We start from the raw sequence: 50,812 nt of genomic DNA on the forward strand, positions 1-50,812 counted from the left end.
TGCTCCTGCATCCGGCCCTCCGCTTCGCTACGGGTCCCCTCGCTACGGCGCCTTCCGGGCCCGCGCGGCCTACGACTTGCTGCGCAAGTCTACATCTCGCGCCTTCGGCTACGCCGAAGGGTGCTGCGCACCTGGCCCTACAGACGCCTACGCTCGGCCTCCTGACGTCGCAAAGTTAGGGGCGGCGCCGCCACTGGCGTTATCTTCGAAAGACAGATCGCGCGATCCGCAACAACACAAAACGATAGGTAAAGGGAAAAGCGAGAGCGCAGCGATTCGCCTGCCGTTGCTCCGGCTTTTGATCTTGCTTTTGATCTACCCGCGACCTCAGGAGGCCGAGTGGAGGTGGCTGGAGGGCCAGGTGCGCAGCACCCTCCGGCGTAGCCGGAGGCGCGAGATGTAGACTTGCGCAGCAAGTCGTAGGCCGCGCGGGCCCGCAAGCCGCCGGAGCGAGGGAACCCCGAAGCGCAGCGTAGGGGCCGTATGTGGGAAGCAAGCGGTTTTGCGCAACTTTTTCCAAGAAAAAAGTTGCCCGCCGTAAAGGCGGAAGGGGCCAGTAGCGCCGCTACATCCCTCGGATCCGCCACCCAATCCCAAAGCCCCCTAATCCGCGAAGATAAAAAAAACCCCAGCACATGGCCGGGGTTTTCTCTGCAGCAGGCAGCTATCAACGTGCGTAGGTCATCAGCACGTCCGCAGCGGTCTGGCTGTCCACCGACATCATCACGCTCAAGGCGGTGACGGTGAGGATCGAGAAGCCAAACACCTTGCGAGCCCACTTGCTGTCGTCTTCGGCCTTGTAGCCACCCCAGGCCATGTACAGCCAGTACAGGCCCATGGCTGCCGCCACGGCCAGGTAGCCGAGGCCGGCGTAACCGCCGAGGGTGAGCATCAGGGTCGCGAGGACGAAAGCCAATACGTACAGCACGATCTGCTTCTTCGCCGCGAGGATACCGCGCGCCACCGGCAGGACCGGGATGTTGGCAGCGCTGTAGTCCTTGAAGCGGAAGATGGCGATGGCGAAGCTGTGTGGCATCTGCCACAGGCTGAACATCACCAACAGGGTCACCGCAGCCAGGTCGAAGCTGTTGCTCACGGCGCAGTAGCCGATCACCGGAGGCATGGCACCGGACAGGCTGCCGACCAAGGTGCCGTGCACCGATTTGCGCTTCAGCCAGAGGCTGTAGAAACCGACGTAGACGATGAAACCGATCAGCGCACAGAACGCCGACAGCGGATTGGCCTGGACATACAGCAGGCTGAAGCCCGCCACCCCGAGCAGGGTGGCGTAGATCAGTGCGAGGGGCAGCGACATGCCGCCCTGAACCATGACACGGTTCTTGGTGCGTTCCATCTTCTGGTCGATGTCGCGGTCGATGCAGTTGTTGAACACGCAACCGGACGCCACCACCAGGGAAGTACCCACCACCACTGCCAGGAACAGGGCGAAATCCACATGGCCCTTCGCGGCAAGGAAGAATCCGCCTGCCACGGAAAGCACGTTACCGAAAATGATCCCCGGTTTGGTGATTTGGATAAAGTGCTTAACGGACATGCAGTCTTACCTCACTTGGCCAACATTTCGAAGTGGATGCTGAACATGATCCACAGCGACAGGCCGACCAGCAGAGCGATCACCAAGGTGGTGAACAGGAACGTCGATACGTTGTTGCGTTGCTCTTTCGAGCGGTCCATGTGCAGGAAGTACACGAGGTGCACAACTACCTGGATGACGGCCATGGCAACAACGATCAGAACGGTCAGGTTCTTCGGCAGGCTTGGGTACATCACCAGGCCGAACGGGATCGCGGTCAGGATGATCGACAGGACGAAGCCGATCATGTACGACTTCACGCTGCCGTGATTACCTTCGTGATGAGTGTCGTGTGCGTTAGCCATTACAGAACTCCCAGCAGGTAGACGACGGTGAATACGCAGATCCAGACCACGTCCAGGAAGTGCCAGAACAGGCTCAGGCAGCTCATGCGGGTCTTGGCGGTCGGCGTGATGCCGTGCTTGTTGATCTGGTACATCATGATTGCCATCCAGATCAGGCCGGCGGTCACGTGCAGACCGTGGGTACCTACCAGGGCGAAGAAGCCCGACAGGAAGCCACTGCGGTTCGGGCCGAAGCCTTCGCCGATCAGGTGATGGAATTCATAGATTTCCATCGCGATGAAGCCTGCACCGAACAGGAAGGTCACGGCCAACCAGCCCAGTACGCCCGCTTTCTTGCCGTCGAACATCTTCAGCATGGCGAAGCCGAAGGTGATCGAGGACAGCAGCAGGAACAGGGTTTCAACCGCTACGAAGTCGAGCTGGAAGATGTCGTGACCCGACGGGCCGCCGGCAAAGCTGCCGGACAGCACCGCGTAGGTGGCGAAGAGCGACGCAAACAGGATGCAGTCGGTCATCAGGTACAGCCAGAAACCGAATACGGTCATCTGGCCCGAGTCGTGGTGGTGATCGTCGTGCCCATGGTCGTGACCATGAGCGCCGCCGTGGATTACTTGACTGGACATTGATTACACCCGCTCAAACGATTCGACACGTGCGCCGGCAGGCAGAGCACCTGCTTGGGCCAGCGCTTTCATGCGCTCGCCTTCGATGCGCGCCACTTCTTCGGCCGGAACCATGTAGCCCTGATCGTCACGCGCAGCGTGGCGAACGAAGACAGCGATGGTTGCAACCAGGCTCGCGCCGACCAGCCACCAGATGTGCCAGATGAAGGCGAAGCCGAAGACGGTCAGGAACAGACCCATGAACAGACCGGTAGAGGTGTTGTTCGGCATGTGGATCGGCTCGTACTTGCCAGGCGCTTTGTAGGCGACACCGGCTTCCTTGGCTTCGTGCCAGCAGTCCAGACCAACTTTCTCAGGCATGTGAGCGAAGTTGTAGAACGGAGGTGGCGAAGAAGTCGACCATTCCAGGGTACGACCGCCCCATGGGTCGCCCGTCACGTCCAGGTTCTGCTGGCGATCGCGGATCGAAACGACGATCTGGATCAGCTGGCAGGCGATACCGAACAGGATCAGCACGGCGCCGACGACGGCTACGTACAGGTAGGGTTCCCACAGCGGGTTGTCGGAGTGGTTCAGACGACGGGTCATGCCCATGAAGCCCAGGGCGTACAGCGGCATGAACGCTACGTAGAAGCCCGAGATCCAGAACCAGAAGGCAGCCTTGCCCCACTTCTCGTTCAGCTTGAAGCCGAAGGCCTTCGGCCACCAGTAGGCGAAGCCGGCGATGTAGCCGAATACCGCACCACCGATGATCACGTTGTGGAAGTGAGCGATAACGAACAGGCTGTTGTGCAGCACGAAGTCGGCACCTGGAACAGCCAGCAGAACGCCAGTCATACCACCGATGGAGAAGGTGATCATGAAGCCCAGGGTCCACAGCATCGGTGCGGTGAAACGCACACGGCCCTGGTACATGGTGAACAGCCAGTTGAACAGCTTCACACCGGTCGGAATGGAGATCAGCATCGTCGCCAGGCCGAAGAAGGTGTTGACGCTGGCGCCGGCACCCATGGTGAAGAAGTGGTGCAGCCATACGGCGAAGCCCAGGACGGCGATGGCGCCCGATGCGTAGATCATCGAGTGGTGGCCGAACAGACGCTTGCCGGAGAACGTCGAGGTGACTTCCGAGAACACACCGAAGGCCGGCAGGATCAGGATGTAGACCTCAGGGTGACCCCACGCCCAGAACAGGTTGACGTACATCATCGGGTTCCCACCAAGCTCGTTGGTGAAGATGTGGAAGTCCAGATAACGGTCAACGGTCAGCAGAGCGAGTGCAGCGGTCAGGATCGGGAACGAAGCGACGATCAGCACGTTGGCCCAGGTGCAGGTCCAGGTGAAGATCGGCATGTCCATCAGTTTCATGCCAGGAGCACGCATCTTCAGGACGGTAACCAGGAAGTTCACGCCTGTCAGTGTCGTACCCAGGCCTGATAGCTGTAGCGCCCAGATGTAGTAGTCGACACCTACTCCAGGGCTGTACTGGATACCTGCGAGCGGCGGATAGGCAACCCAGCCGGTCTTGGCGAATTCACCAACGCCCAGCGAGATGTTGACCAGCAGCACGCCTGCCAGCAGCAGGTAGAAGCTCAGGGAGTTCAGGAACGGGAAGGCCACGTCACGTGCACCGATCTGCAGAGGAACCGCGAGGTTCATCAGGCCGGTGAAGAACGGCATCGCCATGAAGATGATCATGATCACACCGTGAGCGGTGAAGATCTGGTCATAGTGTTCAGGCGGCAGATAGCCTTCGGAGCCACCGGTAGCGGCGGCCAGCTGGGTACGCATCATGATGGCGTCGGCAAAGCCGCGCAGCAGCATGACCATCGCGACGACGATGTACATCACGCCGATCTTCTTGTGGTCGACGGTAGTCAGCCACTCGCTCCACAAGTAGGTCCACTTGCGGAAATAGGTGATAAGACCGACGACAGCGATACCACCGAGCGCGATCATGGCAAGCGTCACCATGACTATCGGCTCGTGATAGGGTATCGCCTCCAGGCTTAATTTACCGAACATCTCTTACTCCTCTGCACCGGCAGCTGGTTGCATACTCGATTCCACACCCTTGGTTGTGGCCAGATCTTTGCTGCCTGCTTCTTCGTGGCTCGGACGACCGCGGTTCATGCCTTCGTACTTGTCGACGATCAGCTGGAACTGGTCAGGCGAAGCCTCGCTATACAGCGCGACTGGGTTGTTTTCGCTTGGTTTGGCCAAGGCTTCGTATTCGGCCTTGTCCAGCTTCTTCGGCGACTGCTTGACCTCGGCGACCCACTTGTCGAAGTCTTCCTGAGAGGTGGCAGTGGCCTTGAATTTCATGCCGGTGAAGCCAGCGCCGCTGTAGTTGGCGCTGATACCGTCGAACTCGCCGTTCTCGTTGGCGATCAGGTGCAGCTTGGTGGTCATGCCGGCCATGGCGTAGATCTGACCACCCAGGCCCGGGATGAAGAACGAGTTCATCACGGCGTCGGAAGTGACGCGGAAGTTGACCGGGGTGTTAGCTGGGAAGACGATCTTGTTGACCGTGGCGATGCCCTGTTCCGGGTAGATGAACAGCCACTTCCAATCCAGAGCGACCACGTCGATCTGCACCGGCTTCACATCGGAATCCAGTGGGCGATACGGGTCCAGCTTGTGGGTGGATTTGTAGGTGACGTAACCCAGGGCGATGATGATGATGATCGGGATGATCCACACCGCGGCCTCGATCTTGGTCGAGTGCGACCAGTCGGGGGTGTAGGTGGCAGCCTTGTTGGAAGCACGGTACTTCCAGGCGAACGCCACGGTCATGATGATGACCGGGATGACCACCAGCAGCATCAGGCCGGTAGCGATCAGGATCAGGTTCTTTTGCTCAATGCCCACCTGGCCCTTCGGGTCGAGCAGGGTCCAGTTGCACCCACTGAGTAAAAGCATGCCTAAAAAGGGCAATATGCCAAACAGTCTGGGGTAACGCTTTTTACTCATCTCACGACCTCTAGATCAGCTTGCTTCAATGCAATTTGTGTTTTGGTAGCCAACACGTCGTCCTGCCAGGTGTCAGCAATGTGCGCCCGTACTCGCTCCCGCCGGGGTCCGACTGCAGGATCCTGGCTTCAAGCGTGTTAGCGGTGCTTTTGGTTTCGTAGGCACAGGCCTGTACTTCAGACCAAGTCCATTTGGTGCGGAAAACGCGGAGGGGGGTCCGCCCGGTATCGCCGTTGGGCGAAACTTGACGAAGTCAGCAAAAAGGAGCGCTGGGGCTTCCTTCAATCCTGCGACTCGCAAGCAGTGCCGAACGGAAATTGGGGGCGATTGTAGATAGGTCGCCAACCCTTGACTATGACTTATTGAGCAACAGTCTTTTACAGAATCTGCAACAATCAAGCCCGACAAATCAACTTCGCGACAGTTTGTCGCACCCCGCTTGATCGCCCTGCAGCCCTTGCCATACAAGGCTTTGAGCTCTATGAAGATCAAGCGGTGATGGGCATTTCGCTCTTCTCATCGGGCGTAAAAAACCCTGCGAAATTCGTGACCTTTGTCTAACCCCGGCGTCGGTTGCGGATGATGCCCAGCGGTACCAGAACCGCCGTCAGAACGAACGCCATCAAAGCCCATTGCGCCAGCGACAAGCCGAGGATCGGCGGGTATGGCGTGCTGCAGAAGCCGTCGACCTGGAACACCAGCGGCCAGACCTTGGCCAGGGGCAGGTCATCGACGATCGGTTGCAGCGTATCGATACCGCAGCTGACCATCGGGTTGGCGAGTATATACACATGGTTGCCGGCTGCAATGATTCCACCAATGGCACTGAGCACGACCAGCCCCTCGAACAGGGTCAGGCTGCGTCGCCCCGGCATGGCCGCGCCGATGAAAGCAAACAGTGCGATCAGCAGCAGGGCATAGCGTTGCAGGATGCACAGCGGGCACGGTGCTTCACCGAGTACCACCTGCATGTAAAGCGCCCCGCCGATCAGCGACAGGCAGATTACCCCAAGCAGCACCAAAAAGCGCCGCTCACGGTTCAGGCGCAGTGTTTGTTCGTTCATTGCCGGTTCCTTCGATGGATAGTGGCAGCGTGGGAGCCTGCCTCGCGCAAGTCTACACGCTGACATGGCCTTCAGAGCATGCCGAGGAAGCGGCCAAGACACTGCGCGGAGCTATCCGCAGCGGCCTTGTGACCGACGAGAGCCGAACGGGTTCAATGCCAGCCGGCAGAAAAGCGCCTGCCCGGGCGTCGCTCAGGGCAAGCCCCTCGACAACCGGGAGTGAAGGATACCGTGATTAACGGAGGATTAAAGATGAAAGATCGCTACGTAGCGGTTCATCTTCTTCCTTTATATATAGGCAGGAAGTAGCAGACCCTTCGCAGGTAAATCCACGCCGACGTGACCTCACCGTATTCGACAAAGGTGGTGATCCGTCAGGAGCCGACTTGCCGGCGATGGGTCCGCCGGGGTCAATCGATCACTCCAACGCAGCCGCCGGCCCGAAGAACTCGTAACGGCTCTGCTGCTCCGGCACGCCCAGCCCCTTCAGATGGCGCTTGACCGCCGCCATGAACCCTTTGGGCCCGAGGAAGTAAGCATCCACGTCTCGCTCCTGGGGCAACCACTGCTCCAGTTGTTCCTGGCTCAGCAGGCCGACTGCAGTGGCACGTTGGCTACCATCGTCCTCGGCGTAGCAATAGAAGCGTTTGAGCTGGGGGTGGCGCGCAGCCAACCCGTCGATCCAGTCCGCGAAGGCATGGACAGCGCCGTTGCGGGCGCAGTGGATGAAGTGCACCGGACGCTCACCCTGCAGCGCCGCTTCGAGCATCGCCAGGGTTGGCGTGATGCCCACGCCACCGCTGATCAGCACCAACGGTTTGTCGCCGTCCGCCAGGGTGAAATCGCCAGCCGGTGGGAACATCGGCACGCTATCGCCGACCTTGAGCTCATCGTGCAGGTAATTGGAAACCTTGCCCTCGGCCTCGCGCTTGACGCTGATGCGGTACTGCTCGCCATCGCACAGGGCCGACAGGGAATAGTTGCGGCGATGCTCGACACCGTCGATAAACACCTGCAATCCGATGTACTGGCCAGGGTCGGCCTTGAGCACAGGCTTGCCGTCGACCGGAGCGAAGTAGAACGAAACGATTTCGCTGCTTTCCTGCTCGCGGCGCACCAGGCGGAACTCACGGCTGCCACGCCAGCCGCCGGCGGCCTCTTGCTTCTGCCGGTACAGGCCCTCTTCGGCACCGATGAGGATATCCGCCAATTGTCCGTAGGCCGCGCCCCAGGCGTCGATCACTGCCGGGGTGGCGATCTCTTCGCCGAGCACTTCCTTTATCGCACGCAGCAGGCAGCCGCCGACGATCGGGTAGTGCTCAGGCAGGATCTGCAGGGCAACATGCTTGTTGATGATCTGACCGACCAAGCCGCCCAACTGCTCGAGCTGGTCGATGTGACGGGCATACATCAGCACGCCGTTGGCCAAGGCGCGTGGCTGGTCACCACTGGCCTGATGGGCCTGATTGAACAGCGGGCGAACCTCGGGGTATTCGCTGAGCATCATCGTGTAGAAATGGGTGGTCAGCGCTTCGCCACCGCTTTCCAGCAACGGAACGGTGGCCTTGATGATCGAACGTTGTTCGGCAGTAAGCATGGGCAACGACTCCTGAGCCTTGGGCTTCGAATGGGTTGCACCTAACGTTTCAGCAATCGTGCCAACTCTGCGCCCCAATGAAACCGGACCTTACACACCCTACTATGTCAAAATGACCAACAGCCGCGTATAGTCATAACGACCTACAGGAGTCAATATGACAGCAACGCCCCTGCTCACTGCCCTCCTCCCCCTGGTCAGCGATCTCTCCCGCGACCTTCCCGACCAGGAGCGGTATCGCCGCCTGCTTCAGGCCATGCGTGGACTTCTACCGTGCGACGCCGCCGCGCTGTTACGTCTGGACGGTGAATGGCTGGTACCACTGGCGGTCGATGGTTTGTCAGCGGACACATTAGGGCGGCGTTTCCGAGTCAGTGAGCACCCGCGCTTCCAGGTTCTGCTGAGCCGCGCGGAGCCCACCCGCTTCGCCAGCGACTCGCAACTGCCCGACCCCTACGATGGCCTGGTCAACGCCGCCCACGCCGACCTCGAAGTACACGACTGCATGGGCTGCCCGCTGATGGTCGACGAACGACCGTGGGGGCTGCTGACCCTGGATGCGCTGACCCCTGGCCAGTTCCAGAGCCTGGAACTCGACTCCCTGCAAGCGTTCGCCAGCCTGGCCGCCGCCACCGTCACCGTCGCCGAGCGCATCGAGGGTCTGGCCCTGCGCGCCGAGGACGAACACCAACGGGCCGAGGTCTACCGCCAGGCCAGCGGCCAGGATCGCGAACTGATCGGCCAGAGCAAGGTTCACAAACGCCTGATCGAAGAGATCCGCCTGGTGGGCGGCAGCGACCTGACGGTGTTGATCACTGGCGAGACCGGGGTCGGCAAGGAACTGGTCGCCCAGGCTCTGCACCGGGCCAGCGACCGCGCCGACAAGCCGCTGATCAGCCTGAACTGCGCCGCGCTTCCCGACACCCTGGTGGAAAGCGAATTGTTCGGCCATGTGCGCGGCGCCTTCACCGGTGCCCATGGCGAACGCCGTGGCAAGTTCGAACTGGCCAACGGCGGCACGTTGTTTCTCGACGAAGTCGGTGAACTCCCGCTGGGCGTACAGGCCAAGCTGCTGAGGGTATTGCAAAGCGGACAGTTGCAGCGTCTGGGCTCTGACCGAGAGCACCAGGTCGACGTACGCCTGATCGCCGCCACCAATCGCGATCTCTCCGCCCAGGTGCGCAGCGGTCACTTGCGTGCCGACTTCTACCACCGCCTGAGTGTCTACCCACTGCAGGTGCCGCCCTTGCGCGAGCGTGGCCGCGACGTGCTGCTGCTGGCCGGGTACTTTCTCGAGCAGAACCGCTCGCGGCTGGGGCTCGGCAGCCTGCGCCTGAGCAGCGAGGCCCAGGCAGCGCTGCTGGCCTACGACTGGCCGGGCAACGTGCGCGAACTGGAGCACCTGATTGGTCGCTCGGCGCTCAAGGCCATGGGCCTCCATCCGCAGCGCCCCCGCATCCTGACCTTGGAGGCGAGCGACCTCGACCTGCGTGCAGTGATCCCGGCCGACAGCACGCCCGCTGAGCAGCCGGTCGAACCGCGTCCCTTACCCAGCGGTGGTCTGCGCGAAGCGATCGACGACTACCAGCGCACCCTCATCGAAAGCTGCCTGCAGAAACATCAGGACAACTGGGCCGCGGTCGCCCGCGAACTGGGCCTGGATCGCGCCAACCTGAGCCGTCTGGCGCGGCGACTGGGCCTGCGCTGAACCCATGCGTTAACAAAAGGATTAGTCCAGAAAGCCTCTGGTTGAGCTTTCCTGGGCTGCTATATCTCCCTAACGAGCGCTAACAGGGCCGCTACCCGGGCACCGGCTGCGCGCATTGCCTCCGCTCCCCGGTTGGCCAGCGCCAAGCCCCGCCACCGGCAGTGCGCCCTGTATCGCGAAACCCAGCAGGGAGCACCCATGGACAACATCGTCGTCGCCGATAAGCAAACCGCAGTCGCCACCCAGAACGCCTGGGGCAACATCAGCCTCAATAGCCCCGGTGTGGTGCAAATGCCCGTCGCCCCCGACCAGGTGGCCACCGTCACTCGACGAGGCCAGGACCTGATCGTCACCCTCAAGTCGGGTGAAAAGGTCACAGTTGGCAACTTCTTCGCCGTGGATCAGGCAGGCACTGCCAGTGACATGGTGTTCGTTGGCGAGGATGGCACCCTGTGGCATGCCAACTACGATGCCGAGGCCTTCACTGGCTTCACCTTCGACGAGGTCGACTCGCTCGACGAACTGGTGGCCGGAGTCGGTACTGCCGGTGACGCCATGCCGACCTGGGCGATTGCCGGCCTCGGACTGCTCGGCGTGGGCGGTGCGGCGGCGGCAGCCGGGGGCGGCGGTGGTGGTGGCGGCGGTGGCGGCAGTGGTGGCGGCGACACCGAGGCACCGGCTACACCCATCGATTTGCTGGTATCGCCGGACGGACTGCGCCTGACCGGGCGTGGTGAACCCGGCAGCACGGTCAACATCCGCGATGCCGCGGGCAACTTGATCGGCACCGGCATCGTGGGTGCCGATGGTCGTTTCGAGGTGACCCTCGATCCCCCGCAGGTCAACGGCGAAAACCTGGACGTCACGCTCACCGACGACGCCGGCAACGTCTCTGCTCCCGGCAACGTCGCCGCACCAGACATCACCGCCCCGGACGCCCCCACCGACCTGGTGATCAACGACAGCGGCACCACCCTCACCGGTCGCGCCGAGCCCGGCTCGACCGTGCAGGTGCGCGGCGCCAATGGGGCCCTGTTGGGCAGTGCGGTGGCTGGGGCCGATGGCACCTTCAGCATTACCCTGCAGCCGCCGCAGACCGATGGCCAGGCCTTGCAGGTCACTGCCGAGGATGCCGCCGGCAACACGTCGACGGGTGCGGCGATTACCGCCCCGGACGATGGCACCGGCAACCCGCCCGACACCACCCCGCCCGATGCGCCGACCGATCTGGCGGTATCCGCAGACGGCAGCCGACTCACTGGCCGCGCCGAACCGGGCAGCACGGTGCGCGTGCTCGGCGCCGACGGTAGCGAACTGGGCCGTGGGATCGCCGGCGCCAACGGCGTGTTCAGCATCACCCTCGATCCGCCGCAAATCGACGGAGAGCAACTGAGCGTCACCGCCACCGACAGTGCCGGTAACGTCTCGCAGGCAGCAAGCATCACCGCCCCCGACAGTACTCAACCCGTCGACACCACCGCACCGGAGCCTGCCAGCGACCTGGTCATCAGCGGCGATGGCCGGACCCTTTCCGGCCGAGGTGAGGCGGGCACCACGGTACGGGTACTCAATGACCAAGGCCAGGTGCTGGCCACCGGGACGGTACAGGCCGATGGTACCTTCACCCTGCAACTGCCTTCAGCAGTGACCGACGGCTCCACGCTGCAGGTGACCCTCACCGACGCAGCGGGCAACGTATCGCTGTCCAGCCCGGTGAGCGCACCCGACCTGCTGGCACCTGCTCAGCCGGAGGGGCTCATCCTGACCGATGGCACCACCCTGACCGGCCGCGCCGAGCCGGGCACACGGGTTGAGGTCCGCGATGCCAATGGCACGTTGATCGGCAGCACCGTGGTCAATGCCGACGGCAGCTTCAGCCTGACTCTCGACCCCGCCCAGGCCAATGGTCAGCCATTGGCCGTCACCGTCACCGATGCCGCCGGCAACAGCTCTGCACCGCTGAACTTCACGGCCCCGGACATCACGCCACCGGCAGACGTCAGCGACCTCCAGGTCGATATCGGCACGCAACAGGTGGGCGGGCGCGGCGAGCCAGGGGCTACCGTGCAAGTACGCGATTCCGCCGGCAACCTGATTGGCTCGGGCACCGTGGCGGCCAACGGCACCTTCGTGATCGCCCTCGATACCCCCGTCGTCGCCGGCGAAAGCCTGCAGGTGGTGCAGTCCGATGCTGCCGGCAACACCTCCGACCCCGTGAGCGTCACCGTTCCGGCCACCGCGCTGCCGGCAAGCCCGGACAACCTGGTTCTGGCGGGCGACGGTACTTCCATCAGCGGTACGGCCCCAGCAGGCAGCGTGGTTGAAGTACGCGATGCCAACGGCAACGTGCTGGGTAGCGTTACCGTGGGTGCCGGCGGAGGCTTCACCATCGGTCTGACACCTGCGCAGGCCAACGGCGAGGTGCTCGATGTCGTTGCAATAGACGGTGGCGTCAGCTCCTTGCCGACCCTGGTAACCGCTCCAGACATCACCGCTCCGGCCGAAGCCACCGACCTGGTCCTGGCCAACGATGGCGTGACACTCACCGGCCATGGCGAAGTCGGCGCGACCGTCCAGGTCACCGACGCCCAAGGCAACGTGCTGGGCAGTGCCGTGGTCCAAAGCAACGGCACCTTTACCGTCATCCTCTCCCCCGCCCAGACCGACGGCCAGATGCTTGACGTGGTACTGCGCGACGCCGCCGGCAACAGCTCCAGCGCCTCGCTCACCGCGCCAGACCTGGACGGCCCGCTGCAACCGACTGACCTCGCGGTGGGCGGCAATGGTACGGTGGTCACCGGCACGGGCCAGAGCGGTTCGACCGTGACCGTGCGCGACGCCGATGGCAACGAGCTCGGCAGCGCCGTCGTCGGCGCCGACGGTAGCTTCCAGGTATCGCTGGATCCACCACAACGAAATGGCGAGACGCTGACCGTCGACGCGTCCGACAGCGCCGGTAACAGCTCCGGCGCCGTGAACATCACCGCACCGGACAGCACCCCACCGCAAGCGGTTACCACTCCGACCATCGATGACACCGGCACCACCGTCAGCGGTACCGGAGAACCCGGCGCCACGGTCATCGTCCGCGCTCCCGATGGCACCGAACTGGGCAGCGCCGTGGCCGATGGCGACGGCAGCTTCACGGTCACCCTCGACCCGCCGCAAACCAACGGCGAGGCCCTGACCGTCGAGCAACGCGACACGGCAGGCAATGTCTCGGCGGCGGTCGAACTGCCAGCGCCTGATACCCAGGCTCCCGACGCGCCCACTGGCGTGGCGCTGTCGGCCGATGGCGCCACCCTTACCGGGACCGGCGAGCCCGGCGCCCAAGTGCAAGTGGTCGGTGACGGCGGCGTGCCGCTGGGCACTGCCGTGGTGCAGCCAGACGGCAGCTTCAGCGTGACGCTGTCACCCCCGCAGCTCAACGGTCAGACGATTTCGGTGAGCCAGACCGACGGCGCCGGGCAGACGTCCGATAGCAGCGCGGTCATCGCCCGCGATGTGCAGGCTCCAGACCCTGCGCAAGGCCTGAGCCTGACCGGTGGGGGCAGCGTGCTCACCGGTCAGGGTGAACCCAACAGCACCCTAGAGGTGCGCAACGCCGCTGGCGACCTGCTCGGTGAAGGCCAGGTCGACGGCGACGGCAACTTCAGCATCACCTTGAACCCGGCCCAGGCCAACGGCGAAGTGATTTCCGTCGTGCTCAGCGACGCCGCCGGCAACGCCTCGCCTTCGGCGACCCTCACGGCACCGGATACCACGGGGCCAGCCGCGCCGGGAGGCCTGAACGTGAGTGCAGACGGCACCTCGCTGCAAGGCACCGGCGAAGTCGGCGCTACCGTGGAGGTCCGCGATGCCGACGGCAACCTGATCGGTAGCGTCACCATCCCGGCTGGCGGCAGCTTCCAGGTCGCCCTGGACCCCGCTCAGGTCGATGGCCGATCGCTGACCGTGAGCTTGACCGATGCCACCGGCAACGCGGGCGGCTCAGCCACCACCACAGCACCGGACCTCACCCCACCGGCCACCCCGACCGATCTGGAGGTCACCAATACTGCAGGCGTCACCACGGTCACCGGTAACGCGCCGGGAGCCACCGAGGTTACCGTCACCGGCCCGGATGGCACGCCGATCACCGTGCCGGTCAATGCCGACGGCAGCTTCAGCGTGGACCTCGATACTCCGCTGAGCAATGGCGAAACCGTGACCGTGGTGGTGAGCGACGAAGCGGGCAACACCACCTTGCCGACCACGGTCACCGCCCCAGACACCACCCCTCCGGCCGAGCCGACCAATGTCGCGGTCAGTCCTGATGGCACCCTCGTCGGCGGCGGTGCCGAGCCAGGTACCACGGTCATCGTTCGTGACCCAGTGGACGACTCCGAACGCGGCAGTGCGGTGGTCGGCCCGGATGGCACCTTCGTCATTCCCGTGCAACCGCCCATTGCCAACGGTGAGACCGTGGAGGTGGTCGTTCGCGACGCCGCCGATAACGAGACCGTCGTCGCGGTCACCGGCCCCGATGGCACCGAAGTGGCCACCCCAACCGACCTCACCATCAGCGACGACGGCTTCCTGCTGACCGGCCAAGGCACGGTCGGATCGCTGATCACCGTGACGTCCGGCGGCACCACGCTGGGTACCGCTACGGTCGGCAGCGATGGCATCTTCCGGGTGTTCTTCGCCAACGCCCAGCTCAACGCCCAGACCTTGCAAGTCTCGGCCCGCGCAAGTGCAGACGGCAAGCCATCGCTGCCGGCGACCGTCGTCGCCGACGACACCACCGCGCCGGATGCTCCCACCAACGTTACCATCGACCGCAGTGGCACGACCGTGACCGGGCGCGGCGAAGTGGGCGCCACGGTCAGTGTGACCGATGCCCAGGGCACGTTGCTCGGCACTGCGACCGTGGGCAGCGACGGCCTGTTCAGCATCACGCTCGACCCCGTCCAGGCCAACGCGCAGAACCTGGTCATCACCCAGGCCGATGCGGCCGGTAACGTTTCGCTGGCCGCCACCGTGCTGGCGCCTGACCTGCAAGCGCCGCAAGCCGCCAGCGGCGTAACCCTCAACGATGCTGCCACGGTGGTCAGCGGCCAGGGCGAAGCCGGCTCGACGGTGACCGTCCGCGATGCCAGCGGTGCAGTGCTGGCCACCGGTACCGTGAACCAGAGCGGCCAGTTCCAGATCACCCTGCCCAGTGCGCAGACCAGCGGCAGTCCGTTGCAGGTGACCCTCACCGATGCCGCTGGCAACACCTCCGCTCCCAGTAACCTGGCGACACCCGACCGTACACCACCGGCAGCCGTTACCGATACCGTGCTCAGTGGCGATGGCCGGCAGCTGTCCGGGAGCGGCGAAGTCGGTGCCACAGTGCAGGTGCGCGATGCTGCGGGGACCGTCCTGGGCACGGCAACCGTCGGCGCCGATGGGCGCTTCACCGTCACCTTCGACACTCCCCAGGCCAGTGGCCAGGCGCTTGGTGTCACGCAGGTCGATGCCGCTGGCAACACCTCGCCGGCAGTCAACGTTTCCACACCGGACCTGACCGCTCCCGACCCCCTCACCAACCTCGTGCTCAACAATAACGGCCTGACCCTCACCGGCCTGGGCGAAGCCGGGGCCACCGTCACCGTACGCGGGCCAGATGGCACCATCATCGGTACCGGCCTGATAGCGGCCAACGGCAGCTTCACCCTCACCCTGGACAGCGCTCAGCTCAACGCTCAGCGCCTGAGCGTGACCCAGACCGACGCGGGCAACAACACCTCCAGCCCAACCCAGGTCATCGCGCCCGACTTCACTCCACCCGCCGCCCCGACCGATCTGGCCTTGGCCAGCAGCGGCCTGCAGCTGAGCGGCATGGCCGAAGCCGGCAGCACGGTAATCGTGCGCGATGCCGCCGGCACTGTGCTGGGCACTGCGACAGCCGCTGCCAACGGCACTTTCCAGGTCACCCTCAACGACGCCCAGACCAATGGCCAGGTCCTGTCGGTCACGGCGACCGATGCCGCTGGCAACGTATCGCCAAGTACGGCCTACAGTGCAGCCGACACCACCGCGCCAGTGGCGGTGGCCGGCCTGGCGGTTTCGGCCGATGGCGCGACCCTGACCGGTAACGGTGAGGCGGGAGCCACGGTGACCGTGCGCGATGCCGATGGCAACGCCCTGGGCACCGCCACGGTTGGCGCCGATGGACGCTTCAGCGTCACCCTGGCACCACCGGCAAACGCCGGCGACAGCCTCAGCGTGGTGCAAGCTGACGCCGCCGACAATGCCTCGCCGGCGCAGACGATTACCGCACCAGGCGCCCTTGCCCCGGACATTCCCGACGACCTGGCGTTGTCAGCGGACGGTCTGGTCGTCAGCGGTACCGGCTCGGCAGGCAGCACGGTGAACGTTTACGGACCCAACGGCGTACTGCTGGGAACTTCCACCGTAGGCAATGACGGCACCTTCAGCGTGACCCTGGACAGCGCCCAGGCCAATGGCGAGGTACTGCAGGTGAATGCGGTCGGCACCGATGGCAGCGCCTCGCTGCCGGCCACCTTGCAAGCCCCGGACACCACCGCACCGCAGCCGCTGACGCAACTGGCGCTGTCCGCCGACGGTCTGGTGCTCAGTGGCCACGGCGAGCCGGGCGCCACGGTCGCTGTGGTCGGCGAAGGCGGTATCGCTCTTGGCAATGCCGTGGTCGGCGCCGATGGCACCTTCAGCGTCGATCTCGATCCGGCGCAGCTCAACGGCGAACTGCTCAGCGCCAGCCAGACCGACGGGGCCGGCAACGAGTCCAACAGCGTCAACCTCACCGCACCGGATCGGGTCGCACCGGAGGCTGCCGACAACCTGGCCTTCAGCGGTGGCGGCAGTCTGCTCGGCGGCACCGGTGAGGCCGGTGCCAGCGTGCGCGTGGTGGCCAGCGACGGTAGCGAACTGGGCACGGCGGTCGTGCGCGGCGACGGGACCTTCCAGGTGACCCTGAGCCCACCTCTGGCTAACGGCCAGACGGTGCAGGTGATACTCGCCGATGGGGCGGGCAACCAGTCCAGCGCCACGGCCATCACCGCGCCTGATACCACCCCGCCAGCCGCCGTCACCGAGCTGGCCATCGCCAGCGACGGCGCGACCATTACCGGCAGGGGCGAGCCGGGTGCCACGGTCGTGGTCAGCAATCCGGATGGCGACGAGATCGGCACCGCTGTCGTCGACGCCAACGGTGCCTTCACGCTGACCCTCGACCCAGCGCTGAGCAACGCCGAACTGCTCAGCGTGGTGCAGAGCGATGCGGCCGGCAACGCTTCTGCCGTGGCCACCCTGCAGACACCGGACTTCACGCCGCCCGCGGCACTCACCAACGTGATCATCAACGCCGATGGCAGCGTGGTCAGCGGTCAGGGCGAGGCCGGTGCGACCGTCACCGTGACCGACCCTGACGGCGTGGTGATCGGCACCACCACGGTGCTGGCCGATGGCAGCTTCCGCGTCGAGCTGGACCCGCCGCAAATCAACCAGCAGGTGTTGTCGGTCCAGCAGGCCGATCCACCTGGCAACATCAGCCCAGCGGTGACGGTCGACGCACCGGACCTCACGCCGCCGGAGCCGGCGACCCAGTTGCGCCTGAGCGCCGATGGCACCCAGCTGAGCGGTACTGGTGAAGCCGGCACCACGGTGACGGTGTACCTCGGCAGTGTGGCGATCGGTACCGCCGTCGTCGGTGCCAATGGCAGCTTCGTGGTCACCTTGGACGATCCACAGGTCAACGGCGAGCAGTTGCAGATCACCCTCGAGGACGCCAGTGGCAACATTTCGCCGATCAGCACGCTGACTGCAGCGGATATCACGCCCCCCGAAGCCGTTACCGCCACTCTCAATGCCAATGGCACGCAGCTCAGCGGCAGCGGTGAACCCGGTGCGCGGCTGGTGGTGATGAACGACCGCGGCGACATGGTCGGTGAAGGCCAGATCGATGCCGACGGCACGTTCGTACTCAACCTCACCACGCCACAGATCGATGGCCAGATACTGTCGATCATCGCCCGCGATGCCACGGGTAATCCGTCGACCCCACTGGAAGTCACCGCCCCCGACCTCACCGCCCCCGATGCGCCCGTCGTCACTGCCGTGACCAATGACGGTACCTTGCTGACCGGCACCGGCGAAGTCGGCAGCACCGTTACTGTCTATGCACCGGACGGATCCGAGCTGGGTAGCATCGTGGTACCGGCCGGCGGGACGTTCGAAGTGGCGCTGGACCCCGCGCAGAACAATGGCCAGGTGCTGACCGTCATTGCCACCGACGGTGCCGGCAACGACTCCATGCCGGCGACCTTCCAGACCGAGGACACCTCACCGCCTGCGCCAGTCACCGAGCTCGCCATCAACAGTAGCTACACCGTGCTCACCGGGCGTGGCGAACCGAATGCGACCGTCACGGTCAGCGACGGCACGTCGACCCTAGGCACGGCGACCGTCGATGCCAATGGCTTCTTCCAGGTCACCCTCGACGCAGCGGTAGCTCCGGGCACGACCCTGGAGGTGACGCAAGCCGATGCCGCCGGCAACGGCTCCGAGGTGCAGACTTACGATACGCCACTGGTTCCACCACCCGATGCGCCCTTCAACGTGCAACTGGCCGCCGACGGCCTGACCCTGACCGGTGAAGCCGCGGTCGGCGTGACAGTCAACGCCTACGATGCGGACGGCAACCTCATCGGTACCGGCCTGGCCAATCCCCTCGATGGCAGTTTCACCCTGCAACTGGACAGCGCCCAGCTCAATGGCGAAGTGCTGACCGTGCGCGCCGTCGATCTGCTCAGCGGTGCCGAGTCCGAACCGGTGGTGATCCAGGCCGCCGACATCACAGCACCCGACGACCCCGTGGTAACGGCGCTGTCGGCCAACGGACTGGTACTCACCGGTACCGGTGAAGCCGGCGCCACGGTCACCGTGACCGGCCCCGGCAACGTCGTCCTCGGCACTGCCGTGGTCAACGCCGGTGGCGGCTTCACCGTGAACCTCTCCAGTGCGCAACTCAATGGACAGGTACTGGGCGTGAGCCAGACCGATGCGGCCAACAATGCCTCGGGCAGTACCAGCTTCACCGCCCCCGACGTACAAGCGCCTGCGGCACCGACCAACCTCGTCATCACCGATGCGGGCCTTACCCTGACCGGTGTCGGCGAACCGGGCGCCACCGTCACCGTCCTCGGCGCCGGCGGCACCCCGCTGGGCACCGCAACGGTGCTGGCCAACGGCACGTTCAGCGTCAGCCTGAGCGCGGCGCAGAACGATGGGCAAGTCCTCACGGTTCGCCAGGCCGACGCCGCCAACAATGTGTCAGCCAGTGCCAGTATCACTGCTCCGGACACCACCGCGCCGACCGCCCCGACAGCCACCATCAATGCCAACGGCACCTCGATCAGCGGCGCTGGGGAAATCGGCAGTACGGTCACCGTGCGCAACAGCGCCGGCACCCTACTGGGCACCGCCACGGTCGGCAGCAACGGTCTGTTCGTGGTCAGTCTCACAGCGGCGCAGGTGGACAATCAGGCGCTTAGCGTCACCCTCACCGATGCCGCCGGCAACACCTCCACCGCGACCGCCGTCACTGCACCGGACTTCACTCCACCAGCCGCAGCCACCAACCTGGCGCTCAGTGCCGACGGCAGCACCCTAACCGGTACTGGCGAGCCTGGCGCCACGGTGACCGTGCGCAGCGCTACCGGAACCGTCCTGCAGACCGGCACCGTGCAGCCTGACGGCAGCTTCAGCGTGACCCTGAGCCCCGCGCAGGACAACGGCCAGGTGCTGTCGGTGACGCTCACCGATCCCCGCAACAACGTCTCCGGCAACGTCAACATCACGGCCCCTGACGTCGACGCCAACGCACCGGTGGTGGCCAGTGACAACCTGGTCACCGCCACCGTCGATCTGGCACCGGTGGTCAGTTCGCAAAGCTATCAGGACAGCTTCACCACGCTGTTGTCCGGGTTCTCCAAGACCTACACCTGGACGGTCGGTGCCGGTACCTCGGTGGACCCGACGCTGACACTGACCACCAGCAGCGCCCTGGCCCTGCTCGACAACACCAGCTTCACCCTGCAGGTGAAGAACGCCGCCGGTGCCTGGGTGACGCTGGCCACCGGCGACAGCCAGGGTCTGCTCGACCTGATCCTGCTTCCCCTTGGCCAAGGTGTTCGCGTCGACATCGGCGAACTGCTGGCTGGCGAGTATCGTCTGACCGTCGCCAGCGGTGGCATCGGCTTGCTGACCACGGTGACCACCACCCTGGACATCGAGACCACCAGCCAGACCCAGTTCACCGGCACCGGCACGCCGACCACCGGTAACGTGATCACCGATGCTGGCACCGATGGCACCACCGATAGCCTTGGCCCGGACAGCGGTGCCGTGCTGCAGGTACTGAAGAACGGCAGTTACGTTTCCGCCGGTAGCGCCACCACGGTGCAAGGCCAGTACGGTACCTTGGTGATCAGCGCCGATGGCAGCTACACCTACACCCCCAACGGCAGCCCAAGCAGCGTCGGCAAGGTGGACGTGTTCAGCTACCAACTGCTGCACGCCAACGGCGCGAGCGACACCGCCACCCTCTACGTGCGCATCGACAGTCCCCAGGCGACCGAGGTGTGGAGCGACAGCAACCTGAGCGCGCCGGCCACCGTGGTGGACGCCGTCAACGACGTCAGCAGCACCGATATCACGTTGGTCAATCATGAAACCACCAGCAGCGCGACCCTGGGCAACCTGACGCTACCCTTGATCGGCTCCAGACAGGCCACCTACAGCACGTCGGTGGCGGCCGATACCACAGCCGACCTGCAAGTGGTGCTCAACTCCACCAGCCTCCTGTCGCTACTGAATGGCGCCACCATCGAGCTGCTCAAGCTCAACCCCGCCACCGGGCAGTATGTGTTGGTGCAGAGCGTACAAGGGAGCTCACTGGCCAGCCTGGGAACCAACGCTGCGGGCTACACGTTCCAAGACCAGGCAGCCGGCACCTATCAAATTCGCGTCACCGCCAGCGGTATTGGCCTGGCCAGCACGCTCACCACCAGCCTCAACACCACCACCACCTACAACAACCAGTTCGACGTCGGCAGCTACACCGCGGTGAACGGCAACTTGCTGACCGATGGCAGCGGTGCCGACAACCTCGGCTCGACTCTCACGGTTCTGAGCGTCCTGGTGGCAGCCAACACCTATGCCATTCCCGGACAGAACGGTGTATCGGTCGCCGGCCAGTACGGCACCCTGCTGGTACAAGCCGATGGCAGCTACACCTACACCCTCAACAGCGGCCTGACCTCATCGGTGATCGGCCAGCACGAAACCTTCACCTACGAGTTGACCCACCCCAACGGCACCACCGACACCGCCACGCTCACCATCAACCTGGACAACGCCGCCAGCGTCACGGCCTTCACCTCGCTGCTCGCCGACACCGGCGATGACAGTGCGGCGTTAGCCAGCGTGGCCGCGGCAGCGTCCAGCGAGGTGATCGCCGGCACGGACGGCAACGATCACCTCGACGGCAGCCAGGGCGGTGCCGTCACCCTGCAGGGCGGGGCCGGCGATGACACGCTGGTGGTGGTCGACCAGAACTTCGTCAGCGTCGATGGCGGCACCGGCACCGATACGCTGTTGTGGGGCGGCGCGGCGGCGAGCATCGACCTCGGCAATCTGGTCGGGCGCGTCCACGACATCGAAGTCATCGACCTCAACGACACCAGTTCGGTGGCCCTGACGCTCAATCTCGCCGATGTGGTGGCGATCACCGAAAGCGGCAAGGACATCCTGGTGATCAAAGGAGACGACAACGATTCGGTGCACATGACCGATGACTGGACCTTGGTCGGCAACCAAACCGCGGACGGCATCGACTATACCCAATACACGGCCCAGGAGGATCCGAGCCATCACCTGTGGGTGCAGAACGGCATCCATGTGGTTTGAAGTCGCCGCAACCCGCCGGGCGCACGCCCGGCGGCAGGGAAGCACAGCAGTAAGGGAATGATGTGAAGCGAAGCAATCCGCTGTCACCGCTGTTGCTGGGAGCCTGCGGGCTCCTGGCCCTCAGTTCCACCTTGAGCCTGCCGGCAACGGCAGATGATGACATCGACCCACAACTGCGCACCATCGGGCCTTCGCTGCTACGCGACGCGCCCGATGCCGTCCCGGCCCGTCCACCCTCAGGACAGGCCGCCGACCATGGTGACCGCCTGGGTCTGGCCGAGGCGGTGCTTGCCGCCGCGCAGTGGCACCCGAGCGTTGCCGAAGCCATCGGCAATCTCTACAAGCAAGGCGAAGGCATCACCGTCGCCCGCGCTGGCTATTATCCGCAGTTGAGTGGCGGCCTGCGTGCCGGCTACGACACCGGCAACGGCAGTGACCGCGGCAGCCAGGCGCTGAATCTGTCGCTCAAACAGATGCTCTATGATTTCGGCAAAGTCGACAGTGCGGTGGATGCTGCACGTGCCGCTGCTGCCCGGGCCCAGGCCAACATTCTGCTGGTGATCGACGAACTGGCCCGCGATACCGCCTACGCCTGGATCGAAACCCGGCGCTACGAACAGCTGATGGTGATCGCTCGCGAGCAGATCCGTGGCGTCGGCGAGATCGCCGGCATGGCCCGGCAGCGCAGCGACATGGGCGCCAGCACTCGCAGCGACAGGGTCCAGGCCGAGTCCCGCGTCGAAGCCGCACGCGCCACTCTGGAAGAGTACCAGGCGCAGTACGAACGCTGGCGCTCGACCCTGGCGGCCCTGCTTGGGCGGGTCACCCCTCCGGCCCTGGCCGAGGAAGCCCCACCGGAGCTGGGCGGCGCCTGCAAACGTCCGGCCGCCGGCGACGACCGCCTGCCGGCCGTGCTCATGGCCCTTGCCCAGCGCGCCCAGTCCAAGGCCGAACTGGCCCAGGCCAAGGCCGAGGCCTACCCCACCCTGTCGCTGCAGCCGCAGGTCAACCATTACCTGGACAACGACTATGATCGCGACAACCGCCGCCTCGATCGTACCCAGGCCGGTATCTATCTGAATCTGGAGGTGCCGATCTACCAGGGTGGCGCCATCAATGCCCGAGCGCGGGCCGCCGGCCATGCCCTGAGCAGCGCCGACTCCGCCGAAGATGCCGCTCGCCTGCAGGCGCGACGCGGCTTGGCCGAGGCCATGGCGCAGACCTCCGGCCTCGGGCGACGCCTGCGCTCGCTGGAAGCGCGCCAGGTGAGCATCCAGGAAGCCCGCGTACTCTATGGCCGGCAATACCTTGACCTGGGCACCCGGCCGCTGCTCGACCTGCTCAACGCCGAACAGGAAATCTACCAGTCCCGCTTCGACCTCGCCGGCACGCGTTCCGATCTGCTGCGCCTGGATGTCGACTGCCTTTACAACACCGGGGCCCTGCGCACCGCCTTCGGGCTCGAAGGGCGCAACCTGCAAGGTGTGGAGATCGAGCCATGAACGATACCGTCAAACTGGCCCAGGCCGCACAGGCGCCGAGCGCCGAGCACCTGCTGGCCGAACGTCCCGATCTCGGGCCGTGGCTGGAAGTGATGCTGCAGGTCGCTCACCACTACCGCCTCGATGTGTCGCCCCAGCGTATCCGCCTGGCCGCAGTCGAGGACGCCCGTCCATTGGACGAAATCCTTCGGCACATGGCCCGCCAGGCCGGCCTCACCCTGCGCTTCGTGCGCTATGAGGCCAAAGCGCTGCGCCAATGGCGCACGCCGCTGGTATTGGAGCTGGACGATGGACAGCTGGCCAGCGTCGAGGCAGTCACCGAAGAAAACGAACTGGCCGTGGTCTTCGCCGGCGACCAGGGCCTGACCTCGCGCCTGCCTCGCCAGGCACTGGAAGGACGTATCGTGCGCGTGGCGTTGATGCGTCCGGCACGCCCGCTGCGCGACGTGCGCACCGACGACTACACCGCGCCCTACGACCGCCATTGGTTCGCCCGCATCGTGTTGCGCGATCTGCGCCCCTATGGCCAGGTGATGGTCGCATCCTTGGTGGCCAACGTGCTGGCCCTGGCTGGCGTGCTGTTTTCAATGCAGGTCTACGATCGGGTGATTCCCGCCGAGTCGCTGCCGACCCTGTACGTGCTGTTCGGTGGCGTGGTGCTGGCGTTGGTGTTCGACTTCAGCATGCGCCTGCTGCGCCTGAAGGTCACCGATCTGCTCGGCAAACGTGCCGACCTGCGCGTCTCCGACCTGGTCTATGGCCATGCCCTGCGCCTGCGCAACTCGGTGCGTCCGAAGTCCACGGGCTCGTTCATCTCGCAATTGCGCGAGCTGGAGTCGATCCGCGACCTGATCACCTCGAGCACCGCCACGGCCCTGGCCGACCTGCCGTTCTTCCTGCTGTTCCTGTTCGTATTCTGGCTGATCGGTGGGGTGCTGGTCCTGATCCCGGTCGTGGCGTTGCTGGCCATGATCCTGCCTGGGCTGCTGGCGCAGCGGCGCCTGGCGCGCCTGGCCAACGCGTCGATGCGCGAGTCGGCGCTGCGCAACGCCATGTTGGTGGAGAGCATCCAGGGCCTGGACGAAATCAAGGCGCTGCAGGCCGAAGCGCGTTTCGAGCGCCAGTGGAACCAGTACAACGCGGCCTGCGCACACACCAACCTGCGCCTTCGCACCCTCACCAACGGCTTGGTGACCTGGACCCAGAACGTCCAGGGGGCAGTGTTCGCCGTGGTGATCGTGATTGGCGCGCCGATGGTCATCGCCGGTGATCTGACCACCGGTAGCCTGGTAGCCGCCTCTATGCTGTCGTCACGGATGATGGCGCCGCTGGCGCAGCTGACCCACGTGCTGACCCGTTGGCAACAGGCCAAGGTAGCCTTGCAAGGGCTGGACAAGCTCATGCAGTCACCGGTCGATCATCCCGAGGGCGAGGCCCGCGTGCACCTGCCGGCGATTCGTGGCGAGTATGCGCTGCGCCAGGCCAATTTCCGCTACAGCGAAGAAACCCCGCCGGTGCTGAGCATCGGCCAACTGGACATCAAGCCGGGCGAACGCATTGCCGTGCTGGGGCGCAACGGCGCCGGCAAGTCGACCCTGTTGCAAGCCCTGGGCGGCGCCATGGACCTGGTGGAAGGTGACGTCACCCTGGACGGTATCGCCCTGGCCCACCTCGACCCAGCCGACCTGCGCCGCGACGTCGGCCTGCTACCGCAATATGCCCGTCTGTTCCATGGCACCTTGCGGGAAAACCTCACCCTTGGTGCTGGCCAGGCCAGCGATCAGGAACTGGTCGCAGCGTTGGCCGCTACCGGTGCCCTGGACTTCGTGCGGCGCCTGCCCAAAGGCATGGACCATCTGATCCTCGAAGGTGGCCTGGGCTTGTCCGGCGGACAGCGTCAGGCCCTGGTGCTGTCACGTCTGCTGGTCCGCCAACCGCAGGTGCTGCTGCTGGACGAGCCCACCGCGTCGCTGGACGACATGACCGAGCGCAAGCTGCTCGATAACCTCGAACGCTTCTGCCAGGGACGGACCCTGGTGATCGCCACCCATCGCCTCAGCGTGTTGCAACGGGTGGACCGGATCATCGTGCTCGATGGTGGGCGCATCGTCGTCGATGACCTGCGCGATGCCGCGTTGGCCAAGCTGCAAGGAGGCCAGGCATGAGCAACCACGAACTACCCGCCTCGTACCTCGATGGCCAGGACGACCAGGCGGTGTTGCGTGCCGGTCGCATCATCAGCATCTGCGCTGTCATGCTCGCCGCATTTCTGGGCTGGGCCGCCTGGTTCGAGGTGACCGAGGTGTCCACCGGCACCGGCAAGGTGATACCCAGTTCCCGCGAACAGGTGATCCAGTCGTTCGAAGGCGGCATCGTCGCCGAGATGAACGTGGCCGAGGGCGACCTGGTCGAGCGCGGCCAGGTCCTCGCCCAGCTCGATCCGACCAAGACCGCCTCCAGCGTGGGCGAAAGCGAGGCCAAGTATCGCGCTGCCACGGCCAGCGTGGCGCGCCTGCGCGCCGAAGTCACCGGCAAGCCGCTGAGCTTTCCCGACAGCCTGCGCGATTCACCCGAGCTGATCGAGACCGAAACCGCCCTGTACCAGACTCGTCGTCGCGGCTTGGAACAGACCCTTGCCGGCATCGAGGACTCGTTGCGGCTGGTGCGCAGCGAGCTGCAGATCACCGAGAACCTGGCCAAGATGGGAGCTTCGAGCCGGGTCGAGGTGATCCGCCTGAACCGCCAACGCTCGGAGTTGGAGCTCAAGGCCAACGAAGCCCGCTCCGACTACATGGTGCGCGCCCGCGAAGACCTGGCCAAAGCCAGTGCCGAGGCCGACAGTCTGGCCGAGGTGATCCGCGGGCGCAGCGATTCGCTGACGCGCTTGACCCTGCGCTCGCCAGTGCGCGGCATCGTCAAGGACATCGAAGTCAACACCCTGGGCGGGGTGGTGCAACCCGGTGGCCAGGTGATGAAGATCGTACCGATGGACGAGCGCCTGCTGATCGAAACCCGCATCGCCCCCCGCGACATCGCCTTCATCCATCCCGATCAGGCGGCCAAGGTGAAGATCAGTGCCTACGACTATTCGGTGTACGGTGGTCTGGATGGCAAGGTGGTGGGGATCTCGCCCGATACCCTGCAGGACGAAGTGAAGCCGGAAATCTACTACTACCGAGTGTTCATCCGCACCGAACAGGACAGCCTGCAGAACAAGGCCGGCAAACGCTTTTCGATCGTCCCAGGGATGGTCGCCACGGTAGATATCCGTACTGGCGAGAAGACCATTCTTGATTACCTGATCAAGCCATTGAACCGGGCCAGGGAGGCGCTGCGCGAGCGGTAGCGGATGGGGTGGGGGTTGTGGGGGCGCTCGATATCTGCAACCCCATAACTCCCCAGCGCACTCCCCGCGCACAAGCCTAAAGCCCACCCGATCCAGGCCGATAACCCTTTATTCCCCGACTCCCACGAAGGTCACCATGCCCACGCAAAATGCCCGCGCAGACTCTCTGTCGCTGCTGCTGTTCACATTGCGCAGCGGCAAGCTGATGGCAATCAATCTGCTCAAGGTGAGCGAAATCATCCCTTGCCCGCCTCTGACCCGGCTGCCGGAGGCACATCCGCACGTCAAGGGCGTGGCCACCCTGCGCGGTAACTCGCTATCGGTGATCGACCTGTCACGCGCCATTGGCGAACGCCCGCTGGCCGATCCGGACGGCGGTTGCCTGATCGTCACTGAGATCAGCCGCTCACGCCAGGGCTTACACGTCCAGGCCGTGAGCCGCATCGTTCATTGCCTGAGCACCGACATCAAACCGCCACCGTTCGGCTCCGGCAGCCGCTCGTTCATCACCGGCGTGACCCGGGTGGACAACACCCTGGTGCAGGTACTGGACATCGAAAAGGTCATCCACGCCATTACCCCGCCCCCTCCCGAAGCCCACCCCGGTGCGCTCGGAGAAGAAGATGCCAGCCTTCTGGCTGCCGCCAATATTCTGGTAGTCGATGACAGCCAGGTCGCCTTGCAGCAATCGGTGCACACATTGCGCAACCTCGGCATCGACTGCCACACCGCCCGCAGTGCCAAGGACGCGATCAACGTACTGCTGGAACTGCAAGGCACCGCACAGGAAATCAATATCGTCGTCTCCGATATCGAAATGTCGGAAATGGATGGTTTCGCGTTCACCCGCACCCTGCGTGAAACCCCGGATTTCCAGCACCTGTACGTGCTGCTGCATACCTCGCTGGACAGCACCATGAGCGGCGAGAAGGCCAGGCAGGCCGGGGCCAATGCCATTCTCACCAAGTTTTCATCGCCGGAACTCACCGATTGCCTGGTGGTGGCCGCCCGCGCCGTGGTGTTCAGCGAGCGTTGACTACCCTGTCATAATTGACAGGTGAGGCACCTGCCGAGCCGCTGTTATATTCAGCGACAAACTCCCTGGCTCAGGGCCAGGGGTGTCTCGGGCATAATTCGCGCCCCTCGCATGCCTTTTGCCGGAATCGCGTATGAAGTTTCTTAGTTCTCTCCTGATTTCCTGTGCGTTGTTCAGTGGCGTCGCTCAAGCGTCCAGCAACCAAGCCTGGGCCGACTATCGCAAGACAGTGATCGATGCTTGCCTCAAGGCCAGCCAACTCAAAGGCGCCTACGTCCTCAGCACATTCGCCGACTTCGACGACCAGGTCGGCATCAGCGCATTGCTGATCGAGGGGATGTACCCTCAGAAACACATGAACGGCAAGCGAGGCACCGAGCTGTGCCTGTACGACCGCGAGAAGAATGTGGCCGCGGTCAGCGAGTGGGACCTCAAGGTCGACGTCAGCAAGTCATAGTTCGGCAAACCATCGCCAGAGGCTCTAGCACGGGACAATCCCGCGCTTTTGCGGTCGTTCGCCGCGTTATAGTTACCTTTTGCGCAATAGTGCTTATCGCGTCGGGTGCTGTTTCCCCGGGCTGGGAGCGATTAACTTAGTCCCTGTCCTCATAGCACTTGCATCGCAAGAAGGTAAGTAACAAATGTCCAACAGTATGGGTGTTGCCAGCGTTTTCATTCTGTCTTCCCTGTTGTTGTCGCCCCTGGCCATGGCCGAAGAATCCCCGGCTTTCGTTGCCCGCAATGCCGAGCTCGCTGCGGTTCACCAACAAGCCCGTGAAGCCGTCGCACAACAGGCACCTGCCGTAAAAGCCCCGCAACAGACAGCCTCTAAAACCAGCCAAGATGCTAATCTCGACGGCTGAGCGTGGCCGACCCGCGTTTGCGTTTTCCCTCCGCTAGCGCATGGGCACCCTCGGTGTCCCTATGTTAGCCTTTTAAAGCCGCTGCCGATCAGCGGCTTTTTTTATGTGCGCTCCGAGCGTCTCATTGCTAACAAGAAAGTTGCACATTCAAAAATAAGAGCTGTCACACCGTCAGACCAAAGGAGCTAGTACCGGTGCCTTCCGCGTTTCGTTTCACCCCGCTTTTCCTTGCATTATCCGCAACTATTCCTTGCACCGCTCAGGCAGATGAAGACCCAGCAGAGGGCTTCATCGAGGGTTCTTCGCTGAACCTGCATCTGCGTAACGCTTACTTCAACCGCGACAACCACAACACTGGCAAGCACGACATGCGCGAATGGGGCCAAGGCGCGGTCCTGCGCTTCGAGTCGGGTTACACCCCAGGCACCGTAGGCTTTGGCCTCGACGCCCATGCCATGCTGGGATTGAAACTCGACGGCGGCGGCGGCCATGCAGGCAGCAGCATCCTGCCGATCCACCAGAAGAACGAGGATGAACTGGGCGCCGCCCCTCACTCATTCTCCACTGCTGGTGCGGCGCTCAAGATCAAGGCCTTCGACACTGAACTCAAGGCCGGCGACCTGTTTCTCACCAATCCAGTGATCGCCGGCGGCGAGACGCGCATGCTGCCGCAGACCTTCCGCGGCTTCAGCCTGACCAACACCAGCGTCGACGGCCTGCTGCTCGAAGGTGGCCAGGTCAGTTTCACCAAGCCGTACAACCAGAGCGGCCACCGCCGCATCGACACCTTCTACGGCCTGCTGGACGACAATGCCAAGAGCAAGCACCTGAACTGGGCAGGCCTGTCGTGGAGCGGCACCGAGAACATCACCGCCAACCTGTACGCGTCCGAGCTCAAGGACATCTGGAACCAGTACTACGCCGACTTCGACTACACCTACGTGGTCAACGACAGGGTCAGCCTCAACCCGGGCGTGCACTTCTATCACACCCAGGACACCGGCCAGGCGCTGCTCGGCAAGATCGACAACAACACCTACAGCGTTCACTTCACCGTCAACGCCGGCTATCACAGCGTCACTGCCGCCTACCAGCGGGTCAACGGCGATACGCCGTTCGACTACATCAACCAGGGCGACAGCGTGTACCTGGACAACTCGCGCATGTATTCGGACTTCAACGCCCCGAACGAGCGCTCGTGGAAACTGCAGTACGACTACAACTTCGCCGGACTCGGCATTCCTGGCCTGACGTCGTCGCTGTCGTACTCGCGCGGTGAAGCCGACCTGAGCAAGGTTGATCAGGACAACCAGCACTACAACTATTACTACAATGCCAATGGCAAGAATGCTACGCACTGGGAACGCGACCTGGACGTCAAGTACGTGTTCCAGGAAGGCGAGCTGAAGGACCTGTCGGTGCAGCTGCGCTACGCCACCCATCGCGGCGGCCAAGGGTACTGGGCTGCCGACGCGAGCAAGGACAACGACGAGCTGCGTGTGATCGTCGACTATCCGCTGAACATCTTCTAAGCCCCATTTTTGCCGCCCTGGAGCGCTACAGCGCCTCACCCATCGAACGCCGCGCAGGCGGCGGTCGATGGGTGCACCAGCGTAGAACACCAGATAACCACCCGGAACCACCGCCACCTCCCTAAAAGCGACGCCACTTCATCGGATACCCCCTTCCGAGCTTGTTAGACAAACCCCGCTTCCCTAAAATGTCGCGCGCTGCATCAGGCCCTGCCACCGCATTAGCGAGCATGCTCATCCGATCATCGCGTTTCGCCGTCTACAGGTCGCACCCGGAGCTGATCCTTACCGTGGGCAGTTGCCTCGCCGTGCTCGCTATCGTGGCCATCGTCGGTTATCTGCTGATGCGCGAACGGGTGAACGTCGAACAGTCGGCCGTGCGCTCGTCGAACAACATCGTCCAGCTCATCGAGAGCGACATCCTGCGTAACGTCGAACTCTACGACCACTCTCTACAGGAGCTGGTCTGGGCGGTGAGCCGCAAGGAACTGCGGGAAATGCCCGAGGTGCTGCGCCAGCACCTGCTGTTCAACCACGCCATCGACCGCAAGCGTGGCGACGTGCTCTGGGTCGATAAACAAGGCAACGTGGTCGGCGACTCCACCCGCACCGACGCCCCCTCGCTCAACCTCACCGACAGCAGCGTGTTCCAGGCGCATTTGCACAATGCCGGCCTCGGTCTGCTGGTCGGCCCACCGTTCAAATCCCAGTTGGCCAACCAAGCGTGGAGTATCAGCTTCAGCCGACGCATCGATGATGCTGACGGCCGATTCGCTGGCGTGGCAGTCGGCGCCTTGCGGCTGTCCTACTTCAGCAAACTGTTCCAGCGCCTGGAAATCGGCGAAAACAGCAGTGTGAACCTGCTCAACACCGACGGCCAGTTGCTTGCCCGGCAACCCATGCGCCCACAAGATCCGCCGCTAGGGTCCAATTTCGCCGCGTATCCCAACTTCAAACGTATCCTCAGCCAGCACTCCGGCAGCTTCTCCGCGCAATCAGGATTGTTCGGAGAGCAGCGCATGTATACCTTCGCCCAGGTCGGCAACCTGCCATTGATCGTATTGGTGGTGCATGCCCGAGACGAAGTGTTCCAGCCCTGGCGGCGCACTGCCCTGTTGGTCGGGGTGGCTACCGGCCTACTGTGCATTGGCATCCTCTGGCTGACGCTGCTGCTGGGCCGTGAACTGCGCCGCCGCCAACTGGCCGAGCAAGGCCTGGCGACCCTCGCCGCCACTGACAGTCTCACCGGCCTGCCTAACCGGCGACGCCTCGACCAGGTGCTACGCCAGGAATGGGCACGCGCCCAACGCAACCGCAAGCCGCTGGCGGTACTGATGGTGGATGTGGATCATTTCAAGGCTTTCAACCAACGTCACGGCCATGCGGGGGGTGACCATGCACTGCGCGAGGTGGCCAAGACCATCGAACGCTGCATTCGCCGGCCTGCCGATCTGGCGGCTCGCTACGGAGGTGAGGAGTTTCAGGTGGTGTTGCCGGAAACCGATCTGGCCGGTGCTCAGCTGCTTGCTGAGCGGATCCGCGCCAGCGTCGCGGCCTTGGCGCCCTTGGGTGAAGACACTCACTCGGTGACAGTGAGCATCGGCATCGGGTTATACAGACCTGGCACCCAGGACGATCTGGCGAGCGTACTGGGTGCCGCGGACGAAGCGGCCTACCGGGCCAAGGCCAAAGGCCGTAACCGGGTAGAGGGGCCCACCGCTTAGGAGCGGGCGCGGGCGGCGTCGCGCAAGGCCTTGACCTGGTCATGGTTGCGCTGCACGCCCTGTAACTGCCGCTCGACCAAGGCATAGGCATCATCGGTAGCAGTGCGGCCGTGCTTGACCAGCTTTTCCCGCGCTTCCTTGTAGGCTTTCAGCGCATGGTCCTCGCCACGTTCCACTTCGTTGAGCACGGCCTCCTCGCTTTTGCCGGTTACCATCGACTTAAGGTTGACCCAGCCACGATGCAGGTCACCGCTGACACTGGTCGAGGTTTCCGGGTCGCCACCCAGGCGACGGACTTCGCTCTGAAGTTCGGCGGCCGCATTGGCGCATTCACCGGCACGCTGCACGAAGAAAGCTTTCAATTCAGGATTCTTGACGTCATCGGCCGACTCCTTGAAACCCTTCTCGCCGTCCTTGCTGTACTCGATCAGATCGTTCAGTACATCGATCACGTCTTGGTTGGGGTTGCTCATGGCTTGCACTCCTAGGCAGGTGATAGTCACCAGGAGAATTGCAGTTGCCATGCCAAATCCAGACAAAGAATAAAATTCTTGAAAAACAAAGAGTTATATAAAATTACGGAGGCTACCCAAGCGGCGTTCTGCATGATCGCCGCTTGGGTGCTCGTGCAGTTTGCAGTATGGTCGGCGTTTTCCTTCACCAGGCCCGCCGATGAAACCCGAGATGTTGGAACTGCTGGTCACCCGGAGCATGCCCTTTGGCAAGTACCAGGGTCGAGTCATCGCCGATTTGCCCGGCGACTATCTCGCCTGGTTCGCCCGTAAGGGATTTCCGAAAGGTGAACTGGGCGGGTTGTTGGCATTGATGCACGAGGTCGACCACAATGGCCTGGCCGACCTGCTGATACCCTTACGCCAGAAACATCAGCGCTGATATCTTCGCGGGCAGCCCGCTCCCACAGGACCTCAGCCGCTACCAGAGCCGAAGCCGTACCTGTGGGAGATCACCCCGCCCTTCTGCGCTGCGCTGTCGCGCAGAGAACTGTGGCCACTGTGGGAGCGGGCTTGCCCGCGAAGAGGCCATAGAAGGCAGTCGATCGTTTCAGCCCTTAACCGGTGCCACCGCTAACTCCACCTGCTCCCCTTTCTTGATCAACGCGTACACCACCGCTGTCACCAGACTACCGGCAACGATCGCCAACAGGTACAACAGCGCGTGGTTGATCGCGTTGGGAATGAGCAACACGAACAGGCCGCCATGGGGCGCCATCAGCTTGCAGCCGAAGTACATCGACAATGCCCCGGTCAATGCGCCGCCAGCGATGCTCGCCGGAATCACCCGCAGCGGGTCCTTGGCGGCAAACGGGATAGCCCCTTCGGAAATAAAGCACAGACCCAGCGCCAGGGCCGCCTTACCCGCCTCACGCTCGCTCTGGGCGAACTTGCGCCGAGCCAGGAAGGTGGCGATGCCCAAGCCGATTGGCGGCACCATGCCAGCAGCCATGGTAGCGGCCATCGGCGCATAGCTGGATGACGCCAGCAGGCCGACCGAGAAGGCGTAGGCAGCCTTGTTGATCGGACCGCCCAGGTCGACGCACATCATCCCGCCCAGCAACAGGCCGAGAAGGATGGCGTTGGTGGTGCCCATGCTGTCGAGGAAATGCGTCAACCCGACCAGCATCGCCGCCACCGGCTGACCGACCACGTAGATCATCACCAGCCCGGTGAACAGGCTGGCAAGCAGCGGAATGATGAGGATCGGTTTCAGTGCCTCCAGGCTGCTCGGCAGTCGCACCCAACGGGCAATCGCTTTGGCGCTGTAACCGGCCAGGAAGCCGGCGACGATACCGCCGATGAAACCTGCGCCCAAGGTGCTGGCCAACAGTCCACCGATCATCCCCGGCGCGAGGCCTGGACGGTCGGCGATCGACCAGGCGATGTAGCCCGCCAGCAGCGGCACCATCAGTTTGAACGCCGCCTCTCCACCGATCTGCATCAATGCCGCGGGCAAGGTGTTCGGCTCCTTGTAAGCCTCGATGCCGAACACGAACGACAACGCGATCAGCAAGCCACCGGCCACCACCATCGGCAACATGAACGACACGCCGGTCAGCAGATGCTTGTACACCCCGGTTTTCTCGGCCTGGGCGGAGCCAGGCGCGGCAGCGGCATCGTTGGCGCCTTCCTGCTTGGCCTCGCGCAAGGCCTTGTCCAGGGTCGCGCCGGGCTGTTTGAGGGCAATGCCGGTGCCGCAGCGGTAGATGCGCTTGCCGGCGAAACGGGCGGTGGGCACCTCGATGTCGGCGGCGAGCAGCACCACATCGGCCTCATCGATGGCCTGGGCCGACAGCGGATTGCGTGCGCCGACCGAACCCTGAGTCTCGACGTTCAAGGTGTAGCCCAATTGTTCGGCCGCTTGCTGCAGGGCCTCGGCGGCCATGAAGGTGTGCGCGACCCCCGTGGGGCAAGCCGTGACCGCGACGATGCGTGTCCGGGCCTCGGGCAGTGGCTCTTGTGCCTGGGCCGGCACCGCCTCGAGCAACGTCGCGCCCTGCGCGGCCTCGTCGAGAAAACCTTCGCGGTCGGCCAGTGCCTGGGCCGGTGTGCTCTGATAGACGCGCTTGCCAACGAAGCGATCCAGTGCCACCGGGCCGGTGCCGACCACCAACACCCAGTCGGCATCGGCGATCTGCGTCGCGCTCAACTGGCGCTCGGGATGCTCGGCATCCTGCACTTCGACACAGGTCCGCCATCCACGTCGCTGCGCTGCCGCTGCCAGCAGACGGGCACTGAGAATACTGGACACCTGACCGTTGGGGCAGGCGGTAACGATGGCGATGTTCATCGGCAACCCTCTTGTTGTTCTGTCAGGCGCACCTGGGTTTCGAAGCGGGCCAGTTGCTCGCGGTCACGGATGCCGAAGCCGACCTGGCTGACCGCCTGCGCGGCGATCGCCGTGGCCCGGCGCAAGGTCTGTGCCGCAGGCTCGGCCTGCAACAGGCCATGGACCATGCCTGCCACAAGCGAGTCGCCCGCTCCCACGGTGCTGGCGACCTGCACCCGGGGCGGCAGGGCCTGCAGGGCAAGGTCGGCGGCAAACCAGCACACGCCTTTCTCGCCATCGGACACCACCACATGCTCGATGCCCTGGGCCAGCAACTGCTCGGCCGCACCGCGCTGCTCCGCCGGGCCATGCACCTGCACGCCGAGCAGATCGCCCAGCTCCTCGGTATTGGGCTTGACCAGCCAAGGCACGCTGTCGAGCCCGGCTTTCAGCGCCTGGCCGCTGCTGTCGAGGGCGACCTTGAGGCCCAGGCCCTTGAGTTGAGCGAGCAACTGGCCGAACCACTGCGCACTGATGCCGCGAGGCAGACTGCCGGCCACCACCACCGCCGCATGCCCGGGCGCCACCTGCAGCAACCGCCGCATCAGCGCACTGCACGCGGCTTCGTCGACTTCCGGTCCCGGGCCATTGATATCGGTGACCCGCCCATCGGCCTCGACCAGCTTGATGTTGCTGCGGCTCTCGCCGGGCACTCGCACGAAGCAATCGGCGAAACCGCGCCAGGCGATCAAGTCTTCGAACGGTTGCAGATTGTCCTGGCCGAGAAAGCCCGCGACGGTGACGCTGTGCCCCAGGTCGGCCAGCACCTGGGCGACGTTCAGGCCCTTGCCGGCGGCATGGCTGTGCTGGGCCAGGGCACGGTTGACCGCCCCAGCGCGCAGGGTGTCCAGGCCGATGGTGATATCCAGCGCCGGGTTGAGGGTCAGGGTGAGAATCTTGGCCATGTCAGAAGCGCTCCACCAGCGCGCGAACCGCCGCGGCGCTGTCTTGTTGCAGGGCCTCGCGCGCCAGGGCGCGGGCCGTCTGGTGATCGGCCTGGCGAACCAAGGCCTTGACTTCAGCGATGCTCGGGGCGGCAACGCTCAGTTCATCGACGTCCAGGCCGAGCAGCACCGCCACCGCTTGCGGGTCGGCGGCCAGCTCGCCGCACACACCGACCCACTTGCCGTGGGCATGGGCAGCGCGCACGGTCATGTCGATCAGGCTCAGCACCGCCGGATGCAGGCCATCGGCCTGGGCCGAAAGGCTCGGATGGCCGCGGTCGATGGCCAGGGTGTACTGGGTCAGGTCGTTGGTGCCGATGCTGAAGAAGTCGACTTCCTGGGCCAGTTGCGACGCCAGCAACGCAGCCGACGGTACCTCGACCATGATGCCGAGTTGCAGGTCGGCGACCGGGATTTCGTCGCGCAGGCGCTCGACCATGGCCCGCGCCTGACGCCACTCGTGCACCTGTCCGACCATCGGGAACATGATCCGCAGCGGACGCCGGTCGGCAGCGCGCAGCAGGGCGCGTAGTTGGTCTTCCATGATCTGCGGGCGTTGCAGGGTCAGGCGCACGCCGCGCACGCCAAGGAAGGGATTGTCTTCCGCAGCGATGGGCCAGTACGGCAATGGCTTGTCGCCGCCCACATCGAGGGTGCGCACCACCAGCGGCCGGCCCGCCAAGCCGTCGAGCACGCGGCGGTACTCGGCTTCCTGGGTAGCCACGTCCGGGGCCTGGGAGTGGGCCATGAAGATCAGTTCGGTACGCAGCAGGCCAATACCTTCGGCGCCCTGCTCGACCACCTTGTCGATGACGCTGCTGTCGCCGATGTTGGCGAATACTTCGACGGCATGGCCGTCGCGGGTCACGGCTGGCTCGTGGCGGTTGGCCCAGGCCGCCTGCAAGCGTCGTTCACGCAGTTCGCGCTCGGCCAGGGCACGCTCCAGCACATCGGCCGAAGGCGCGACCTGTACCTGCCCGCGCTGGCCGTCGAGCAACAACGGCGTGTCGCTGTCGAGCAGCAGGATCTCAGGCCCGGCCCCGACCACGGCGGGAATACCCAGGGCTCGGGCGACAATGGCGCTATGCGCAGTGGCACCGCCGTAGGCGGTGACGATGCCTGTGACCCGCGCCGGATCCAGGCGAGCGACATCGGACGGGCCGACTTCGGCCATCACCAGCACATAAGGTTGCTCGGGTTCGGCCTGGTCCTGCACACCACACAGCTGAGCCAGGACCCGTCGGCCGATGTCGCGCAGGTCGGCAGCGCGCTCGGCCAGCAGCGCGTCGTGCAACGCCTCCTGTTGCCGAGCCGCCGCTTCGATCACGCTCATCCAGGCCGCTGCGGCACTTTCTCCCTGGGCCAGGCGCTGCTCGGCGTCATCGGCCAGGGCCGGGTCGGCGAGCATCTCTTGATGGGTAATGAAAATCTCGCCAATCGCCTTGTCACTGCGCTGCACCAAGGCATCGAGTTCGTCGTGCACCGCCGTCAGCGCCTCGCGTAGCTTGAGGCGTTCCTGAGCAGGAGACTCACCGCGCAGCGGGTAGTCGGTGGCCTTTTCGACGCAGACCAACGCCGGGCCGCAGGCGATGCCCGGGGCCGCGCCGACCGCCTGGATCAGGCTGCCCGGCAACGGCGCTACGGGGTCGGCGTCAGGCAGGCTTGGCTCGGGCTCGGCGGCGGTCGGCAAGGGCTCGACTTCCTCGCCCAGGCCTTGCTCGATGGCAGCCTGCAACATCGGCAGCGCCTGCTCGGCAACCGAGGGCTCGGCCACCAGCTCGAGTACCTGGCCCCGTCGGGCACCGAGGCCGAGCAGCTTGCTCAGACTCTTCACCGAGACCGCCGGCTGGCCGCTGTCGACCAGGCGTACACGGATCTCACCGTCGAATCCCTTGGCCAACTGGGCCAGCACCTTGGCCGGACGGGCATGCAGGCCATGGGCGTTGGCCAACACCTGGCGCACGCTTGGCCAGTCGCTCGGCGCGTCGGCGCCCAAGACTTCGAGCACGGCACGGCTGCTGGTTGCCTGGTAGAGCATTTGCCCACGGCCTTCGATCAGCACCTCGCACAGGCGCTCGAGCAACGCCTGGTGGCCAGCACCGAGGCTGGCCAGGCAGAACAGGCCGTTGAGCGGCTGATCGCGGTATCGCAAGGGCTGCTGCGGAGTGAGGAAGGCCAGTCCCGGCTGGCGGACCTGGCGTTCGCTGTTCAACCACCACAGGCCTTCGCCCAGCGGCAGCGGCTCGGCCTGCTGCAACACGGCGGCAAAGCCTGGGTCGACGCAACCGGCGCGTTGCAAAAGGCGTGCGCCGCGCCAGGCCAGCTCATCGAAATCCTCGGCCGGCAGGTTCAGCCCCACCAGCTGGGCGTCCAGGGCTAGCGCCTGGGGCGCGCCCTGCAGCAACTTGAGCAGCGCCTCGGCAGACGTCGCCCGGCGCAGCGCTTCGGCCAGGTCGGTTTCGCCCAGGGCTCGGGTGAGCAACTGCAGGAGCCGCAGATGTTCGTCGGAGCGCGCGGCGATGCCGATCGCCAGGTAGACGATCTGGCCGTCGCCCCAGTCCACACCTTCGGGAAACTGCAGCAGACGGACGCCGGTGGCATACACCAGGTCGCGAGTCTGTGGCGTGCCATGGGGAATGGCGATGCCCTGGCCAAGGAACGTCGAACCTTGTGCCTCACGGGCCTGCAGCCCCTCCAGGTAACCGTCGGCCACCAGGCCATCGGCGACCAGGCGTGCGGCCATCAGGCGCAACGCCTCAGCCTTGTCGGTGGCCGACTGGCCCATGGCGATCTGCTCCTTGGCGAGCTCGAGCATGACCTTCTCCTTTTCCAGCCCCAGGTCGGGTACTGAGGTATTGTTGTGAATTTCAGGCGAATGGCCAGTAGGATGGCCGTTAGCAGGCTGTCTTGGCGGCAGAAAAAAGCCTGCTGAAACGTTTAATCTGATCAGGTGGTCACGGTACTCGATAATCTTCCGACGAAAAAGCCCCATCCTGTCGGACAATTGCGACAATGGTCGCCTGCGCGGGGTGCATCGACTGGGTCAAACTACCCGGTCAGGGCTCGCCGCCAGCCCCGGTAACAACAAGGAAAACTCGGTGAAACTCAGCGATATCGCCCGTCTGGCCGGTGTGTCCGTGACCACTGCCAGTTACGTCATCAATGGCAAGGCCGAACAGCAGCGCATCAGCAACAGCACTGTCGAGCGCGTGCGGGCCGTGGTCGAGGCCCATGGCTTCACGCCCAACCCCCAAGCCGCCGGCCTGCGCAGCCGCCACACGCGGACCTTGGGCTTCATTCTCCCGGATCTGGAGAACCCGAGCTATGCGCGCATCGCCAAGCAGCTCGAACAAGGCGCCCGCGCCCGGGGTTACCAATTACTGATCGCCAGCAGCGATGACCAGCCCGACAGCGAACGCCAGTTGCAGCAGCTGTTCCGTGCCCGGCGTTGCGATGCACTGTTCGTCGCCAGTTGCCTGCCAGCACAGGACGACAGCTACCGCGAACTGCAGGACAAGGGCCTGCCGGTGATCGCCATCGACCGGCGCCTGGATCCGGCGCACTTCTGTTCGGTGATCAGCGACGACCTCGATGCCAGCCGGCAACTGACCGAAAGCCTGCTGAACACCGCACCACGCAGCATCGCGTTGATCGGCGCGCGACCGGAACTGTCAGTCAGCCAGGCCCGCGCCGGTGGCTTCGACCAGGCCCTGGAGGGCAAAGAACTGGACGTGCGGCGCTATCAGGGCGAAGCCTTCAGCCGTGAGTGCGGCCAGCGTCTGATGCAGCGGCTGATCGATGAATTGGGCGGCCTCCCAGATGCCTTGGTGACCACCTCCTATGTGCTGTTGCAAGGGGTGTTCGACGCCTTGCAAGCGCGCCCGGCTGGCGAGCGCCAGCTGCAGTTGGGCACTTTTGGTGACAACCAGTTGCTCGACTTCCTGCCCCTGCCGGTGAACGCCATGGCCCAGCAGCACGCGCAGATCGCCGCCACGGCCCTGGAGCTGGCCCTGGCGGCAATCGAGGAAAAACGCTACGAACCGGGTGTGCATGCCATCGGTCGAACGTTCAAGCAACGTATCGCCAAGGCCTGAGCATGCGCCTGATCGACACCCACACCCACCTCGACTTCCCCGACTTCGACGCCGACCGCACGCGCTTGCTGGACAACGCGGCGGCGCGCGGGGTGGAGCGCATGGTGGTGCTGGGTGTCTTCCAGGGTAATTTCCAGCGGGTCTGGGACCTGGCCTGTGCCGATCGACGCCTGGTCGCCGCTCTGGGCCTGCACCCTATCTACCTTGACCAACATCGTCCCGAGCATGTGCTCGAGTTGCGCCAATGGCTCGAACGCCTGCGCGGCGACCGGCGCCTGTGCGCCGTGGGCGAGTTCGGCCTGGACTACTACGTCGAGACCCTGGACCGCCAACGCCAACAGGACCTGTTCGAAGCCCAACTGCAGATGGCATGCGACTTCCAACTGCCGGCATTGCTGCACGTGCGCCGCAGCCATGCCCAGGTCATCGCCACGCTCAAGCGCTACAAGCCAAGCCGCGCTGGCGTGATCCACGCCTTCGCCGGCAGTTACGAAGAAGCCCGTGAGTACATCAGGCTGGGCTTCAAGCTTGGCCTGGGCGGTGCCGCGACCTGGCCGCAGGCGCTGCGCCTGCGCAAGACCATCGCCCGACTACCGCTGGACAGCGTGGTGCTGGAAACGGATGCCCCCGACATGGCACCGGCCATGTTTCCTGGGGTGCGCAACAGCCCCGAACATCTACCGGAAATCGCCGCAGCGCTGGCCAGCGTGATGGCGGTGGATGTCGAGGTGCTGGCCGATGCCAGCACACGCAATGCCCTGGCGCTTTTCGACTGACGAGGTGCCGATTGCCAGGCGCTGGGCGGGCACATCCCTGGTAAATCTGCCAGTTGTGGCAGTTATGACACGACTCCTATCCTCTGGGCTCACACACGGAGGATCAACCATGAGCAACGGTCAAATTCAAGCATTCGTCGACGGTCAGATGGAGGCAACAGTCTCCTGGGCGGGCGGCAGCGAAACCCTCAAGATCAACCACGACGTCTTCGTCAGCGACCAGCATGCAAGTGTCAGCATTCAAGGCTGGGCACTATTTAATGCAGACCGCCGTTACTACGTCGTCGACATCTGGCTGCCGCGAAAAGACCTCGGTCTGCCCAAGCATGAGATGGGCTACGGCGAAGAAGCACCGGCCGGCGCCTACCTTGGGTCCAATACCGACAGCGGCAGTGGTTTTGCCAAGAGCGGCCTGATCCATGACACCGAGTGGAACGAGAGCACTGGCCTGTTCAAGACCAACTTCGAGTTCGTGGTCGATACCGACACAGCCGAGGAAGTGAAGGTCAAAGGCAGCGTGGTCGTGAACAAACTCAAGCGCCAGCAGGTGTAAGCGAACGAGCCTGCACTGCAGGGCAGGCTCTGCTCGCGACTATCAGAGCAACACCGTCCACAGCGCGAAACCGGCATACCACAGCACCGCGCAGCGCTGTAGCAGTTCCCACAGGCTGTCCAGCCTGGCTAGGCCGCGCTGGTCATCCTCCTCCTCGGGGATGTCGTCAGCCACCCGCCCGACCCGGGCCACCAAATGTCCGGCACCGATGTGCCAATTCAGCAATTCATGCAACATCAACCGCATGACCGCGACGAAGTTGCCCACCAGGGCGAAGCTCAGGGTCAGCACCCGCACCGGCAGCCAGTCCATGATATGGCGCAGTTGCTCGGCACGCGCCTTGAGTGCCGGTTGCCCACTGTTGCCGGCTGTCAGCGCCAGCAAGCGGTAGGCCAGGGCCGCACCAGGGCCAAGCACGAAATACCAGAAGATCACTGCGAAAAAGCTCTGGTAAGCCTGCCACAACAGATAACCCTGGACCCGCACCAGCAGGCCGCGAGGGGTATCGGCCTGCAGGCCGAGATCGCGCTCTGCCACATGCAGCGCCGCTTGTTCGTCTCCGCGCCGCCAGGCATCGCGAAACGGCCCCAGAGCAGCCTTGGTTTCGCCACGCCCCAGGCTGTAGATCAGCACGAGCAGATGCACCGGCAAGGCCAACAAACCATAGGCAACCGGTTCCAGCACATGCAACAACAACATCAACAGCGCCACCGGCGCCGCCACCAGAATGGCCAGGGTCCACCAGGGATGGACCTTGCCGCTTCTTTCCAGGCGGGTCAGCTCGCCGATGAAGAACCCGTCATGCTGCACCCGCTTACGCCAGGCAGAGAACTTCTCGACCCACAGCACCAGCACCAACACCAGAAAACTCATGCCTTGTCCTCGTTGCTCTGCAGGGATCGCCGGTAGCGTTGCCAGTCGAAGGCCGGACCGGGATCGGTCTTGCGCACCGGAGCAATATCACAGTGCCCCTGGATGTGATCCACGTCGATCCGCGGGAACGCTGCGCGGATCTGCCGGGTCAGTTGCGTCAGTACGTTGTACTGGGCTTCGGTGTAGGGCAGTTCGTCGGTGCCTTCGAGCTCGATGCCGATGGAAAAGTCATTGCACCCTTCACGGCCCTGGAAGCACGACACACCGGCATGCCAGGCACGATCGAGCAGCGAGACGAACTGGGTCACGGCGCCATCGCGTTCGATGAACAGGTGTGCCGACACCGTCAGATGACAGATGTCCTTGAAGTAAGGATGTTCGTCAGGGTCGAGGCGGTTCTGGAAAAACGCCTGCACTTTGCCCGTGCCAAAACAGGCCGGAGGCAGGCTGATGTTATGGATGACCAGCAGCGAAATCGCTTCGCCCTCGGGGCGGGCGTTGAAGTTGGGCGAAGGGCAGTGGTCGATTCCGCCGAACCAGCCCGTGGCACGGTCCAATTGCATGGGAAGATCCTGAGAAAGCGCCGGTACAGGCCCGCAGTATGCCTTGCGGCTGTGGCCATTTGCATGTAAATCCTGGCGCACTCAATGCCGCGTGCCTTGGCGCAGGCCTGCGAGCACCGTTTGTAGCGCCCGCTCGAACAGCAGGCCGTCATCCAGCAGCCGCACATCGCCGCGCCGCAGCGCCTGCGCCAAGCCAGCCGCACTCCACTGGCGAACCTTCAGGCCGCTGCGGTTGGCGAACACCAGCCGATCACTGCCATCCAAACGGGCCACCAACTTGCAGCGCAGCGCCTGGCCCTCATCGCAGACCTCGACCCAGGCGCCCAACTGCAGGCGCTGCACCTGACGCAACGGCTGCACCAGATCATCGAGAGGACGCAGCGGTGCGCAGGCCAGCTCCTCGGCCAGCACCAGGACGATGTCTTCTTCGACCTGAACCTCGGTCATGGCTGGATCGCCATCGTCAACGCTCGCCGGCTGAGCGGCGCAGGCGCGCAGGTGCAGTTGCTGCAACTGCAGAAAGAACGCACGGGTCACCGCCGAATCCAACGCCACGCCGGCCAATCCGTCACGTAGCGCTTTGAGCAACCCTGGCACCTGCTGCAGCAAATGCTCACGGGCACGCAGGTCATGGTGCGGGACGACACTGCCCAGCAGCATGTCCAGGGTGGTCAACGCGTCGCGCCAAGGTGCGGAGGCCTCACCGTGCTTGAGCAGGACCATCAGCATGACCTGACTCCACCCTTGCACCACCATGTTCAGCACGCCTGCTGGCAGACGCCGGCCCCGCAGACGTGCATTGAGCGCCCGCTGCACCTGCAGGCGTGCTTGCAGCGTCCGCACCCTGCCCTCTTCGGCATCGCGGGTGCGCTGTTCGAACAAGGCCGAACGCCGACGCTCATCCTGATTGAAGGCAAGAAAGTCCTCGAGCAGCTCGGCGAATAGCTCCGGGTCGTCATCGAATTCGTTGAGCAGGCGCTGGACAGTGCGCTCGATACGCAGGTGCAGGCTGTCACGCAGGCCGTCATCGTTGGATTCCCAGCCGATTGCAGCAGCAGCCATTTCGTCGAGCAGTCGCCGGGCGGGATGACTGGCGCGAACCAGAACGCTCTTGTCCAGGAGCGCCACCTTGAGCAGCGGGATGTGCAGACGACCGATCAGGGCCCGCAGGCGGGTTGGCAAGTTGTCGTCAGCCTGGATGAAATCGAACAGCAAGCCGACCAGGCAGATCATGTCTTCATCGGCGTGACTGAGCCGGCATGGCGTTGCGCTGCGTGCACCGACACGCCGCAACAGCACGCCAAGTTGCTGGCCAGGGTCGAAATCATTGGCCTCGAACGTGGCTGGAACCTGATGCTGCAAGTGCGTCAGCAGACGCAGCAAGTCGGCGCGGCTCAGCAGCTGGGCCACGCCGATCGCCTGCACAGGCACGGGCGATCGACGGTCAGGTGCCAAGAGGCCCTGTACGGCATCGAACAGCGCCTGGCCGGCAAGGTCGGCGTGCTCGTCTTGGTGGGCGGCGCTCGGGCGCTGACGAGCATTGCTGCGCCGGTCCTCGGCACGTCGACGCGGCAACGCCGGCAGGTCGGGCAAGATACCGGCATCGGCGAGCAGTTGGTTGGCATCGTCGTAGACCAGGTACAAATCACGCAGCACATGACGCTCGAAGAGCTTCAGCAGGATTGCCCTGACGCGCGGGCCGAGCCCGAGGCTGCGCGCGGCATCGATGAACAGCTCGCACAACGGCGCAGGTGCGAGTGGGTTGCTCTGTTCGGGCAGAGCTCGATCGAGCAGCGCGTGCAAACGCTGCAGCAACTGGCCGAGCGCCAGGCCATCGCGCGAGAGGGCGCGGGCGACCAGGGCCTCTGCTCCGCTATCACGCTCCAGGGACACCTCTGCCGTTGTCGCCGGTGCAGCGGTCTGCCCCAGGCGGGCGAAGGCGCCATAGAACCCATCGAGCACATGGCGCTCGATGCCCTTGCGCTTGAGGCGCAGGTCACGCATGGCTTCGAAGCACAGATTCTGTTCACGGCGGTCGGTGGCTTTGTCGGCCATTTCGAAAAGGCTGTCATCGGCATTATCGAACAAGGCCTGCAGACCGTGACGCAATTGCAATGCGGCTTTGTCACGCACCTGCAGGAGCAGTAGCGGAAGGCCGGGCAAATAGTTACCCCGCTCGATGGCGGCTGCCAGCGGCACCACCTTGCCTTCTGTATGCATCCTTGTCTCCTTGTTCGGCACGCTTTGGAACGCCGGCGTCGGGACGCTGGCAGGCAAAAGACCGCCAAATCGGGAAATTGCTCAACCGTCCTGACCAAAGGCGCGGTGGCCCGCACATCCCCTCCACTTACCGCCTCGACTTACCCCCTCAAATGGATCCATGTCATCAAATAGGTTCGATAACCGAACAAAAAATAGTCAAGCAATAATCTTCATAAGCTTTTGATTTAACTAGCATCTTTGAAGGAAGACAATTCATGAAGAGGTCAGCACGAGGAATCTCAGCGACGAAGCCCCTTCAGACGATATTGTTTATGGATCCATCATCTGATTGATTAGCGCCTGACTACGGTCGGAGCCCTCCTGCCGTACGCGACAACAATTACAAAAGGGTTCAGTCATGAATGGCCTACCAGGGGCACGGAACCGACAAGGTTCCCTCAGCTTAGCGTGCCTGCGCACCTCCCTCTTCTCCACTGCGGTCGAGTCCGATCAACAGGTGACTCCATGAGCATGGATATCAAACAGCGGCTGGATGACGAGCCGATGGTCGGTTTCCAGTATCTGGCCATCGGTATCTGCATCGTCCTGAACATGATCGATGGTTTCGACGTACTGGTCATGGCTTTCACCGCGGCCTCGGTTTCGGCGCAATGGAACCTGAGCGGTGCACAGGTGGGGCTACTGCTCAGCGCTGGCCTGTTCGGCATGGCGGCCGGCTCATTGTTCATCGCCCCCTGGGCCGACCGCTTCGGCCGCCGCCCCTTGATTCTCGTCTGCCTGGCGCTTTCCGGGGTGGGCATGCTGCTCTGCGCCCTGAGCCAAAGCCCGCTGCAACTGGCGTTGTTGCGCGGCCTGACCGGGCTGGGGATCGGCGGCATTCTGGCCAGCAGCAACGTCATCGCCAGCGAATATGCCAGCAAGCGCTGGCGGGGCCTGGCAGTGAGCCTGCAATCGACCGGCTATGCCTTGGGCGCGTCCCTCGGCGGCTTGCTCGCGGTATGGTTGCTGGGACATTGGGGCTGGCGTTCGGTGTTTTTGTTCGGCGGCATCGTGACGGTGCTGGTGATCCCGCTAGTGCTGCTGTGGCTACCCGAATCGCTGGATTTCCTGCTCGCCCGACGCCCGGCCAATGCCTTGGCGAGGGTCAACCGCCTGGCTGCTCGCCTCGGCCACCCGGCACTGGCACAGCTCCCTCCCCCCCTCGCCCATACCCGCGGCACCACCGGTGGTTTCAGACAACTGCTCGCGCCCTCGCTGCGGCGCACCACCCTGGTGATCTGGTTGCTGTTCTTCCTGGTGATGTTCGGCTTCTATTTCGTCATGAGTTGGACCCCGAAACTACTCGTCGCAGCAGGCCTGTCGGCCCAACAGGGCATCACCGGCGGAGTGTTGCTGAGCGTTGGCGGCATCATCGGCGCCGCGCTGATCGGCGGCCTGTCCTCACGCTGGCCATTGAGCCGGGTGTTGTCGATATTCATGCTCATCACAGCGGGGCTGTTGGTGCTGTTCGTGGCCAACGGCGCTTCGGTCGCGATGGCGCTGGCTTTGGGCCTGCTGATCGGCTTGTTCTCCAATGGCTGCGTGGCAGGGCTGTATGCGCTCTCGCCAGCGGTGTATGACGCGTCGGTGCGCGCCACTGGCGTTGGCTGGGGTATCGGCATCGGTCGTATCGGCGCGATCCTCTCGCCTACCGTAGCGGGCGTCCTGCTCGATGGTGGCTGGCAACCGCTGCATTTGTATGGCGTGTTCGCCAGTGTATTCGTCATCGCCGCCGGCTGCCTGCTGTTGCTGCGGCGTGCCGCCACTCCTGCACGGCCAGAACTGGCCAACGCCTGACCCAAGCCGCCCGACAGCCCTCAGCGACGACGAGCCCGAATCGCTCGCCTTCGCTGAGGGCTGTTTGCGTTATCGGCACAGCTCAAGTCCGTGGTGAAGCGCCGGTGCGCCCACAATGAGCGACCACAACTCCAGTCCTTACGCTAAGATGGCCGCTCATGCCTCAAGAGTTGCCTGGATGAGTAAACCCGGTCAGATGGTGCTGGTTGCGTTGCGCAAGATGATCGCCTCGGGCGAACTGGCGGCCGGCGCGCGATTGATGGAAGTACCGACCGCCGAACTGTTCGGTGTGTCACGCATGCCGGTGCGCATGGCATTTCGCACCCTCGAGCAGGAAGGCCTGCTGGTGCGCTTTGGCGGCCGTGGCTTTCAGGTGCGCTCGGTCAGCGAAGAGGACATCGCCGGCGCGGTCGAGGTACGCGGTGTGCTGGAAGGTCTGGCCGCCCGCCAGGCAGCGGAGCGTGGTCTGTCGCCGGCAGCGCGCGAAGCCCTCCAGCAGTGCCTGGCCGAGGGGGACCAGCTGTTCGACAAGGGCTTCGTGACCGAGGAAGACCTGGACGCCTACCACGATCTCAACATGCGTTTTCATCAGGTGATCGTCGCGGCCAGTCACAACCCGGCGATTGCCGATGCCCTGGCGCGCAACGATCACTTGCCGTTCGCCTCGGTCACCGCACTGGCCATCGACCGCCACGACCTGGCGCGCGAGTACCGCCGCTTCAACTTCGCCCACATGCAGCATCACGCGGTGTTCGATGCCCTGGTCAACGGCCAGGGTGCCCGCGCCGAGGCGATCATGCGCGAGCACGCCAATGCCACCTTGCGCTATGCCGAAACCTTCGGCAGCGCCAAGGCCGACCCACGCATGAAGGTCATTCTGCCAGCATCCTGAGCCAGGTCAGATATCCAGCACCAGCAGCGGCGTCTTGGAGCGAGAGCAGCATGGCGTGAACTGATCGTTCAACGCCTGCTCCTGCTCGGTGAGGAACAGATCGCGATGATCGGGCGTGCCCTGCAGCACACGGGTCAGGCAGGTACCGCAAATACCCTGCTCGCAGGAAACGGCGATTTCGATTCCATGGCGCTCCAACACCTGCACCACGCTCTGGTCTGCCGGCACCTCGAAGACCTCGCCGGTGCTGCCCACCTGGACCGAGAAACTGCCATCGCCGCTGGTATCGAGCGCAGCAGCAGCGAAGTACTCCCGGTGCAGGTTGGCTTCTTGCCAGCCCAGCGACCTGGCGCTTTCCAGTACGTGCTGCATGAAACCACCAGGGCCACAGACATACAGGTGAACATCGTCATGCGCACCGCCCAATACCTGGGCGATATCCAGCGCGGTCTCCGGTTGTTCATCGAAGTGCACGAACAGGCGGTCGGCAAACGGCGAGTGACGAATGCGCTCGAGGAATGCCGCACGCTCACAGGAACGGGCGCAGTAATGCAATTCGAAATCCGCGCCGCTGTGCGACAACTGCTCGGCCATGCACAGGATTGGCGTGATGCCGATGCCACCGGCGAACAACAGGCTACGCCGAGCCCCCGCAGTCAGCGGGAACAGGTTACGCGGCTCGCTGATACGCAGACTTGCGCCTGCGCCAACCTGCTGGTGGAGGCTGCGCGAACCGCCGCGTGAAGCGGGGTCGTCGAGCACGCCGATCAGATAGCGGTGGCGTTCTTCAGGGTGATTGCACAGGGAGTACTGACGTACCAGCCCACCGGGCAGGTGCACATCGATGTGCGCGCCGGCACTGAAGGCCGGCAGCGGGCTGCCATCGGCAGCGGCCAGTTCGAAGCTGCAGATACCCAGGGCTTCATCGTTGCGGGATACCACTACGGCATCGATCATGTCGGATCCTCCTCAGGCTGGCGTCGCGCTGGTGGCGATCAGTTCCGGTTGGGCTGCGCGCTCCTTGGCGATCCACCGCTCCAGCACCTTGCGCGACTGCACACCACCGGCATCGATATTGAGCTTGAGCAGGTTACGTTCGGGGTAGGCGAGCAGGTTCTGCTGTTGGCGTTCGAGCATTTCCAGGTCTTCGCTGAAGATCTTGCCCTGGCCTTCACGGATGTTGTCGGTCAGGGTCTGGTCGTGGGCGGCGAAGTTGCGTGCCATGCCCCAGAAGTACCAGATAGAGGTATCGGTTTCCGGCGTGATGAAATCGACCACGATGCTCGAAGCCTTGTGCTGGGGCTCGGCGTGGTAGCCGCCCTTGCCGGCATGGGCAACGCCGACTTCGATCAGGACATGGCTCGGCGGGGTGAAGCGGCAGATCTGCCAGCGATCCACCGGCACATCGTCAGCCAGGCCATTGCCACGCAGGGCCATGCGCCAGAACGGCGGTGCCATGATGTTTTCCATGTGGCGCGCAGTGACCACTTCGTCACCTGTGACAGTGGTGACAGGGGGCGCTTCGTCGATTTCCTTCTGGCCGATGCTGGAGGCATGGACATAGGTTTCATGGGTGAGATCCATCAGGTTATCGATCATCAACCGGTAGTCGCAACCGATGTGGAACAAGCCGCCGCCGTAGGCCCACTCGTCACTGACCGCCCACTCCAGGTGCGGGATCAGGCTCGCATCGGCCTGCGCCTGGTCGCCAGGCCAGACCCAGACGAAGCCATAGCGTTCGACCACAGCGAAGGTCTTGTTGCAGGGAAAGCCGCGAACTCGCTGCCCCGGCATGGAGACAGTCTTGCCGTCACAGCCCATCACCAGGCCGTGATAACCACATACCAGGTTCCCGTCTTCGACGTAGCCCAGCGACAGCGGCGCGCCACGGTGCGGACAGAAGTCCTCGACTGCGCAAACACGGCCCTCGTGACCGCGATAGAAAACGATCTTTTCCCCGCAGATCTGTCGACCCAGAGGTTTTTCGGCAATTTCGTCAGGGGTGCAAGCGACGTACCAGGTGTTTTTTGGGTACATGGAGGCTCTCCGGCATGTTGTTTTTATTTAATGGATCCATTAAATCCACGAACAACGTTGGCAGTCAATGTAAATACGGCTATGCATTCGTAATCCGTGCGATTACCGGCCCACATATGGATCCATTAAAGCAACCTCTGGCCTGTTCGAGCACCCTGCCGGCACACGCGGTCTGCTGTACACAGCCGCCTCCCCTACCCGATAATCGCGACACCTAGCTTGTGGAGCCGACCATGCCGAACCTACGCCTCGCCGACCTGACTGCCGAAATCGAAGCCAACGTGCGCCGTGCGTTGCTGGAAGACATCGGCAGCGGCGACATCACCGCGCAACTGATCCCCGCCGAGCGCCTGGCCAAGGCCACCATCATTACCCGCGAGGATTGCGTGGTCGCCGGCACTGCCTGGGTCGATGCGGTGTTCCGTCAACTCGATCCCCGGGTTGCGGTACATTGGCAGGTCGCCGACGGCGATCAGGCCAAGGCCAACCAGGCATTGTTCCACCTCGAAGGACCAGCTCGTTCGCTGCTCAGTGGCGAGCGCGCAGCGCTCAACTTCCTGCAGATGCTTTCAGGCGTCGCTACCCGCGCGCACTTCCTCGCCGGGCTGGTGGCAGGCACCCAGGTGCGCCTGCTCGATACCCGCAAGACTTTGCCTGGGCTGCGCCTGGCACAGAAGTACGCGGTCACCTGCGGCGGCTGCCACAATCACCGCATCGGCCTGTACGACGCTTTCCTGATCAAGGAAAACCACATTGCCGCCTGCGGAGGCGTGGCAGAGGCAGTGACCGCGGCGCACCGCATCGCGCCAGGCAAACCGGTTGAGATCGAAGTGGAGAGCCTGGACGAATTGCGTCAGGCGCTGGACGCCGGTGCCGACATCGTGATGCTCGACGAACTGACCCTCGATGAAATGCGCGAAGCCGTGCGCATCAATGCCGGCAAGGCCAAGCTGGAAGCCAGTGGCGGGGTCAACGAAAGCACCTTGCGGGTGATTGCCGAAACCGGCGTGGACTATATCTCGATTGGCGCGATGACCAAGGATGTCAAGGCAGTGGACCTGTCGATGCGCTTGAGTCTTTGAGGTAGCCCCCGCGAATTCGGCATTGCGCGGACAAAAAAACCGGCCCAGGGCTAATGCCAGTCAGTTAAGGTCTCATGCTCATCTATTGGGGCCGCGTTGCGGCCTTCGCGGGTCTGGGCTGCGCTGTCGCGCAGAGAACCATGGTCCTTGTGGGAGCGGGCTTGTCCGGCGAATGGGGCGACGCGGTGAATGGCACCGGCTTCGCCGGTGTTCGCGGGACAAGCCCGCTCCCACAGGTTCTACGCTCGAATCAAG

The 50,812-nt window shown here is 64.1% G+C and carries 33 protein-coding genes; 17 read left to right on the forward strand and 16 right to left on the reverse strand.

Annotation, left to right across the window (positions count from 1 at the left end; all coding sequences use genetic code 11):
* Positions 1-667 precede the first annotated feature (667 nt).
* The 7 genes from cyoE to hmpA form a co-directional block, all read right to left on the reverse strand.
* Positions 668-1,555, reverse strand: coding sequence for a heme o synthase (cyoE, locus tag E2H86_RS24450; RefSeq protein WP_133332079.1), 888 nt, complete (start codon positions 1,553-1,555; stop codon positions 668-670).
* A gap of 11 nt (positions 1,556-1,566) precedes the next feature.
* On the reverse strand, positions 1,567-1,899 hold the full coding sequence (cyoD, locus tag E2H86_RS24455; protein ID WP_133332080.1) for a cytochrome o ubiquinol oxidase subunit IV: 333 nt from the start codon (positions 1,897-1,899) through the stop codon (positions 1,567-1,569).
* Entirely contained in the window at positions 1,899-2,522 is a 624-nt protein-coding gene (gene cyoC, locus E2H86_RS24460) for a cytochrome o ubiquinol oxidase subunit III (protein ID WP_133332081.1), read from the reverse strand. The genes cyoD and cyoC overlap by 1 nt, the downstream gene beginning before the upstream one ends.
* A 3-nt stretch (positions 2,523-2,525) precedes the next feature.
* Entirely contained in the window at positions 2,526-4,544 is a 2,019-nt protein-coding gene (cyoB, locus tag E2H86_RS24465) for a cytochrome o ubiquinol oxidase subunit I (RefSeq protein ID WP_133332082.1), read from the reverse strand.
* A 3-nt stretch (positions 4,545-4,547) separates the two neighbouring features.
* Entirely contained in the window at positions 4,548-5,492 is a 945-nt protein-coding gene (gene cyoA / locus E2H86_RS24470) for a ubiquinol oxidase subunit II (RefSeq protein ID WP_133332083.1), read from the reverse strand.
* A gap of 557 nt (positions 5,493-6,049) precedes the next feature.
* A complete protein-coding gene (locus tag E2H86_RS24480) occupies positions 6,050-6,556 on the reverse strand; it encodes a disulfide bond formation protein B (RefSeq protein ID WP_133332084.1) in 507 nt (168 codons plus the stop codon).
* Positions 6,557-6,974: 418 nt separating this feature from the next.
* Entirely contained in the window at positions 6,975-8,153 is a 1,179-nt protein-coding gene (hmpA, locus tag E2H86_RS24485; protein WP_133332085.1) for an NO-inducible flavohemoprotein, read from the reverse strand.
* A 157-nt stretch (positions 8,154-8,310) separates the two neighbouring features.
* Here hmpA and norR point away from each other — a divergent pair, with 157 nt between their 5' ends.
* From norR to E2H86_RS24535, 10 genes are all read left to right on the forward strand, one after another.
* Positions 8,311-9,861, forward strand: coding sequence for a nitric oxide reductase transcriptional regulator NorR (gene norR, locus E2H86_RS24490; protein WP_133332086.1), 1,551 nt, complete (start codon positions 8,311-8,313; stop codon positions 9,859-9,861).
* 198 nt (positions 9,862-10,059) lie between these two features.
* On the forward strand, positions 10,060-21,837 hold the full coding sequence (locus tag E2H86_RS24495) for a BapA/Bap/LapF family large adhesin (RefSeq protein WP_133332087.1): 11,778 nt from the start codon (positions 10,060-10,062) through the stop codon (positions 21,835-21,837).
* Positions 21,838-21,899: 62 nt separating this feature from the next.
* Complete coding sequence (locus E2H86_RS24500) at positions 21,900-23,339, forward strand: TolC family outer membrane protein (RefSeq protein WP_133332088.1); 1,440 nt, start codon at positions 21,900-21,902, stop codon at positions 23,337-23,339.
* Positions 23,336-25,504: a type I secretion system permease/ATPase gene (locus E2H86_RS24505; protein ID WP_133332089.1), complete on the forward strand. Its 2,169-nt coding sequence runs from the start codon at positions 23,336-23,338 to the stop codon at positions 25,502-25,504. Before E2H86_RS24500 ends, E2H86_RS24505 begins: the two co-directional genes overlap by 4 nt.
* Positions 25,501-26,685 carry an HlyD family type I secretion periplasmic adaptor subunit gene (locus E2H86_RS24510; protein ID WP_133332090.1) on the forward strand — a complete coding sequence of 395 codons (1,185 nt, stop codon included), beginning with the start codon at positions 25,501-25,503 and terminating at the stop codon, positions 26,683-26,685. The genes E2H86_RS24505 and E2H86_RS24510 overlap by 4 nt, the downstream gene beginning before the upstream one ends.
* Before the next feature lie 136 nt (positions 26,686-26,821).
* Positions 26,822-27,721: a chemotaxis protein gene (locus E2H86_RS24515; RefSeq protein ID WP_133332091.1), complete on the forward strand. Its 900-nt coding sequence runs from the start codon at positions 26,822-26,824 to the stop codon at positions 27,719-27,721.
* A 133-nt stretch (positions 27,722-27,854) separates the two neighbouring features.
* On the forward strand, positions 27,855-28,178 hold the full coding sequence (locus tag E2H86_RS24520; protein WP_133332092.1) for a hypothetical protein: 324 nt from the start codon (positions 27,855-27,857) through the stop codon (positions 28,176-28,178).
* Between the two features lie 184 nt (positions 28,179-28,362).
* Entirely contained in the window at positions 28,363-28,584 is a 222-nt protein-coding gene (locus tag E2H86_RS24525) for a hypothetical protein (RefSeq protein WP_133332093.1), read from the forward strand.
* 194 nt (positions 28,585-28,778) lie between these two features.
* Positions 28,779-30,116, forward strand: a complete 1,338-nt coding sequence (locus tag E2H86_RS24530; RefSeq protein WP_133332094.1) for an OprD family porin — start codon at positions 28,779-28,781, stop codon at positions 30,114-30,116.
* A 230-nt stretch (positions 30,117-30,346) separates the two neighbouring features.
* Positions 30,347-31,840, forward strand: coding sequence for a GGDEF domain-containing protein (locus tag E2H86_RS24535; protein ID WP_133332095.1), 1,494 nt, complete (start codon positions 30,347-30,349; stop codon positions 31,838-31,840).
* Here the strand turns inward: E2H86_RS24535 and E2H86_RS24540 are convergent.
* Positions 31,837-32,313 carry a ferritin-like domain-containing protein gene (locus tag E2H86_RS24540; RefSeq protein WP_133332096.1) on the reverse strand — a complete coding sequence of 159 codons (477 nt, stop codon included), beginning with the start codon at positions 32,311-32,313 and terminating at the stop codon, positions 31,837-31,839. The two genes, E2H86_RS24535 and E2H86_RS24540, sit on opposite strands and share 4 nt — an antisense overlap.
* 199 nt (positions 32,314-32,512) lie before the next feature.
* Here E2H86_RS24540 and E2H86_RS24545 point away from each other — a divergent pair, with 199 nt between their 5' ends.
* Positions 32,513-32,734 (forward strand): DUF3820 family protein, encoded by a 222-nt coding sequence (locus E2H86_RS24545; protein ID WP_133332097.1) that lies wholly within the window; start codon positions 32,513-32,515, stop codon positions 32,732-32,734.
* Positions 32,735-32,902: 168 nt separating this feature from the next.
* On the opposite strand, the gene E2H86_RS24550 is transcribed toward E2H86_RS24545, so the two are convergent.
* From E2H86_RS24550 to ptsP, 3 genes are read right to left on the reverse strand one after another with little or no spacing between them, the layout of a single operon-like run.
* Positions 32,903-34,645, reverse strand: coding sequence for a PTS fructose-like transporter subunit IIB (locus E2H86_RS24550; RefSeq protein ID WP_133332098.1), 1,743 nt, complete (start codon positions 34,643-34,645; stop codon positions 32,903-32,905).
* On the reverse strand, positions 34,642-35,589 hold the full coding sequence (gene pfkB / locus E2H86_RS24555; RefSeq protein ID WP_133332099.1) for a 1-phosphofructokinase: 948 nt from the start codon (positions 35,587-35,589) through the stop codon (positions 34,642-34,644). The genes E2H86_RS24550 and pfkB overlap by 4 nt, the downstream gene beginning before the upstream one ends.
* A 1-nt stretch (position 35,590) precedes the next feature.
* On the reverse strand, positions 35,591-38,443 hold the full coding sequence (gene ptsP, locus E2H86_RS24560; RefSeq protein ID WP_133332100.1) for a phosphoenolpyruvate--protein phosphotransferase: 2,853 nt from the start codon (positions 38,441-38,443) through the stop codon (positions 35,591-35,593).
* A 283-nt stretch (positions 38,444-38,726) separates the two neighbouring features.
* Here ptsP and cra point away from each other — a divergent pair, with 283 nt between their 5' ends.
* The 3 genes from cra to E2H86_RS24575 all read left to right on the forward strand — a co-directional run bounded on the left by cra (position 38,727) and on the right by E2H86_RS24575 (position 41,051).
* Positions 38,727-39,722, forward strand: a complete 996-nt coding sequence (cra, locus tag E2H86_RS24565) for a catabolite repressor/activator (RefSeq protein WP_133332101.1) — start codon at positions 38,727-38,729, stop codon at positions 39,720-39,722.
* 2 nt (positions 39,723-39,724) lie between these two features.
* Positions 39,725-40,498 carry a TatD family hydrolase gene (locus E2H86_RS24570; protein ID WP_133332102.1) on the forward strand — a complete coding sequence of 258 codons (774 nt, stop codon included), beginning with the start codon at positions 39,725-39,727 and terminating at the stop codon, positions 40,496-40,498.
* Between the two features lie 109 nt (positions 40,499-40,607).
* Positions 40,608-41,051 (forward strand): hypothetical protein, encoded by a 444-nt coding sequence (locus E2H86_RS24575; RefSeq protein ID WP_133332103.1) that lies wholly within the window; start codon positions 40,608-40,610, stop codon positions 41,049-41,051.
* A 42-nt stretch (positions 41,052-41,093) separates the two neighbouring features.
* On the opposite strand, the gene ampE is transcribed toward E2H86_RS24575, so the two are convergent.
* The 3 genes from ampE to E2H86_RS24590 form a co-directional block, all read right to left on the reverse strand.
* Positions 41,094-41,924, reverse strand: coding sequence for a regulatory signaling modulator protein AmpE (ampE, locus tag E2H86_RS24580; protein ID WP_133332104.1), 831 nt, complete (start codon positions 41,922-41,924; stop codon positions 41,094-41,096).
* The gene (gene ampD, locus E2H86_RS24585; protein WP_133332105.1) at positions 41,921-42,487 is read right to left on the reverse strand and encodes a 1,6-anhydro-N-acetylmuramyl-L-alanine amidase AmpD; all 567 of its coding nucleotides are present in this window, start codon (positions 42,485-42,487) and stop codon (positions 41,921-41,923) included. Before ampD ends, ampE begins: the two co-directional genes overlap by 4 nt.
* An 81-nt stretch (positions 42,488-42,568) precedes the next feature.
* On the reverse strand, positions 42,569-44,707 hold the full coding sequence (locus E2H86_RS24590) for a DUF1631 domain-containing protein (protein WP_133332106.1): 2,139 nt from the start codon (positions 44,705-44,707) through the stop codon (positions 42,569-42,571).
* Between the two features lie 507 nt (positions 44,708-45,214).
* On the opposite strand from E2H86_RS24590, the gene E2H86_RS24595 reads away from it, so the two are divergent.
* Complete coding sequence (locus tag E2H86_RS24595; protein WP_133332107.1) at positions 45,215-46,546, forward strand: MFS transporter; 1,332 nt, start codon at positions 45,215-45,217, stop codon at positions 46,544-46,546.
* 178 nt (positions 46,547-46,724) lie between these two features.
* Positions 46,725-47,438: a GntR family transcriptional regulator gene (locus E2H86_RS24600; RefSeq protein ID WP_133332108.1), complete on the forward strand. Its 714-nt coding sequence runs from the start codon at positions 46,725-46,727 to the stop codon at positions 47,436-47,438.
* Between the two features lie 6 nt (positions 47,439-47,444).
* On the opposite strand, the gene E2H86_RS24605 is transcribed toward E2H86_RS24600, so the two are convergent.
* Together E2H86_RS24605 and E2H86_RS24610 are read right to left on the reverse strand one after the other, a co-directional pair.
* On the reverse strand, positions 47,445-48,395 hold the full coding sequence (locus E2H86_RS24605; protein WP_133332109.1) for a PDR/VanB family oxidoreductase: 951 nt from the start codon (positions 48,393-48,395) through the stop codon (positions 47,445-47,447).
* A 12-nt stretch (positions 48,396-48,407) separates the two neighbouring features.
* Complete coding sequence (locus E2H86_RS24610) at positions 48,408-49,475, reverse strand: aromatic ring-hydroxylating oxygenase subunit alpha (RefSeq protein ID WP_133332110.1); 1,068 nt, start codon at positions 49,473-49,475, stop codon at positions 48,408-48,410.
* Between the two features lie 233 nt (positions 49,476-49,708).
* Between E2H86_RS24610 and nadC the strand changes: the two genes are divergently transcribed.
* On the forward strand, positions 49,709-50,557 hold the full coding sequence (nadC, locus tag E2H86_RS24615) for a carboxylating nicotinate-nucleotide diphosphorylase (RefSeq protein ID WP_133332111.1): 849 nt from the start codon (positions 49,709-49,711) through the stop codon (positions 50,555-50,557).
* Positions 50,558-50,812 lie beyond the last annotated feature (255 nt).

This window comes from Pseudomonas putida (genome assembly GCF_004357765.1).
Lineage (GTDB): Bacteria > Pseudomonadota > Gammaproteobacteria > Pseudomonadales > Pseudomonadaceae > Aquipseudomonas > Aquipseudomonas putida_U.

Excerpts from the sequence above, each read along its gene's own strand:
- cyoE (WP_133332079.1), bottom strand. The coding sequence starts at position 1,555 with ATGTCCGTTAAGCACTTTATCCAAATCACCAAACCGGGGATCATTTTC.
- cyoD (WP_133332080.1), bottom strand. The coding sequence starts at position 1,899 with ATGGCTAACGCACACGACACTCATCACGAAGGTAATCACGGCAGCGTG.
- cyoC (WP_133332081.1), bottom strand. The coding sequence starts at position 2,522 with ATGTCCAGTCAAGTAATCCACGGCGGCGCTCATGGTCACGACCATGGG.
- cyoB (WP_133332082.1), bottom strand. The coding sequence starts at position 4,544 with ATGTTCGGTAAATTAAGCCTGGAGGCGATACCCTATCACGAGCCGATA.
- cyoA (WP_133332083.1), bottom strand. The coding sequence starts at position 5,492 with ATGAGTAAAAAGCGTTACCCCAGACTGTTTGGCATATTGCCCTTTTTA.
- E2H86_RS24480 (WP_133332084.1), bottom strand. The coding sequence starts at position 6,556 with ATGAACGAACAAACACTGCGCCTGAACCGTGAGCGGCGCTTTTTGGTG.
- hmpA (WP_133332085.1), bottom strand. The coding sequence starts at position 8,153 with ATGCTTACTGCCGAACAACGTTCGATCATCAAGGCCACCGTTCCGTTG.
- norR (WP_133332086.1), top strand. The coding sequence starts at position 8,311 with ATGACAGCAACGCCCCTGCTCACTGCCCTCCTCCCCCTGGTCAGCGAT.
- E2H86_RS24495 (WP_133332087.1), top strand. The coding sequence starts at position 10,060 with ATGGACAACATCGTCGTCGCCGATAAGCAAACCGCAGTCGCCACCCAG.
- E2H86_RS24505 (WP_133332089.1), top strand. The coding sequence starts at position 23,336 with ATGAACGATACCGTCAAACTGGCCCAGGCCGCACAGGCGCCGAGCGCC.
- E2H86_RS24510 (WP_133332090.1), top strand. The coding sequence starts at position 25,501 with ATGAGCAACCACGAACTACCCGCCTCGTACCTCGATGGCCAGGACGAC.
- E2H86_RS24515 (WP_133332091.1), top strand. The coding sequence starts at position 26,822 with ATGCCCACGCAAAATGCCCGCGCAGACTCTCTGTCGCTGCTGCTGTTC.
- E2H86_RS24520 (WP_133332092.1), top strand. The coding sequence starts at position 27,855 with ATGAAGTTTCTTAGTTCTCTCCTGATTTCCTGTGCGTTGTTCAGTGGC.
- E2H86_RS24525 (WP_133332093.1), top strand. The coding sequence starts at position 28,363 with ATGTCCAACAGTATGGGTGTTGCCAGCGTTTTCATTCTGTCTTCCCTG.
- E2H86_RS24535 (WP_133332095.1), top strand. The coding sequence starts at position 30,347 with ATGCTCATCCGATCATCGCGTTTCGCCGTCTACAGGTCGCACCCGGAG.
- E2H86_RS24540 (WP_133332096.1), bottom strand. The coding sequence starts at position 32,313 with ATGAGCAACCCCAACCAAGACGTGATCGATGTACTGAACGATCTGATC.
- E2H86_RS24545 (WP_133332097.1), top strand. The coding sequence starts at position 32,513 with ATGAAACCCGAGATGTTGGAACTGCTGGTCACCCGGAGCATGCCCTTT.
- E2H86_RS24550 (WP_133332098.1), bottom strand. The coding sequence starts at position 34,645 with ATGAACATCGCCATCGTTACCGCCTGCCCCAACGGTCAGGTGTCCAGT.
- pfkB (WP_133332099.1), bottom strand. The coding sequence starts at position 35,589 with ATGGCCAAGATTCTCACCCTGACCCTCAACCCGGCGCTGGATATCACC.
- ptsP (WP_133332100.1), bottom strand. The coding sequence starts at position 38,443 with ATGCTCGAGCTCGCCAAGGAGCAGATCGCCATGGGCCAGTCGGCCACC.
- E2H86_RS24570 (WP_133332102.1), top strand. The coding sequence starts at position 39,725 with ATGCGCCTGATCGACACCCACACCCACCTCGACTTCCCCGACTTCGAC.
- E2H86_RS24575 (WP_133332103.1), top strand. The coding sequence starts at position 40,608 with ATGAGCAACGGTCAAATTCAAGCATTCGTCGACGGTCAGATGGAGGCA.
- ampE (WP_133332104.1), bottom strand. The coding sequence starts at position 41,924 with ATGAGTTTTCTGGTGTTGGTGCTGGTGCTGTGGGTCGAGAAGTTCTCT.
- ampD (WP_133332105.1), bottom strand. The coding sequence starts at position 42,487 with ATGCAATTGGACCGTGCCACGGGCTGGTTCGGCGGAATCGACCACTGC.
- E2H86_RS24590 (WP_133332106.1), bottom strand. The coding sequence starts at position 44,707 with ATGCATACAGAAGGCAAGGTGGTGCCGCTGGCAGCCGCCATCGAGCGG.
- E2H86_RS24595 (WP_133332107.1), top strand. The coding sequence starts at position 45,215 with ATGAGCATGGATATCAAACAGCGGCTGGATGACGAGCCGATGGTCGGT.
- E2H86_RS24600 (WP_133332108.1), top strand. The coding sequence starts at position 46,725 with ATGAGTAAACCCGGTCAGATGGTGCTGGTTGCGTTGCGCAAGATGATC.
- E2H86_RS24605 (WP_133332109.1), bottom strand. The coding sequence starts at position 48,395 with ATGATCGATGCCGTAGTGGTATCCCGCAACGATGAAGCCCTGGGTATC.
- E2H86_RS24610 (WP_133332110.1), bottom strand. The coding sequence starts at position 49,475 with ATGTACCCAAAAAACACCTGGTACGTCGCTTGCACCCCTGACGAAATT.
- nadC (WP_133332111.1), top strand. The coding sequence starts at position 49,709 with ATGCCGAACCTACGCCTCGCCGACCTGACTGCCGAAATCGAAGCCAAC.